Here is a 57,671-nt window from a genome sequence, read left to right as displayed (position 1 = left end):
CCGGTTCGCGGTCGCGTCGCTGACGTTGCTGGTGCTGTTGTTCGTCGGCTGCTACACGCTGCCGGCGGTGCTGCCGTATTCCTACGAAGACCTCGATTTCGCCGCGCTGTTGCAACCACCGAACGCGCGTCACTGGCTGGGCACCAACGCGCTGGGCCAAGATCTGCTGGCGCAGATCCTGCGCGGGATGCAGAAGTCGATGCTGATCGGTGTCTGCGTCGCGGTCATCTCCACCGGCATCGCCGCCACGGTCGGGTCGATCGCCGGTTATTTCGGCGGCTGGCGCGACCGCATGCTGATGTGGGTGGTCGACCTGCTGTTGGTGGTGCCCAGTTTCATCCTGATCGCGATCGTGACGCCGCGGACCAAGAACTCGGCCAATATCTTGATGCTGGTCCTGCTGCTGGCCGGATTCGGCTGGATGGTCAGCTCACGCATGGTGCGCGGAATGACCATGAGTTTGCGGGAACGCGAATTCATCAGGGCGGCACGGTATATGGGCGTATCCAGCCGTCGCATCATCGTCGGCCATGTGGTGCCCAATGTGGCTTCCATCTTGATCATTGACGCCGCCCTCAACGTGGCCTCGGCCATCCTGGCCGAAACCGGTCTGAGCTTTCTGGGTTTTGGTATCCAGCCACCCGACGTGTCGCTGGGGACGTTGATCGCCAACGGCACCCAATCGGCGACCACTTTTCCGTGGGTCTTCCTGTTTCCTGCGGGAGTGCTGGTGCTGATCCTGGTGTGCGCCAACCTGACCGGTGACGGCCTGCGCGATGCCCTTGACCCCGGCAGCACGGTGTTGCGCGGTGGTGAACGGTGAGCGGGCTGCTGGAGGTGACCGATTTGGCGGTCAGCTTCGCGACCGGCGGCGAGCCGGTGACCGCGGTTCGCGGTATCAGCTACCAGATCGAACCGGGCGAAGTCGTCGCCATGGTCGGTGAATCGGGTTCGGGGAAGTCGGTTTCGGCGATGGCGGCCATCGGATTGCTGCCCGACTACGCGCAGGTGCGCGGCTCGGTCCGGTTGCACGGCACCGAACTGTTGGGCCTTGGCGACGATGCCATGTCGCGGTTCCGCGGAAAGACGGTCGGCACGGTGTTTCAGGACCCGATGTCGGCGCTGACGCCCGTCTACACCGTCGGTGACCAGATCGCCGAGGCGATCGAGATCCACCAGCCGCGGGTGGGTAAGAAGGCCGCCCGCCGGCGTGCGATCGAATTGCTTGAGCTAGTGGGGATTGCGCAGCCGGATCGACGTGCCCGCGCCTTCCCGCACGAGTTGTCCGGCGGCGAGCGGCAACGGGTGGTCATCGCGATCGCGATCGCCAACGACCCCGATTTGTTGATCTGCGACGAGCCCACCACCGCACTGGATGTCACGGTGCAGGCGCAGATCCTCGAAGTGCTCAAGACGGCGCGCGACATAACCGGCGCCGGGGTGCTCATCATCACGCACGACCTCGGCGTGGTGGCCGAGTTCGCCGACCGGGCGCTGGTGATGTATGCGGGGCGGGTGGTCGAATCCGCCGGCGTCGATACCCTTTACCGCGATCGCCTTATGCCCTACACCGTCGGGCTGCTGGGCTCGGTGCCGCGCCTGGACGCCGCTCAGGGCACCCGGCTGGTGCCGATCCCCGGTGCGCCACCGTCGCTGGCGGGCCTGGAGCCCGGATGCCCCTTCGCCCCGCGCTGCCCGCTGGTTATCGACGAATGCCGGCTTCAGGAGCCGGAATTGCTGTCGGTCGGCGCCAATCACCGGGCGGCCTGCATCCGCACCGAGCACGTCGACGGGCGAAGCGCCGCGGACATCTACGGCGTCAGCACCGAAGCGCACCACGCGGAATCCGGCGACTCGCCCGTCGTTGTCCGGGTACGTGATCTGACCAAGATCTACCGGCTGACCAAGGGCCTGTTGCGACGCAGCGCCGGCGAAGTCCGCGCCGTCGACGGCGTCAGTCTCGAGTTACGGCAGGGCCGCACCCTGGGCATCGTCGGCGAGTCCGGCTCCGGCAAGTCGACCACTTTGCACGAGATTCTGGAACTGACTGCGCCCCAATCGGGATCGATCGAAGTGCTGGGCACCGATGTCACCACGCTGAGTGCGACGACCAGGCGATCGATGCGGCGCGACATTCAGGTCGTGTTCCAAGACCCGGTCGCATCGCTGGACCCGCGGCTACCGGTCTTCGAACTCCTCGCAGAACCCCTGCGGGCCAACGGTTTCGATAAAAGCCGCACCAATGGGCGCGTCGCCGAGCTACTTGACATCGTGGGATTGCGCCGCGCCGACGCGGTTCGTTACCCCGCCGAGTTCTCCGGCGGACAAAAGCAGCGCATCGGCATCGCACGCGCACTGGCATTGCAGCCGAAGATCCTGGCGCTCGACGAACCGGTTTCCGCCCTCGACGTGTCCATCCAGGCCGGAATCATCAACTTGCTGCTCGACCTGCAGGAGTGGTTCGGGCTGTCTTATCTTTTTGTCTCTCATGACCTTTCGGTCGTCAAACATCTCGCGCATCAGGTGGTCGTGATGTATGCCGGCACAATCGTGGAGCAGGGCGACAGCCGGCAGGTCTTCGCCGACCCGCAACACGAATACACTCGGCGGCTGCTCAACGCGGTGCCGCAACCCGATCCGGGCAGACGTGTCTAGCCCGGTGATCAAGGCAGGTCGGGGGAGAACCCGTGCCGCCGCAGTATTTCTCGCGATAGCACTTGCCCTGTCTGGCTGCTCACCGGCCGTCAAGCTGATTCCAGAAACCGGCAACAACGCACAGATCGGCTCGACGAGCGACATCAACCCGCACGATGCGGCCACCCTGCAAGATGGCGGCGATCTGCGACTCGCGCTGACCGACTTTCCGCCGAACTTCAACATCTTGCACATCGACGGCAACTCGGCCGACGTCTCCGCGATGATGAAGGCCACTCTGCCGCGGGCCTTCATCATCGGGCCGGACGGGTCGACGACGGTCGACACCGACTACTTCACCAGCATCGAGCTCACCGGTACTGCGCCGCAAGTGGTTACGTACACGATCAACCCCAAGGCGGTGTGGTCCGACGGCACGCCGATCACCTGGGAGGACATCGCCAGCCAGATCCACGCCTTGAGCGGCGTCGACAAGGCCTTCGAGATCGCCGGGCCCGGCGGGGCCGACCGGGTGGCCTCGGTGACTCGCGGTGTGGACGACCGGCAGGCCGTCATGACCTTCGCCAAGCCCTACGCCGAATGGCGTGGCATGTTCGCCGGCAACGGAATGCTGCTGCCCAAGAGCGTGACGGCAACGCCGGAGGCCTTCAACAAGGGCCAGCTCGACGGGCCAGGCCCGTCGGCCGGCCCGTTCGTCGTCTCGTCGTTGGATCGGACCACCCAGCGGATTATGTTGACCCGCAACCCGAAATGGTGGGGTGCGCGGCCTCGTCTGGACAGCATCACCTACCTGGTACTCGATGATGCCGCACGGCTACCGGCGTTGCAGAACAACACGATCGACGCCACCGGGGTCGGCACCATCGACCAACTGACCATCGCGCAGCGCACCAAAGGAATTTCGATTCGGCGGGCGCCCGCTCCGGCCTGGTCTCACTTCACCTTCAACGGTGCCCCAGGGTCGATCCTGGCCGACAAGGCGCTGCGCCTCGCGGTGGCCAAAGGGATCGATCGGCAGACCATCGCCAGGGTCGTCCAATACGGCCTCACCAGTAACCCGGTGGCACTGGGCAACCACATCTATGTCGCCGGGCAGCAGGGTTATCAGGACAACAGCTCAGTCCTGCCCTACGACCCGGCTGCAGCCAGCCGAGAGCTTGACGCATTGGGCTGGAAGCGGGTCGGCCAGTTCCGGGAGAAGGACGGTCGGCAGCTGGTCATCCGTGATTTGTTCTACGACGCGCAGGGCAGCAGACAATTCGCCCAGATCGCCCAACACAGTCTCGCGCAGATCGGCGTCAAGCTCGAACTCGTCTCCCGCTCAGGCAGCGGCTTCTTCACCAACTACATCAACGTCGGGGCCTTCGACATGGCCCAATTCGGTTGGCTGGGAGACGCCTTCCCGCTCTCGGCGCTGACCCAAATTTACAAATCCGACGGGGAAAGCAATTTCGGCAAGATCGGCAGCGAGCAGGTCGACGCCGCCATCGAAGGCACCCTGGAAGAACTCGATCCGGCCAAGGCGCGGGCGTTGGCCAACGATCTCGACAAGCTCATCTGGGCGCAGGGATTCAGCCTCCCGCTGACGCAGTCGCCCGGCGATGTCGCGGTGCGCGGCACGCTGGCCAACTTCGGGGCGGCCGGTCTCGCCGATCTCGACTACACCGCCATCGGGTTCACCCGGAGTTGAACCGCCGCCGTAGCCGAGTCGGGATCGGCAGGGCGCCCTCGGCAACTGCCGCCGCTGCGAGCGCTTTCCACATCAGCCGCACCTCGGGACGCGGCGGAAGCCCGTCCAGCGCCGGCGCTTGTGCGGCAAGCCCATTCAGGTCGCCGCGCCGAACCGCGTCGGCACTGGCGAGCGCGACAGGCTCACGAAAATCCAACGCGCTGTGCGCCATGCTCGGCAAGCTCAAGAGCACCGCATTGGGCAGCAGCGACGCGACGCGCTGCGCCACCGCCGGCGGGGTGATCAGGTCGCGACCTCCGGAAACCACTGCGGTGGGCCAGTCGAATTTCGGCATTTCGGCCACCAGGTCATAGGGCTCGTCCTCGAAAGTCACTTGTTGCGGGTGTGCTTTACTTTCGGCCACTGCCGGATCCAGCGGTAACCCGTCGGGTTCGGCCGCGTAGTCCAGTTCACGCAACGCGATGCGGCTCACCAAGTCCTCTTCGTAGCGATACGGCAGATTACGCAGGGTGGTGAACTGGGATAGGGCCCACCACAGTAGTTTTCGGCCGTCGAGCAGCAGATCGAGTTGGCGTTCGAGCAGGTCGGTCCCGCCGTATCCGTAGATCGTCGCGATGACGTGTGTTGCCGTCGCGTTCATGATCCCGGCGTCGACAAGTTTGCGCATTTTCTCTGCGACTGAGGCTGTTTCGGGATTGTCGCCCTTCAGCAGCAGCCGGCGGATCGCGCAGCGCACGATCACGATGTCGTGCCGGGACAGCAGTGGTGAATCGAGCACCATGCCCTTTACCCGTTGCCGATGGCGCACTCCCACGCCGGCCGCGATGTAGGTGCCGTACGAGGCGCCGTAGATGACCGCCGACTGTGCTTGGGCGTCGTCGAGCACCGCCGCCACATCGTCGACAACCTGGTTCACGGTCATCGATTGCGGGGGTAGATCGGCGCCCGAATCGTCGTGGCGCGACAGCCCCACCCCGCGGTGTTCGATCATGATGACGTCGAGACCGGCGGCCGCGGCGCGCCGGCGCAGTCCTTTATACATCTGCACCGACGCCACTCCCGGGCCGCCGGGGATGATGACCAGCGGATGTGCGGACTTGCGGCCCGCGCGCACGTAGTACAAATCGAACTCTTCGGCGCTGTGCGGTGAGATCGGCCGACGCAGGGGGCGCACACCGGGCAGTTCCGCCAGCTTCTGGTGCACCCGGTTCCGCTTCGCGGTCATCGTCATTCGCGTCGGCCCGCCATGACCCCATTTTGCAGGTAAGGCGACCGCGCCGGACTGAATCCCTTTGACCAGCAGTATCGGCAGTGGTCAGCCGGCACGGTCAAGCGCTGAGATCGATGCGGTGCGCGCCCTTGACCCCCTCGTAGCGGTCGGGGCTGCAGGTGAGCACGATTACCTGCCCGTGGGTTCCGACGGTGTCGAATAATTCCCCCATCTTGGTCAATCGGTCCGGATCGGTGAAACCGAGCGCGTCGTCGACCACCACCGGGACGGCATCTTCCTTCGCGACCAGGGCCGCGCCGGCCAGCCGTGCCAGGATGCCGAGTTGCTCCTTGGCGCCGCCGGATAACGATTCGTAGGGCACCGTGATGCCGTTCAGCGTGCGGCTGCGGATGCACAAGTCGCTGTCAATATCGACCTCGAAACTCGGGCCGAAGACCGGGCGGCCAAGCCTTTGCAGTTCCGCGCGGTAGGGCTCGACGTAGCGCCGCCGGGTGGTGTCGCGGTGCCGTGTCATGACGGAGCGCAGCAGTTGCGCGGCCCGGGCACGGCCGCCCACCAGGCTGTGCGCGTTGGCGGCGTGCTCGCGTTCTGTTTCGGCGGCATCGAGCTTGCCTTGACGTCCCTCACTGCCGAACACCGAGAGCTCGATGGTGATCTCACGCAACGCCCGAGCAGCTTCTTCATAGCGCTCGCGCAGCGCGTCGGCTTCCTTTTTGGCGTCGGCCAATTCGGTCGCAACAGCTTCGGGTGCGGCCGCGGCCAAGGCGTCGGCGAGTTCGGTGACCCGTTGTTGCGCAGCTTGCGCCGCGCACAGCGCCGTCCGCGCCGAGGCCGCGAGTTCGTCGTCGCCGGCCGTCGCGCGTTCGGCGGTCAACCGTCCGGCAGTGGCGTCCAACTCGGCGCGCTGTGTCTGCAACGTGTGCTGCAGAACCGTTGCTTGCGTGGACAACTCGGCGAGCCTGGTGGAGGCGGAGACTGCGGCCTGGCGGCAGGTCTCGTATTCGCTGGACGCGGCCGCACGGGCCTGCTGGACCGCCGCGAGTTCAGTGCGGGCAGCGCCGATATCGGTGAGCACCGGACCGGCCTCGGCGGGATGTTCGGCGCGCAGCTGCGCCAGCCGCGACCGCAGCTGGTCGATCTGCTCATCTCCGCACAGGCCGGCCAAAGTTGCGCTGAGCTGATCTCGGGTGCTGTGCAGATCGCGGCGACGCCGATCGGCGGTTCGCGCCGCGGCGAGGTCGGTTACCTCACCGGCCGCCAGCGCCGCAGTCAGTTCTTGCTGTGCCGCAGCGTGTTTGGCCTGAATGTCCAGCGTGGTCGCACCTGGGGTAACCCGGGCCGCCAGCACACCTGGGACGTCGACGACGGTAGGCCCGGCGGCGATGATCGACCAGCTTTGCCCGGCCGACAAGGAGATCTGCTGCCCGCCGACCGCCAGATGAATGTCTGCGGCAGCCGTGAATTCAATCGCTGCCGACGTCAGCGCCAACTGGTCACCGGTGCGGTCGACAGCGGCCGCCGCGTCCTCGATTCGTCGCAGCACCGAATCGGTGACAGCGATGGTGGTGAGCTCGGCGCCAATTCGCTCACGATCCCGCTCGATGGCATCGATCTTGGCCAGCCGGGCGGCCAATCGGTCGGCCTCTTCGCGGTTGGCGAGCTCATCGACCGTGCACCGCACGGCTTCGGCCCGGCGTTGTAGCTCGGCAAGGGCCTCGGTGGCCTGCTGCAGGGCGGCATCAGACGCTTCTGCTTCGAAACGCGCCGCCGTTTGCGCGGCTGCGGCTTCTTGGGCTTGCGCCTGCGTTTCGGTGATTGCTTTGGCGCGGGTGTCGATTTCGGTGAGCAGTTGCCGGCGTGCGCTGTGCGCGGCACTCGCGGCGGCGGCGGTGGCGGCCGCGGCCTCGGCAACCAGTTGGGCTTCGCGCCGCTGCGCGGTGAGCGCTGCGATCTTGTCGGCGGCTTCCTGCGCAGTTTCAACCCGCGGCCCGGCAGCGATGCGCCGCTGGGAGAAGTCAGCCACCTGCTGGGTCAACACGGCATGACGAGCCACCCGGTCGTCGACTTCGGCGACCGCGGCCGCACATTCGGCGACCGCGGCCTCGGCGTCGGCCAGCCGGCTGATCGCGGCGGCCCACTCGCCCGTCGGGCGTCCGGTCGGAGTGAAGTAACGCGCGTATTCGGCGTCGATGCGTTCGATGAGCAGTGGCTCGGTGCCGCACAGGCCCCCGCTGTCGCCGGCGGCGACGTCGAGCGCACGCGAGAGCGCGTCACACCCGGACAAATCCACCGCGGCGGTCGACGTCGACTGCAGCACCCGCTGTGCACGCCACAGGTCGCTGTCCACCGTCTCGGCCAGCATCGCCCGCACCCGCTCGTGGGCTTCGTCGCCGGTGAGCTGTTCACGGCACGGCCGGACCACCGTCAGCTCCGTCTCGCACTTCTTGTGAAACCGCTTGCGGTAGATGAATCGGTAAGGGCCGCAACTGATTTCCGCGGAGACCTCGGAACCTACATCGCTATGGGTGGGCTTGACCTGCTTGACTTCCTTTTTCGTCGAGCGGTCCCGGGCTTCCAGTAACAGATCCAGGGCTTCGATCATCGACGACTTGCCGATCTCGTTGGCGCCAGATACCACCACCACGCCGTGGTCGGGGAATTCGATTTCGCGGTGCGGAATGCCGCGATAGTTCGTCAGGGTCAGCCGGTGCAGCTTCACGCCGCGCCCCGATCAGCGAGTCGCAGCAGTAGCGCCAGCGCCGCCTGCGCGTCGACCGCGGTCGCGGAGTCCTCCTCGCGTGCTGTCGCTACCAGTTCCTCGACCGCCGCTGCGGCGAAACCCCCGATGCCGAGATCGCTGAATTCGCCGTCGGCGGGGATCACCGCGAGCTGGGTGTGACGCTCCCATAGGCCCAGCCAGGCGAACAACCGTGCGTATTTGTCCAGGCAGGCATCCAGCGCCGCGCGGTCGGTGACCGTCAACGAACCGGTCAGCGCCAGACGCACCACGGTTCGGTCTTTTTCGGTCATCAGGTCCAGGTTCATGTCGAGATCGGCGATGTCGCGGCTGGTGTCGACCTGTCGCCGCATCGTGACGAAGCGCCAGCTGCCGACGTGGCGCGGCGTCACCCGCACCGCGCGCTGCGGGTCGGCTTCGTCGACGTCGACGACCAGCACATGGCCGGGATCGGATTCCACGTCGTCGAAGTTGGTGACCTCCGGGGCGCCGGAGTACCAGACCCGGCCGCTACCGCCGACTTGGGTGAGCGAGTGCTTATCCCCTAGCGCCACATAGTGCACCGCGCCGCGAGTCAGCGCGTCGTCAACCTTGGCGAGCCGGATCAGCGAGGGCTTGTCCCGATCGGGATCCAGCGCGTCGACCCCGCCGTGCGCCACGAGTATCCGGGTGGCCGCCGACGCGGGGAGATCGTCGAGAACGTCGGCAACCAAGTCGGTGGTCGGTACCTTCGACCGCCACGGAGCGGCGACGATCTCCAGCCCGGCGCGCACCTGATGCACGCCGGCCCGATCGAGCACCACCACGTTATCGGGACGCTCGGCGCAGAACAGCGCGCTGGTGTACACCGATGAGGCGTCCAGGGGGTCGTGATTGCCCGGCAGCAGATACACCGGAATTCCGATGCCGCGCATGGCTTCCAGGGACTGCCCGATTACCTTCGGTGGAAGCTGATTGTGTTCGAACACATCGCCCGACACGACAACGAACTCGGCGTCGACTTCGGCCGCCAGCGTGCCTAGACCCGCAACCGCGTCGCGGCGTGCGGCCGAGTAGCGAGGCTGGGCGTCACCGGCGAGGAAGTGCCTGGTCATGCCCAGCTGCCAATCGGCGGTGTGCAGGAACCGCATGCCGGCGACCCCCTTTCGAAGTGCGTGTTTACCAGGGCATCGCGAGTTTAAGTCGGCGCACCGACAAGACACGGGACCTCTATCGGCAGGTCTTGTTCCGAGAAGTCCGGAAGTGATCCGCGAGCGGGCGGCGGGCATTATCCGGCGTCGAACCAAGTCGTCGGGCCCGGCGCTAACACGGCCGGCGGGCGAGCAGAACCGTGCGGGATCCGCGATCCGCGGGGAAGCCGACACGCCGTGTCGAGGTTCCTCGATCAGCGTTCGAGTTCGGTGGCGATTTACATCCGTCCGTACCCGATGGCCATGATCAGGCCCAAGCCCGCAAACAGGAGAAACATCATCGCCACCGGGTCGATCAGTTCGAAGATCACGCCATCACCAATGGGCGCGGAACCGCCGGCGATGGACGATTGAACGCCTCGTGCCTGAGCTGCCGCTGTATGTCGTTGTGGTTCAACATCTCCGAGCGCCGTGCGACGAATCGGGGCTCCTGACCGGACGCCCTTCGTTTGCTACGCCTCATAGGGCACGGCCTCCAGCAGCGTCACCAATCGTCCCGTCTCATTGGGAATCGAGTAGATGCGCTGGTCTCCGGGACGCGCGCCGGCTATGGAGCGGCTCAACGGCGATGCCATCGAGTAGACCTTGACGTCGGCGCCTTCGCTGCCGCGTCTGCCCAAGAGAAAGGTTTCGGTCTCACCGGAGACGTCGTAGCGGATGCTCAAAACCATGCCCGGTTCGGCGATGGGGTCATCAGCAGGATTCTCGCTGATGATCGCCTTGGCCAGGAGGTTCTGTATCTTCCGAATACGTCGTTGCAGTGCAACACGATTCGCATCGAAGTCCATTGAGTCGTCCGGAATTTCAACGATCAGCCCTGACCGCAACGTGTTGAGTTTGCTCCGCAGGCGGTTGTACTGCCGTCGTGTCATCCAGATGGGTTCAGCGCTGGTCATTTTGAGTGGTGTCCTTTCGTTCGTCGGGAACGTCGTCAGAGGCGGGCCAGGGTAGGCAGCCGCCGCTGACGACTCGGACGCCCTGGGTGGGCGACGCTTCGTTGCGGTTGGAGTTGCTCGCGAGGCGGTTAGCGTCCGGTTCGGCGCAACGGTTCGAACTCGCGCAGCGCTTCGGGTTGCTTGCCGGTGGTGATCTGTTCGGCCAGAAGTCGACCCGTCACCGGGCAGTGCGCTAACCCCACATGCCGTGCCCGCCGGGCAGGTACACGTCACGGGCGGCATCGATGACGAAGGCCGACCTAGGTCGGCCGTCAATTCGCTCGACGCGACCCATCGCGCAGGTCGAGGTGCCATTGCAGCAGGCTTGAGACAGCGAAGTAGGAGATGGCTGCGACACAAGCTAACTTGGCGGGTTCACAGGCCTGCCGGGATTCGGAAACGCCGGGTTGGTGTAGGCCGGTGTCTGTGGCTCATCGCCGCGATTCGGATTCATGGTTGGTGGTGGTCCGGCCTCTGGCTCAGCTGACGGAGACGGGGGCGCCCGATGTTCGGGCGGTGGCGGCTTGGGCACCAGATAGTTCTTCCATGCGCCCGGTGGATTCGGTGCAGGACCGGTAGTGTTATCCGGCCAGCGCCATGAACAGCTACCGGAAGCACCTCCGAAATCGCCTGCAGGAATGGTCAACCCAAAACCCATGAAACTTCCACCGATGGGGGAGTTGCCACCTGGACCGCCCATGTTCCATCCGCCATATTCGCAGTGCCAGTGCGTGCTGTTCTCTTCGGTAGGAAAATCGCAGTAGTACGTCGTGGCACCCGCCTCGAAAGTACTTCCGCCAACACCGGGATAGTCGCACACGCCGGGACCTGGAAGGTTGCCACCCGGCCCGGCCCAAGCTGCCGGCGAATTGAGGATTACCCATAAGGTGGCCCCGGGTGCCACCAGTAATCTAACTCCGGTGCGCAACGACTCTTTCACTGTAACGCCTTCTGGCTTCGGCAATGGCAGCGCATGCCCTCGAGCGGGGACTGCTATTCCAAGTTCTACAACGCCTGGGACGAATTCGCAGAGGATTTAGAATTCGTCTCCCATTAGGCTGATTCTGGCCTTCGCTGCCGAGACTGTGATGACTGTCGCCCGACCATCTCCACTCGTTACGCCTACCGGATCCAGTCGAGCTCGGCCACTTCGTCTGCTAACCAACACCTTTTACCATCCGGAAAATTGCTCGGCGGCGATGGTGACGACGACTTGCCACCACACTGATTAATCTGATTTCTCGTGACTGGCCAACGCACCTTGCTGTTAATGCGGCACGCGAAGTCTGATTACCCGCCGGGTGTCGCCGACCATGACCGGCCGTTGGCGCCCCGCGGCACCAGGCAGGCCGGACTGGCCGGCGACTGGCTGCGCGCCAACGCACCCAGCATCGACGGCGTGCTGTGCTCCACGGCGACGCGCACCCGCGAGACGCTGCTGAACACCCGCATCGAGGCGCCGGTGCGTTACAGCGAGCGTCTCTATGCCACCACCCCCGGCACGATGATCGACGAGATCAACACGGTGGACGACGGCGTCGGCACGCTACTCGTCATCGGGCATGAGCCGACAATCTCAACTCTTGCACTCGCACTCGGCGGGAAGACGAACACTGCGGCCGCCGAACGCATTTCGGCCAAGTTTCCGACCTCGGCGATCGCCGTGCTGACCGTGCCGGGAGCCTGGAAAGAACTCGAACTCGGGGTGGCGACGCTGATCGACTTCCACGTGCCGCGCTGAGGCTTGATCAGGAGTTGGTGGCCAGCGTCAGTTCCATCAGCTTGATGGCCTGCCCGCACGCGTCGATGCCCGGCGCCTGCGGGTTGATCCACCATCCGACCACCCCGGCGGCGTCGCTGGCCACGCCGCACGCGCCGTTCGGATCGTCCGGCCGCATCACGATGGAATCGATCCCCGCGATCGATCGCGTCTCGATCTTGTACTTCAAGAATTCGGCGACCTTGCGCTCGTTGCTCAGGCTGCCCTGTTCGAACCAGAACCGGGTGATGTCGATCAGACCGGCAGGGTTGGCCGCCTGCCAGCGGCAGATCGCGCCGACGAAGGTGCTCTGGATGTCCAGCGGGTCCGCGCCCACGGTCTTGGCCAGGATGTCGCTGGTCAAGACCTCACATTCCTTGAGCAGGTTGGGATACTGCTGCTGAGAGTTGTTGTTGCGGGGAACGTTGCCGCCCGCCTTGACCGCGTTGCCCGCGATCGAGCGGGAACAGCCCGTCAACAGCAACAGCGCGGCGATCACGACCGTCGCGGCGATGCGGACAGTTCTTCTGCTCCGCGATCCGGAGCGCATCGAGACCGTCATTTGGAGTTCGCAATCGACTGACGAGCCAGTTCTTTCGCTATGTCGCATGGCGGCGGGAACGGCTTCTGACTGAAACTGATCGACCATTCAATAAAGTCGTCCTGGAACTGAATGCCCACCTCGCACAGCGAGTCACCCAGGTTGGGCTCGTTTCCGACGGCGATGAAACCGCCGTGGCCGTTGATGTTGATGTCATCGACGCTGGAACGGGACAGTTCTTCGGTCTTGCGTTCGCGTCCGATGGGGCTGCCGCGATACCAGGAGAAGGAGAAGTGCGGCCCCAGGATGCCGCCGCCCGCCAGCCACTGGCACCCGACCGAGTTGCGGGCTGTATTGATCAGCCCGGTGACCTTGGTGAGCTCCGCTACCGTCTGGTCACTGATGCCACCGCACTGCGGGAACATCGCACCGTGGTTGCCCTGGCCCTTCTGCGGCGTCGACGACGCCGTCGCCCCCGGTTTGTTGCCGCCGGAATCGGAACAACCCGCGACCGCGGGGATCAGGATCGTCAATGCTGACGCCACAAGAGCCAGCGCCCTCGTGTTACGCCGCACCGCTACCCTGCTTCCGTTCCGCCCGCTGCTGGTCCACACGATGCACTGTAGCGGCAGCCCAGCGGGTCAACCACCGACGCGCCTGAGCAGGTATTTCGGCACCGCCAACAAGTGCGGTGTGGACCTTGAGCATCCGGCGGCTGACGGGGACGGCCAGGTGGACGGTATGCGACAGTTACCAAATGCTCCTGGCACTGCTGCGCCAGTACATCCAGCCGTACCGCCGGCTGGTGGCGGTGCTGATGGCGCTGCAGCTGATCAGCAGCCTCGCGTCGTTGTATCTGCCGACGGTCAACGCCGCCATCATCGACGAGGGCGTCGCGAAGGGCGACACCAGCACGATCGTCCGGCTCGGCATGGTGATGCTCGGGGTCACCGGGTTGCAGGTGTTGTGCTCGGTGGGAGCCGTCTATTTCGGCTCGCGCACCGGGATGGGCTTCGGCCGCGACCTGCGCGCCGCGATGTTCGAACACGTCACCACCTTTTCCGAGCGTGAAACCGCGCGATTCGGCGCGCCGACACTTCTGACGCGCAGCACCAACGACGTGCGGCAGATTCAGTACCTGGTCCAGATAACGGGCACCGTGCTGGTGACCGCTCCGATCATGTGCATCGGCGGCATCTTCATGGCCGTCCGTCAAGAGGCCGCGCTGACGTGGCTGCTGCTGGTCAGTGTTCCGATCATGGCGGTTGCCAACTACTGGGTGATGTCACACATGCTGCCGCTGTTCCGCCGGATGCAGGGCCTGATCGACGGCATCAATCGGGTGATGCGTGATCAGCTGACCGGGGTCCGGGTTGTCCGGGCGTTCGCCCGGGAGGGATTCGAGCGTGACCGCTTTGCCCGCGCCAACACCGCGCTGTCGAACACCGCTCTGACCGCGGGTAATTGGCAGGCGTTGATGCTGCCGGTGACGACCCTCACCATCAACGTGTCCAGCGTCGCGCTGATCTGGTTCGGTGGACTGCGCATCGACCGCGGCCAAATGCAGGTCGGCTCGTTGACCGCTTTTCTGGCCTACTTCACCCAGATCCTGATGGCGGTGTTGATGGCGACGATGACGCTGGTGGTGTTGCCGCGAGCCTCGGTCTGCGCCGAGCGGATCACCGAGGTGCTCGGCACCCGCCCCGCCGTCACCGACCCCCCGAGTCCGCGATTCCCCCATGGCGCGATCAAAGGGACGGTCCGCTTGCAGGGCGCGACATTCACCTATCCGGGCGCTGATCGTCCAGTGCTGCAGGACATTTCACTGACCGCGCGGCCCGGGACCACCACCGCCATTGTCGGCAGCACCGGTTCGGGCAAGTCAACGCTGATCTCTTTGATCTGCCGGCTCTACGACGTGACGGGCGGGGCGGTCTTGGTCGACGGCATCGACGTGCGGAACTACCAGACCGAGCGGCTGTGGTCGGCGATCGGCCTGGTTCCCCAGCGCGGCTACCTCTTTTCCGGAACGGTCGCGGACAACCTGCGGTACGGCGCGGCGCCGCACCAGGCAGTCAGCGACGACCAGATGTGGGAAGCGTTGCGGGTGGCGGCAGCCGACGATTTCGTGCGGGCCCACGATGACGGGCTGCACATGCGGGTGGCGCAGGGCGGTATCAATTTCTCCGGCGGGCAGCGGCAGCGGCTCGCCATCGCCCGCGCGGTCATCCGCCGTCCGGCCATCTATTTGTTCGACGACTCGTTCGCCGCGCTCGACGCGCGCACCGACGCGCGGGTGCGCGCGTCACTGCAGGAAATTTCCGGTGGTGCCACCGTCATCGTTGTCACGCAACGTATCTCGATCGCGGCCAAGGCCGACCAGGTGATCGTGATCGACGACGGGAATCTGGTGGGTGCGGGCACACACGACTCGCTGCTGGCCGATTGCACCACCTACGCCGAATTCGCCGACTCGCAATCGGTCGGTGCGCTGCGTTCCGGGCAAGTCGGGGGCACGTCGTGACCCCCGCGGCCACCAAGGCGACCAACCGGCCGGCCTCGGTAACCCGTTCACATGACTTCTGGGGCTCGGCCACCCGCCTGGTGAAACAGCTTGCGCCGCAACGACGACTGAGCATCGCGGTGATCACACTAGGCATCACCGGCACCGCGATCGGGGTCATCGTTCCGCGGATCCTCGGCCATGCCACCGATTTGCTGTTCAACGGTGTCATCGGACGACAGCTCCCGGCCGGAATCACCAAGGCGCAGGCCGTCGCCGCCGCACGCAGCCGCGGCGCCAACACTTTCGCCGACTTGTTGTCCGGGATGAACGTGGTGCCGGGCCAGGGTGTGGACTTCGGTGCGGTCGCGCGCACGCTGACACTGGCGCTAACCCTCTATCTCGCTTCCGCGGTGCTGATTTGGGTGCAGGCACGGCTGCTCAACGTCACCTTGCAGCGCACCATGGTGGCGCTGCGCGCCCAAGTCGAAGACAAGATCCATCGGTTGCCGTTGTCGTACTTCGACGGACGCCAGCGTGGCGAGTTGCTGAGCAGAGTCACCAACGACATCGACAACGTCCAAACATCGCTGTCGATGACGATCAGCCAGCTGCTGACATCGATTCTGACCGTGGTGGCGGTGCTGGCGATGATGTTGTCCATTTCACCGCTGCTGGTCGTGATCGCTGTGTTGACCGTGCCGTTGTCGCTGTTGGCGACGCGGGCGATCGTGCGACATTCCCAGCGCATGTTCGTCGCCCAGTGGACCAGCATCGGGCGCCTCAACGCCCACATCGAGGAGACCTACAGCGGTTTCACGGTCGTCAAGACATTCGGCCATCAGGCGGCGGCGCGCGAGCAGTTCCGCAGCCTCAACGACGATGTCTACCAGGCCAGTTTCGGCGCTCAATTCTTATCCGGACTGGTCGCACCGGCCACCACGTTCATCGGCAACCTCGGCTACGTCGCGGTAGCCGTTGTCGGCGGTTTGCAAGTGGCCACCGGACACATCACGCTGGGCAACATCCAGGCGTTTATTCAATATGTCCGCCAATTCAACTCACCACTGAGCCAACTGGCCGGGATGTACAACACCCTGCAATCCGGAGTGGCGAGCGCCGAGCGTGTCTTCACGCTGCTCGATGAGCCCGAGGAATCACCGGATCCCGTGGCCGCCGCCACACACCATCGGTTGCCGGCGGCCGGCACGACCCGGCAGTCCGGCGGCCGTGTTGAGTTTGCCCACGTGAGCTTCGCCTACCACCCGGGCACGCCGGTGATCGAAGACCTGTCGCTGGTGGCCGAGCCGGGCAGCACGGTGGCCATCGTCGGGCCGACCGGGGCCGGCAAAACCACGCTGGTGAACCTGCTGATGCGGTTCTATGAGGTCGATGCCGGCCACATCCTGCTCGACGGGATGGACATCGCAACAATGGATCGTCAGTCGCTGCGGTCGCGAATCGGCATGGTGCTGCAGGACACCTGGCTTTTCGAGGGGACGATCGAGGAAAACATCGCTTACGGGCGTCCCGACGCCGGCGAAGAGGAAGTGCACGAAGCGGCCAAGGCAGCCTACGTCGACCGGTTTGTGCGGACCTTGCCGGCCGGCTACCAGACCAGGATCACCGGTGACGGAGGCAACATCAGTGCCGGCGAAAGGCAACTGATCACAATCGCGCGCGCGTTTCTTGCTCGCCCACAATTGCTGATCCTGGACGAGGCCACCAGCTCGGTCGATACCCGCACCGAGGCACTTATCCAGCACGCGATGTGCGAACTGCGCCGCGACCGCACGAGTTTCATTATCGCGCACCGCCTTTCGACAATCCGCGACGCCGACCGCATATTGGTGGTCGAGGCAGGCCGGATCGTCGAGCAGGGCAATCATGGCGAACTACTGGCCCGGCGCGGCGCCTACTACGCGATGGCCCAGGCGTAGCGCCGATCGCGGTACCGCGGCTACCGCACGCGGCTGTGCCGTCACCAAGAATCTATTGAGAATGCTTGAAGGAATAGGCGAGACGCTGTGGTTGTCCTTCTTCAACAGATCACCTGAAAGGGGTGGCAGGAATGTTTTCTCGCCGCATTACGACAATGGCCACCACCAGCATCGGCACCGCCGCCCTCGGGCTTGCCGCGCTCGGCTTGGCCGGTACCGCCGCCGCCAGCGCTGTACAGACCGCCGACGAGGCGTTCTTGGGCCAGATGCAAAGCCTCGGCGTCTCTTTCCCGTCGACTCAAGATGCTGTGCGAGTGGGCCACCAGGTGTGCACTGAGCTTGCCGCCGGCCAGACGCCGACCGCGGTCACCGTCCAGATCTTCCGTCACACCAGCCTGACTCCCCCGCAAGCGGCCAACGTGGTGATGGCGGCGACCAAGGCCTACTGCCCGCAGTTCTCCGGTCAGCCCGCCTAGACGACCTGACGATGGGGGGATTTCGGTAATCGAAATCCCCCCATCGGTCGTTGCAGCACGCTCCAGGACGGCTCCAAGAATTCGTCAAGAAATCGAAGAGGCGGACGTTCGAAGCTCTTCTCAGCACCCCGCTCAGCGAGACGAGAAGAGGCACACCGTGAAGATCGTCAACATCACCACGACACTGACCTTCGCGGTCGCCGCCGGAGCGCTCGCGCTCGGTCTGGCGGTCCCGGCCGGCGCCGCAGCTTCGCAGCTCACATTCGGCGACCCGGCCAGCGCCGCCCAGTTCTGGCGCCAGCAGCAGTACGACGACTGCGTGCTGATGTCGAGCGCCGACGTCATCGGCGAGATCACCGGAGTGCAGCCCTCGGAGCACGACATCATCGAAAAGGCACAATCGACGCCCAGCATCGCCCACCCGGGCTCGATTTACACCAAGCCCGTTTCCACCAGCAACCCGGAATCCGGCATGGGCGCCAACACCGCGGACATCCCCGAACTGCTCGCCCAGTACAAGGTCGGCGCCGTCCTGAGCGACAAGGATGACGCCGCACAGACCGGCAGCCCTTCGGGAATGGCCGCACTCGAGCGGGCGTTGGGCACCGGCCACAAGGTGATCGTCAGCCTGAACGCCGAACTCATCTGGCACCTGCCCGTCGAACAGAAAGGCAAAGGCGGACGCCCGGAGTCCGACCACGCCGTGGTGGTGACCGGTGTGGATACCGCCGCCGGCGTCGTTCACCTCAACGACAGCGGCATACCCGAAGGCCGCAACGAGCAGATCCCCCTCAACCTGTTCGTCGAGTCGTGGGACACCAGCGACGATTTGATGGTCGTCACCAGCTGAACAGCGGCGGGTGAGTAGGTAAGTTTGGACGTTGCAATCCAATTCGCCATTGCAGCTACGATCGCGCTGACTACGAACACATTTCAGCTGTCCGGAACCGAAGGGCAGTGGCAGCCGGCCGATGAGCATGACGACATGCCATCGCAGCTCGACGATTTGCCGGGATTATCAACGAATCCGCTCGCCTGCCGTCACAATCACAACGTGACCTCAAGGCAACCCGACGCCGCGGATGTGGAAAGGCTGGTAGGCGAGATAGTGGATAAACATCTCCAATTCGGCCTGCTCGGACCGCTGGAGTGCAGCGTTGACGGCACCCTAGTGCCGCTGGGCACGCCCAAACAGCGGGCGGTGCTGGCCATGTTGCTGATGAACCGCAACAGCCCGGTCGGCGTCGACCGGCTTATCACAGCCCTCTGGGACGAGTCGCCACCGTCGGGGGCACGGGCCAGCATCCACTCCTACGTGTCGAACCTGCGCAAGCTGCTGACCGGTGCCGGCGTCGACCCGCGCACGGTATTGGTCGCCGCGCCACCCGGTTACCGGCTCAACATCGCCAATGACACCTGCGATGTCGGGCGCTTCAGCGCCGAAAAGACCGCCGGGGTGCAGGCGGCCGCGGCGGGCCGATTCGAGCAAGCCAGTCAACATCTTTCAGCCGCCTTGGCCGAATGGCGCGGCCCGGTGCTCGAGGACCTCGAAGGGTTTCGGTTCGTCGACACCTTCACCACCTCGCTCGTCGAGGAGAAGATTCTGGCCCATACGGCGAAGGCCGAGGCCGAAATCGCCTGCGGACGCGCCTTTACCGTGATCACCGAATTGGAAGCCCTGACGGCCGAACATCCGTACCGCGAGCAGTTGTGGGCTCAGTTGATGACGGCCTACTACCTCACCGATCGCCAATCCGACGCGTTGGCGGCCTACCGCCGCGTGCAGAAGTCGCTCGCCGACGACCTCGGGATCGACCCGGGCCAGAATTTGCGTTCTCTCAATGAGCAGATCCTGCGCCAAGAACCGCTGGACGCCAAAAAGAACGCCATTACGACCGCGGCGGTTGCGATCACGGTCCTCGAGCAATACACGGCCCTGGAGAACAAGACGGTCGCCTATCTGCACGACATGACCGGCCGCAGCTATCCGCTCCACGGTTCGACAACGATTGGGCGGCTTACCGACAACGACATCGTGCTCGACTCCCCCAAAGTCAGCCGACACCATGCCGTCATCGTCGACACGGGAACCAGCTACATCCTCGAGGACCTGCGGTCATCCAACGGCGTGCACGTGCGGGACCAACGAATCCGTTCGGCCGCCCCCTTGCAAGACGGCGACAAAATCCGGATCTGCGATCACGAATTCACCTTCCAATTCACCGGTAACACCCTCGAGGGCTAGCACCCCGCGAGGCGACCCACGCTGGCACGCGCGGCAATTGTTCCCGTTCTCATGCGGTGAGACGGGCGGGCGCTTACCGTCATGATTGCTCAGTCACGGGTGGCGATCGCGTGCATGCCTGCAAAGTCTTGAAAGAGACCGGCAGGCCATGGGTTGGGTTGGAAGGATGAGGAATGAGTGACGAGCAGTCCTCACGGGCGGGGTCGATGTTTGGCCCCTACCACCTCAAACGGCTGCTGGGTCGCGGTGGGATGGGCGAGGTCTACGAGGCCGAGCACACCGTCAAAGAGTGGACGGTCGCGGTCAAACTTCTCTCCGAAAGCTTCAGTAGCGACCCGGTGTTTCGCGAGCGGTTGAAACGCGAAGCCCGCACCGCCGGTCGTTTGCAGGAGCCCCACGTGGTGCCGGTGCACGACTACGGCGAAATCGACGGCCAGATGTTTCTGGAGATGCGCTTGGTCGAGGGCACCGATCTGGACAGCGTGCTCAAACGCTTCGGCCCGTTGACCCCACCGCGCGCGGTCGCCATCATCACCCAGATCGCCTCGGCGCTCGATGCCGCCCACGCCGCCGGAGTGATGCACCGCGACATCAAACCGCAGAACATCCTGGTTACCCGGGACGACTTCGCTTACCTGGTCGACTTCGGCATCGCCAGCGCCACCACCGACGAGAAGCTGACACAGCTCGGCACGGCGGTCGGCACCTGGAAATACATGGCGCCAGAACGGTTTTCCGACGCCGAGGTCACCTACCGCGCCGACATCTATGCGTTGGCCTGCGTGCTCTTCGAGTGCTTGACCGGATCCCCGCCCTATCGGGCCGACAGCGCCGGCGTACTGGTCTCGGCTCATATGACCGGCCCCATTCCCACGCCCAGCACGCAGCGCCCGGGGGTCCCCAAGGCCTTCGACGCGGTGATCGCGCGCGGCATGGCCAAAAGACCAGAGGACCGGTTCGCCAGCGCGGGCGACTTGGCGTTGGCCGCCAAAGAAGCGCTCAGCAATCCCGACCAGGACCGCGCCGCCACCATCTTGCGCCGCAGCCAGGAAGCCGTGCTGCCCACGGCCGACAACCCAGGCGTGCCGGCCTACGCCGCGCCGACGCCCCCGCAGCCGTATCAGCCCGCGTTCAACAGCCCGCCGCCCTCGCCATTCGACCCCCGGTCGGTCCCCGGTTCCGGACCCATACCGTCGCAGAGCGCTCAGACATGGTCCCCGAACAGCGGCCCGATCCCGGCACCCGGCCAGCCTGCGCCGCCCTATTACCAAGGTGCCGGCGCCAACTGGGGCGCACCGCCACAATTCGCCGGATCGGCACCCTGGGGCCAGCCCCCACCCAGACCACACCGCAATGTCTGGCCCATCATCGCCGCCGTCGCGGTGGTGCTCGTCATCGCGAGCGGGGTGGGCATCTGGCTCATCGTTCGGCCCAAGCCGCAACCACCGCAGGCCGCGCCGCTGGGACCCGAACGGCTGAGCGCGCTGCTGCTCAGTGCGGCCGATATCAACACGGTGATGGGCTCGTCGTCGATGGAGCCGGGCAGACCGATCACGTCGACGGACAGCTCCTCGGTGACGGTGTCTGAACCCGATTGCCAGGGTGCGCTCTACACCACCCAGGATCCGGTGTATGCGGGTACCGGCTACTCCGCAGTCAACGGATTGGTGTCCTCGGAGGCGGGCGATAACTACGACCACTGGGTCAACCAGGCTGTAATCCTGTTCCCGTCCGCCGACAAGGCCAAGAGCTTTCTGCAGAGCTCCGGGGAGAAGTGGAAAGGCTGCGCCGGCAAGACGGTGACCGTCACGAACAAGGGCAAAACCTATCGGTGGACGTTCGCACAGGTTCAAGGTGGTCCACCAAAGATCACGCTGATGGACACCCAGGAAGGCGCTGACGGCTGGGAGTGCCAGCGCGCGCTCAGCGTGGCCAACAACGTGATCGTCGACATCAACGCGTGCGGTTATCACATCAGCGATCAGGGTGGCCAGATCGCGGACAAGATCGTGGGCAAGGTCGACAGCGAGAAGACCGAAGGCTAACGCTAGGGCGTTATGGCCTTGTCACGACTGAAGATCGGGGCCCTGCGCGCGTAAGTCGTCGACGGCCGACATGGCCCCGCGTAATTTGGCCAGCCAGTCCTCGGCATGTTCGCCGACCAGCTTCACCGACCACGCGAGGGCGTCGGCGCGGGAGCGGGCGACGCCGGCGTCGACCAACGTATCGAGCACCTGGCGTTCGGGTTGTTTCAGCCTCGTCATGACCGGTACTGCGATGTGGGTGAACAGGATTCGTTCGGTGCCCGTTTTGGAACCGATCTCGACGCCCCAGGAAACCTTGCGCCCGTAGCGATCCTGCGCTTCGTCGGCGATATGCATTCGCTCCGACCGGGTTTCTTCGCGGAAACGTGAAGCTCGGCCTGCCGCGCGTGCCTCGCTCTCTTCGTTTTCCGCACTCGCGGGTTCCGGGAGCTTTCCGATGACGGTGATCTCTTCGCGGTCGACGATCACCGTGGGGTCGCCGTCGAACCAGTCCTCCGGCAGACGTCCGGCGAACCATTCCGCGGCGTCACCGGCGTCGGGTTGCTGGGCTTGCTGCCAGCCACCGGGGCGGCCATACCGCCGTCCGTGTGTGTGATGCGCTTTCATGATTACATGATTACACCGTTACAGCTCTTACGGAACAGTCTTTCACCGGCAGCGAAACGACGGGCGGGCGCGGCCCCGTCGCCCCACCCCGACCAACGGCTGTCGCGGGCACGGGCCGACCGGGAAAAACCGTTGATCCGGGCTGTTCGACGGCGTATTTTGGGATGCGAAGCAGGCCCGGGAAGCGACCAATTCGAAGCGCCGAAACACGGGGAAGGAATTCGGCCGCGTAGGACACGCATAAGACGTAGTCAAACGCCCCCTAGAGTCGCACCGGGCCTGCCCATGGGCCGCCACCCTTCTCGCAGGTACCTCGCCTCAGTCGCCGTCGCCCCGCCGGACGCGGAACAGTTTCACCTCGTTCTTGATCCCCTTGAGGCGCCTGGCGCCGGCGAATGAGCCGGAGAACTCACCGCTATCGCCGATGACGTCCCAGACCGAATCCGCGACCAGGACCGTGCCCGGGCGCGCCACGTTGGTGACACGGCTGGCCACGTTGACCGGGCTGCCGAACCAGTCGCCGGCCCGGCTCACCGCAATACCGGAGGCCACGCCCGCTCGCAGCCGGGGAAAGTCGTTGTCGGTGTCGACGGCTTCGACGAGTTTCACGATGACGTCGAGCAACGGCAGCGGATCGGGGCACACGAACATCACCGCGTCGCCGATGGTCTTGATGAATCGCACCGGAGGCACCGTCATGTCCCGGGCGAGGATGGCCAGCCGATTGGCCAGATGCCCCAACTCCTCGGGTGGTACCCCCTCACCGATCTTGGTGAAGCCGACCAGGTCGGCGAAGGCGACGGTGATTTGCCGCGCACCCGGCAGCGGCTCGCCGGCAGCCCGCTCCGCCGCGTTGATCGCCTCGGTTTCCATCATGTGGCGCAGCTGCATGAACAACATGTGCTGGATCATCGGACCGAGCAACGGCGCGATCTCGCCCACCAAAGCCTTTGAGGCCTTGGCGATTTCGAGCTCGCTGGCACCCGGTCGGATGATCGCCGAAAGCGCCGAGTAGCGCATGACTTCGGCTGCCCGCGACAAACCTTCGGCGAGCACCCGAACCACCAGAACCACCTGTTCGGGATCCAGCCCCCGCTCGACGAATCGCTGGGAGAAGGCGGCGGCTTCGCCGTCGGCGCGCATGTGAACGACCGCGTCGGGGTCGTCCACCCGGACCAGACCGATCGCGCGCTGCACGCGCTGTAACAACCCCAGGTCGATGCCATGGGTCTCGCTGATCTCGCGGGTGGACACGTACGTGCCGTCATCGCCGATCAGGTGCCGGGTGGCCAGCAACAGGGGCGGATTGGTGGTCCGTATCTCTTCGGCGGTGATGCCCTGTTCGAGCAGCCACTGCACCAGTTCGGCACGCTCCGTGCGCGCGGTTCCCTCGAGCCCGTCGAGCAAATCGTCGATGTCGTGGTCGGCCGTGTCGTCCACGTCGCCAACGTACATCGGGGGCGAGTCATGATGTGAGGTGATGGGCACACCACTGCTGCGGGGATTCCCGCCGATCGTCGATGAGCGCGCCGAGACGCTGATCCTCGGCTCGTTTCCCAGCGCGCAATCGCTGGCCGTGGGCCAGTACTACGCCAATCCGCGCAATGCGTTCTGGTCGATCACCGGTGAGCTGTTTGGCTTCGATGCGGCAGAGCCTTACGACAGACGACTGGCGGCCCTGCAATCCCACGGGGTCGCACTGTGGGATGTGCTCTACGGCTGCCGCCGTGTCGGTAGCTCCGATTCGGCGATCGAGCCAAAGAGTTTGGCAGTCAACGATTTTGATGAGCTGTTTGCACGCTATCCCACGATCACGGCGGTGTACTTCAACGGCGCCAAGGCCGCCGACCTGTACCGCAGGCTGGCGAGCGCGCCCGATCGGATCCAGTATCAGCGGTTGCCGTCGACCAGCCCGGCCCATGTGATGCGGCCGGGCGCCAAGCTCGCGGCCTGGTCGGTGATCGCGAGCGCGGCGCAGCCGGGCAAAGCGGGTCACCGCCATCAGACCCAGCGGTGATCGCGAGCGCGGCGCAGCCGGGCCGTTAGGCCCTCAGGACACCGGCGGTCGCCGCAGCGCCCACGGTCTTGCGGCTTCGATCTGAGCCGACAGCGACAGCAGGGTCGCTTCGTCATACGGCCTGCCGACGAGTTGGACCGACATCGGCAGACCGTCACCGTCGAAATCCCATGGAACCACGGCTGCGGGTTGCCCGGTCAGGTTCCAAACCTGTTGGTAGGGAACGTATCGCCCCACCCTCAACAGCGTCGACACCGCGCCGCGGCGTTGATAGGCGCCAATACGCGACGGCCCCGTTGCGGTGCCGGGGGTAACGACGACGTCGACGTCGTCGAAGATCGCCTGAATCCGCGAGATCACGGCATCCTCGTTCGCCCGGATGGCCGCCATCCGCCGGTCGGAGAAGAAAGACCCCAAGCGGGCCATGTTGCGGGTGCGCGCTTCCAGCCGTTCCGGATGGGCCAGGGCGTCCGCGTCATCGCAGATGCCGCGTAAATAACGTGGCAGGAAGTTGGCCAGCACCGCCGAGACCGGATACTCGGGGTCGGCCGTGATGACGTCATGACCGAGGTCGCGAAACAATGCGCCGGCCTGTTCGACCGCCGTCAACTCCGCCCTACCGACCCGGACCGGCAGCGGGGTTGGGACCTTGGTGCTCAAGGCAATTCGCAACCGCCCGGGATTGCGACCCGCCGCGATCACGAACTCCCCTTCGGGACCGGCCAGCGTCGACGTCGCATCCAGGAACACGGCCGCGTCCATCACTGACCGCGTGATCGGGCCGTTGACACTCAGCCCATACCAGGCGTCGTCGTGCGGTTCCAGTGACACGCGATCACGTTGCGGCTTCAGACCGAACAAGCCACACCATGTCGCCGGGATGCGAATCGAGCCGCCCCCGTCGGATCCCAACGCCAGCGATGCCAGCCCGGCGGCGACTGCGGCGGCACTTCCGCCGCTGCTGCCGCCCGGGGTGCGGGTGGGGTTCCACGGATTCCGGGTCGCGCCGAAGGTCATCGACTCGGTGTAGGGCATCATCAACAGCTCGGGCACATTGGTTTTGCCGATGATCACCGCACCCGCCGCGCGCAGCCTGCGTACCACCTCCGCGTCGGAGGTCACGGCGGGCCGGTGTCCGCCGCTTCCGAAGGTCGTCACCTCCCCGGCGACGTCGACATCGTCTTTGATCGCGATCGGCACGCCCAGCAGCGGCAGCCGTTCGCCCGCGTCCAGACGCTGCTGCGCGACGGCGGCCTCGTAACGAGCTTTGTCGGCAAGCACTATCCGGTAGCAGCGCAGCTGACTGTCCAGCCGCGCAATCCGCTCCAGGTAGACCTCGAGCAACTCCGGCGCGGTGAATTCACCGTCGGCCAGCATGCGCGCTTGTGCCGCCGCGCCGGTGAAGGCGACATCGTTCACCGCGGCAGCGTATCCCGACAGTCGTGGCAGGCCGTGGACGGTCTCGGCATGGTCGCGGCGAAACAACCAGTACCGTGGGCGACATGTCCTGCGTGTTCTGTGCGATCGTCGCCGGCGAAGCCCCGGCCATCCGGATCTACGAAGACGACGAGTACCTGGCGATTCTCGACATCCGCCCGTTCACCCGCGGCCACACCTTGGTGTTGCCCAAGCGGCACAGCGTCGATCTGACCGACACCGCGCCGGAGACACTGGCCGGAATGGTCACCCTGGGCCAGCGCATCGCCCTGGCCGCACGCACCACGGAACTGGCCGACGCGAACAACATCGCCGTCAACGACGGCAGCGCCGCGTTCCAGTCCGTGTTCCATATCCACCTGCACGTCCTGCCCCGCCGCAACGGCGACAAGCTGTCGGTGGCCAAAGGAATGCTCTTGCGTCGCGATCCCGACCGGGATGCCACCGCCCAGATTCTGCGCGACGCGCTGGCCCGCATCGATGCGATCCAGCCGGACTAAGCCCTCCTAGACCAGGGATCACAGCCGGCGCGCACCGACCAACCTGGCAAAAGCCACACTTCAGAACAGCTCTTTGGCCAGTAGCTCCAGGGTGGCCACCCGCGCCGGTGCGGTGGCGGGGTCGGTACCGCGGCGCGCCGAGGCCACCGGATTCACCATGACTTCGTCGACGCCGAACCGGTCGGCCAGCGCCCGGATCTGGTCAGCGGCCTCGGCGGGCGTGCCAAGGACAGCGCGGCGCAGTCCGCTCTGCACGATCCGCTGTTGCTGTTCGGTCAGTTCGGCTGCTTCCGCAGCCTCCTCGACCAAGGGCACCGGGCCGAGTGGCTGCCCGGTCCGCAGCCGGGCCATCATCTGCAAGTTGGGCAGAATCAATGCCGTTGCCTCGTCCCGGGCTTCGGCCACCACGGCGTTCACCGTCAGAAATGTCAGCGGCTCGGCGGTCAGTGCACTGGGCTTGAACCGCGACCGGTAGATCTCGAGCGCCTCTTCAGTTCCGTTGCCGGAGAAGTGATGTGCGAACACGTATGGCAATCCCTTGGCGGCGGCCAAGTGCGCCGAGTACATCGACGAGCCCAACAGCCACAGTCGGGGTTCGCCTGCGGCGGCCGGGGTGGCCTTCAGCCGGTAGTCCCCCGAGCGCAGCGGCACCACCACGCCACGTGCACTCATCAGCGCGGCCACGTCGTCCAGGTATTCGGGGAAGTTCTCGATGTCGCGGTCATCCCGACCGCCACGCAGGGCGTACGACGTCACCGGGTCAGAGCCGGGCGCCCGGCCGATGCCCAGGTCGATGCGACCCGGGGCGGCGGCTTCCAGCAGCGCGAACTGTTCGGCCACCGCGAGCGGCGCGTGATTGGGCAGCATCACTCCGCCGGAACCCAGCCGTAGCTGCGAGGTCTGCGCGGCCAGATACGCGATCACCACCGGTGGGCTGGTGGCACCCACTGACGGCATGTTGTGATGCTCAGCGACCCAGTAGCGGGTAAACCCCAGCCGATCCGCGGCTTGCGCGAGTTGCACGGTGGCCGCCAGCGCGCCGCCGGTGGTCTGGTCGGTGCGCACCGGGACAAGATCAATGACGGAAAGACGCACGATGGCGACAACGCGCACCGGCCCGCAAACGTTCCCGCGGCTCAGTAGTCCTTGAGGGTGATCGAGGCGACGATGCGGTCGAACACCTCTTGCGGTATCGCCGCGCCGCCCGGAATGTTGTCCACGACCAGCCACTGATTGCGCTTCACGTAGTCGCTGAACTCGCGGTGGTAGTTGGCAAAGCCGGCTTCGTAGTCGACGGTTCCGGCTTGCGAGGCCGCCTTGAGCTCGCCGGCCAGGATGTAGGCACCCAGCAGTGCAACACTGGTTCCCTGGCCGGACAGCGGCGAGCAGCAGTACCCGGCGTCACCGACCAGCGCCACCCTGCCCCGCGACCAGCGATCCATCTTGATCTGCGCCATCTCGTCGAAGTAGAAGTCCGGTGCGGCGCGCATGTACTCGAGCAGTTGCGGCCGAACCCAGCCGTCTCCGGCCATGCGTCGCTCCAGCTCGGCGAATTGGGCCTCGGTGTCGCGGTAGTCGAGCCGCAGATCGGTATCCATGAAGCCCAACATGGCCCGGGCCTCGGTGTTGTTGCGCGCGCTGTAGACCCCGGCCATCGTCGCGTCCCCGTAGTGCCACGTCTGCCAGTAGTCGAGGTCCAAGAAATTGGGCACCGTGAAGATGGCCGCGTGCGTGCCGAGCCGCTCGATGAAGTTCTCTTCCGGCCCGAAAACCAATCGCCGTACGTTGGAGTGCAATCCGTCGGCGCCGATGACCAGGTCGAAATTGCGCTCGGCGGCGCGCTCGAAGGTGACACGCACGCCCTCGCCATCGTCATCGACGCCGGTGATGGTGTCGTCGAAGATGTATTCGGCGGTCCATTGGCTTGCGCCGTAAAGCAATTCGACCAAGTCATCGCGCAACAGCTCGATGTTGGGACTATCGATGGGGCCGCCGGTGGGCGTCGATTCGGTGTCGCGGGACAGTTCGTTGCCGTCGCTGTCGACGACCGAAGAGCCCCGAATTTGCGTCTTGCGCTTCTGGGCGGCGGCCAGCAGCCCCATGCGTTCGAGCACCGTCAGCGCCGGTCCGCGCACGTCGATCGCCTGACCGCCCGGCCGCGGCCCCCGGTGGCGCTCGACCACGGTCACCGAATAGCCGTGCCGCCCAAACCACAACGCCGCGGTTGCGCCCGCCACACTAGCGCCGGATATCAGAACCTCGGTCACTTGATCCCTGCCAGTCGTTTTGCGTCGCGAAAGACGTCGTCGAGCATTGCTGGTGTCAACCTACCGGTGAACATGTTTTGCTGGCTTGGGTGGTAGCAGCCCAGTAATCGCACACCAGGCGCCAGATCCGCAACGACGCCGTGGCCGAACCGAGGCTTGCGCCCGGCGAAGCTGCCCGGCAGCCGCAGCGCGATCTGCCAGCCGAAGCCGCCCAGGGCCACTACCACGCGAACATGGTCGGATATCAACCGCCATTCGGCCTGCATCCAGGGCCAGCAGTTATCCCGCTCCTCAGGTGTCGGGGCGTTGGCGGGAGGCGCACAGTGCACCGGCGCTACGATGCGAATCTTCTTGGTCTGCAACCCATCTGCGGCGTCGACGCTGGTCGGTTGGTTGACCAGCCCGGCCCGGTACAGCGCCGCATACAACTGGTCACCCGAGCGGTCGCCGGTGAACATCCGTCCCGTCCGGTTGCCACCGTGCGCGGCGGGCGCCAATCCGACGATCAACAGCCTCGGCCGCACCGATCCCCAACTGGGCACCGGCCGCCCCCAGTACGGCTGGTCGGCAAAAGCTCGACGTTTGACTTCCGCCACCTCCTCGCGCCAGCTGACCAACCGCGGGCAGGCCCGGCAGACGCTGACCAGAGCGTCGATTTCGGGAATCGAGCCGGCGTGTTCGGCGAGCTCGACCACTGTCGCGGCGTCGGACGCCACCGGAGTCTGCGGGGTGGCCGGATCACCCGGCCATCCGGTGCCGGCACCAACCGGAGAGCCGAACGCCTGGCCAGTACGTGGGTGGGCAAGCACATGAACATCCTGCATTCAGCCGAGGCTGCGATGAAATTCAGTGGTTCCAGTCGTCGGTTTGCGGTTAGATTTTGCGGCGATATCCATGTCTGATACGAGCCGCGGCCCGGCGCTTTTGATTTTTTCCGCCACGCTGTTGGCGACTGCGGGCACCGGCATCTCGCTGGTGGCGTTCCCGTGGCTGGCCCTGCAGCATCGCAACAGCGCGAAAGACGCGTCGATCGTCGCCGCCGCCATGACGGCGCCCTTGGTGCTCTCCACGCTGATTGCCGGTACCGCGGTCGACTTCTTCGGGCGTCGCCGAGTGTCGCTGGTCTCCGATCTGCTGTCCTGTGCGGCACTGACCGCGGTGCCGCTGACCGCGTGGTTCTTCGGCGCCGAGGCGATCAACGTCGCTGAGCTCGCCGTGTTGGCGTTGTGCGCCGCCGCTTTCGATCCGGCCGGGATCACCGCGCGCCAGTCGATGCTGCCCGAAGCAGCCACCCGTGCCGGTTGGTCGTTGGATCGCACCAACAGCATCTACGAAGCGATTCTCAACCTGGCCTACATCGTCGGCCCCGGGATTGGCGGGTTGATGATCGCCGCGGTCGGCGGCATCAACACGATGTGGGTCACGGCAGGCTGTTTCGGGTTGTCGTTCCTCGCGATTGGTGCGTTGCGGCTGGCGGGTGCGGGCAAGCCGCACCGCGCGACCCGGCCCGGCGGCCTGGCGTCCGGGGTCGCCGAGGGACTCCGGTTCGTCTGGAACCTGCGGGTGCTGCGCACGCTCGGGTTGATCGACCTGGCCGTCACCGCGCTGTACCTGCCGATGGAAAGCGTGCTGTTTCCCAAATACTTCAGCGGACATCACCAACCCGCACAGCTGGGCTGGGCGTTGGCGGCGCTCGGGGCCGGCGGAGTGCTGGGCGCGCTCGGCTATGCCGTGCTCTCGAAACACACCCGGCGACGCACGGCCGTGCTGACCGCGACCCTTACCTTTGGTACCGCGTCGATCGGCCTCGCCTTCCTGCCTCCGTTGCCGGTGATCCTGGTGCTGTGCGGGGTGATTGGCCTGGTCTACGGGCCGATTCAGCCGATCTACAACTACGTGATGCAGACCCGGGCGCCGCAGCAGCTACGCGGTCGAGTGGTCGGGGTGATGACGGGGCTGACGTACGCCGCGGGGCCGCTGGGCTTGCTGGTGGCCGGTCCACTGACCGACGCCGCGGGACTGAAGGTCACATTCCTGGCGCTGGCGGTGCCGATCCTGCTGATCGGCCTCGTCGCCGGCCGGCTGCCCGCGCTGCGCGAGCTGGACCGCGCGCCGGAGTTTGCTGAAGATCCGGGCCGGTGAAACGGGCTTAGTATCGGGCCGTGACCTCTGACACCCTGGCCAGCCTGATCGCCGACCTGCCCGACGGGATGGTCGTCACCGACCCGACCGTGACCGAGGGCTATCGCCAGGACCGCGCCTTCGACCCGTCGGCGGGCAAGCCGCTGGCCGTGGTCCGGCCGCGGCGCACCGAAGAGGTGCAGACCGTGCTGCGCTGGGCGGCCGCCCACCGGGTGCCGGTCGTGACCCGCGGCGCCGGCAGCGGGCTGTCTGGCGGGGCGACCGCATTGGACGACGGCATCGTGCTTTCCACCGAGAAGATGCGCGACATCGCCGTCGACCCGGTGACCCGAACCGCGGTGTGTCAGCCCGGACTGTTCAACGCCGAGGTGAAGAAGGCCGCCGCCGAACACGGCCTGTGGTATCCGCCGGATCCGTCGTCGTTCGAAATCTGCAGCATCGGCGGCAATATCGCCACCAACGCCGGCGGGCTGTGTTGCGTCAAATACGGCGTCACCACCGACTACGTGCTGGGCATGCAGGTGGTGCTGGCCGACGGCACCGCCGTTCGGCTGGGCGGCCCACGACTCAAGGACGTCGCGGGGTTGAGTTTGACCAAGCTCTTCGTCGGCAGCGAAGGCACGCTGGGCGTCGTCACCGAAGTGACGCTGCGGCTGGTTCCCAAGCAGAACGCGTCCAGCATCGTGGTGGCCAGCTTCGCGACCGTCGAGGACGCCGTCGAGGCGGTGCTCGGGGTCACCGCGCGGCTTCGCCCCTCGATGCTGGAGTTCATGGATGCGGTGGCGATCAACGCCGTCGAGGACAGCCTGCGGATGGATTTGGATCGCGGGGCGGCCGCCATGTTGGTGGCCGGGTCCGACGAACGCGGCCGCGCCGGCAGCGAGGACGCCGAAATCATGGCCGAGGTGTTCGCGGAAAATGCTGCGACAGAAGTCTTTTCGACCGATGACCCGGACGAGGGCGAGGCGTTCGTGGTCGCCCGGCGGGCCTGCATTCCGGCCGTCGAAGCCAAAGGGTCGTTACTGCTCGAAGATGTCGGGGTGCCGCTTCCGGCGCTGGGCAAGCTGGTCACCGGGATCGCACGGATCGCCGCCGAACGCGACCTGATGATCTCGGTGATCGCCCACGCCGGCGACGGCAACACCCACCCGTTGATCGTTTACGACCCCGCCGATGCCGACATGACCGACCGCGCCCACCTGGCGTTCGGGGAGATCATGGACCTGGCCGTCGGGCTGGGCGGCACCATCACCGGCGAGCACGGGGTCGGCCGGTTGAAGCGGCCCTGGCTGGCCGGCTATCTGGGCCCTGACGTGATGGACCTCAACCGGCGCATCAAACAGGCGTTGGATCCACACGGCATCCTCAACCCGGGGTCGGGTATCTGACCTCGTGCTCGAGCGCCCGGCCTGCCGAGCGCTCGGCATTGGGCGCTGTAGGTTCTCAAACTCCATGGCGCATCGCGACTCTCGTGCGTGCGGGTTTGCAGAATTCTCACCAAAATGGCGGAGGCATTTTTCTCATCTTCGTGGCGGATCCGAGAATTAGCCGGTTGTGCAGAACTCGGCTCGGGTCACGCTCGACAATGGCCGCCATGCATGCGGCGAGCCCGGCGACACCGTGGTTTCGAGACCGACTTCTGAGACGTCCTGACCTGCTCAAATCCGTCGACCTGGAGCGGCGCAGGAGGTGTCTCGAATGTGGTCTGTTTCGATACACGCGAAGTGACCGCAGTCTTGACGTCGTCGCTGCGGGGTGAGCCGGTCGATATTGTGGGGGCGATGTGTGACCACACCGCGGAGTTTGTGGCGCTGATCTCTGCGAAGCGGGAGTTCTCCGCGTACGGCCTCTCACACTGGGCGGTGCTCGCGGTGTTCGCGATCGGGTCCGCGGCGCTGGTCTGGATCGGACGCCGGCAGAGCGAATCGCAGGCCCGACTCCTCGGCCGCGTCCTTGGGGGAGTGACTGCGGTGATATATGGTGCGGGGCTGGTTTATTCACTGCTCCGGCCCACCATCGACAGTTCGGTGCCGCTGCGCCTGACCGATCTCGCGACCGTCACGGCGGCCTATGCATTGTGGTCGCAGCGACATTGGGCCTTCGCACTCACCTACTACTGGGGCCTGGTCCTAAGCACGCAGGCGTTGATCTCACCGGTTCTATACGCCCCAGACTTCCCTAGCCATGAATTCCTCGGGTTCTGGGCGATTCACCTGCTCGTCGTATGGGCCGCCATCTATCTCACCTTCGGACGTGGAATGCGGCCGCGCTGGCGCAGCTACCGCATCGCGGTTATCACGACCCTGTTATGGGCGGCAGTCACCTTCACGTTCAACACGATCGCGGGAACGAATTACGGCTTCCTCAATAGAAAACCTGCCACCGCGACGCTGCTGGACGTGCTCGGGCGATGGCCGGTGTACCTACTGACGGGCGGCCTCCTCGTAGTCATCATTTGGGCGCTCATGACCTGGCCGTGGGAGCGAAAACGACGACACAATGGCAAGCAGCTTCACTGACTGTGTCGTCGCACCGCGTGTCCATGGACTACGCCGTTCCAAAGTAGAGGGTCCAGGGAGACGGTTTGAGTCGGGACCACGCGCAGTGAGTGCCCGTCTCAATGATCTCGCGACACCCAGTTCGGCCAGACCAAATCCTCATCATGCTGGTTCTGGCAGATCTGCCACTTCTATGCCACGAAGGTGAGAACTCCGGCAAAGAAAATGAGAACCTACAGCTGGCGCCCCACCGACCGGGCACTCGGCATGCGGCCGATGGTTGACATATTGCCGTTGCTGTCGTACGAATGAGACATGGCATCCGTTATGTCTCACGAAGCACCGGTCGCTTTCCAGCTGGCCAACGCCGACACCTGGCCGGATCCGTGGCCGATGTACCGCGCGTTGCGCGACCACGATCCCGTGCACCACGTCGTGCCGCCCAAGCATCCCGAGCACGACTACTACGTGCTCTCCCGGCACGCCGACGTGTGGGCCGCGGCCCGCGACCACGAGACCTTCTCGTCGGCCCAGGGACTGACGGTCAACTATGACGATCTGGAACTGATTGGGCTGCAAGATAATCCACCCTTCGTGATGCAGGATCCTCCGGTACACACCGAATTCCGCAAACTGGTGTCGCGTGGATTCACGCCGCGGCAGGTCGAGGCGGTGGAACCCAAAGTCCGGGAGTTCGTCGTCGAGCGCATCGAGGGGTTGCGCTCGCGCGGCGGCGGTGACATCGTCACCGAACTGTTCAAACCGCTGCCGTCCATGGTGGTCGCCCATTATCTGGGTGTGCCGGAGGAAGATCGGGCACAATTCGACGGCTGGACGGATGCCATCGTCGCGGCCAACACCGCCGAAGGCGGCGTAGCCGGCGCACTGGAAACGGTCGGCGATGCGGTCGGGTCGATGATGGCCTACTTCGCGAAGCTGATCGAACGTCGGCGGACCGAACCCGAGGACGACACCATCTCGCACCTGGTCGCCGCCGGAGTGGGCGCCGACGGCGACATCGCCGGCACGTTGTCGGTGCTGGCCTTCACGTTCACGATGGTCACCGGCGGCAACGACACCACGACCGGAATGCTCGGCGGATCAATGCCTTTGCTGCACCAGCGTCCCGACCAGCGGCGGCTGCTGGTCGATGCCCCCGACCGCATTCCCGACGCGGTCGAGGAGTTGCTGCGGCTGACCTCACCCGTACAGGGGCTGGCCCGGACCGTCACCCGTGACGTGACCGTCGGCGACACCACCATCCCGGCCGGGCGCAGGGTACTGTTGCTGTACGGATCGGCCAACCGTGACGAACGCCAATATGGTTCGGATGCAGGCGAACTCGACGTGACTCGATGCCCACGAAATATCCTGACGTTCAGCCACGGCGCACACCACTGCCTGGGCGCGGCAGCCGCCCGGATGCAATCCCGGGTTGCGCTCACCGAACTGCTCGCGCGCTGCCCGGACTTCGAGGTGGACGAAGACGGCATCGTCTGGGCCGGCGGCAGTTACGTCCGGCGTCCGCTGTCGGTGCCGATTCGAGTGAAGTCCTGATGGCCGGCAACGACTGGCTGGGTGCGCACCGGACCGAAGCGGCCGCCGACCGGATACTCGACGCCGCCGAGCGGCTCTACACGCAGCGGGACTCGGATTCGATCAGCATGAACGAAATCGCCCGGGCGGCAGGCTGTTCGCGGGCAACGCTGTACCGGTACTTCGAGAACCGCGAGGCACTGCGGACCGCTTACATTCACCGCGAAACCCGTCGGTTGGGCCGTGAAATCATCGCGCGCACCGGCGGAATCGAGGATCCGCGGGAACGGTTGATCACCAGCATCCTCGTCACATTGCGGATGGTGCGCGAGAGCCCGGCGCTGGCGTCGTGGTTCGCCACCACCCGCCCGCCCGTGGGTGGCGAATTGGCCGGCCAGTCCGACGTAATCACGGCGCTGGCGGTGTCGTTCCTGCATTCCCTGGGGCCCGATGCTGCCGACGTCGTCGAACGACGGGCCCGGTGGACGGTGCGGGTGATCGTCTCGCTGCTGACCTATCCGGGCCGCGACGAAGACGAAGAGCGGTCGATGATCGAGGAATTCGTCGTTCCGATCGTGACGCCGGTCTCCGCCCGGGGCTAACCGGCGCCCGCTTCGTAGTCAGTCCCGGACCCGGGTGAGCCGATGCAGCAGCCACGCCAGCGGGATCGTCACGACCAGGGTCGCGATGTACAGGTAGAGCATCGAACCGGTGTAGACGCGCGCGCGTACCACGTAGTCCATCGCGAATTCCATGGTGATCAGGTGGATCAGGAAGATCTCGTAGGAGATCTCCCCCAGCCACACCATCGGGCGGCTGGCCAGGACCCGCGAATACCAGCCGTGGTCACCCAGGGCCAGCGGTGCCACCGCGAGTCCGGCGATGACGGCATAGAAACAGGTCTTGAACAACGCTTCGCTCAGCGTTGCCGGGGAGGTGGTGGGCGCGCCCGCGATGGGAGTGGACACGATGAAATAGCAGACGACCGCCAGCGGGATCGCAACGAATCCGTACCCGCGCACCCCCATCTCTTGCAGCACGGTCAGCATCATCCCGGCGAGGAACCAGGCCAGATAGGTGGGCAGCCACAGCCGCGCGCCGTCGGGAAACCAGTGATCGGTGTGCACCAGGACCAGCCAGGCCGGGCTGATCAACGTCATCCCGGCCAGAGCGCCCAGCACCAATTTCGGCTGCCACTGCCGTCGGCAGATCAATACCAGCAGCAGGTATGCCAACAGCGGCAGCGCGACGTAGAACGCGGCCTCCACCGCTAGGCTCCACATCTGGGTCAACCCCTGGTGCAGATACTTGCCCAGGTAGCCGTTGCAGTAGATCTGGGTGAGCGTGAGGTTGCGCGCCAGACCCAGCCAACTGTGTCCGGGGTTGGGCCCGGCATCGCGGTAGTGGTACAGGACATAGGCGAACAAGACGGTGACGACGTAGGCCGGCATGATGCGCCGAACACGGTGCCACGCATAGCGACTCAGCGATGGGGGTGCACCGCCTCGCTCGGCCGACTTCACCCACGGCCGGAACAACAGGTATCCCGAGAGCACGAAGAAGATCGGCACCCCGATCTCCATCCGTGAACCGACCAAGCCCCAATAACCGTGCGTGTATTTGCCGGTGGTGTACGCCGCGTGGGTGCCCATCACGAGGAGCGCGGCGACCGCGCGGATTCCGGTCAGCGAGGCGACTCGGTCGACGCGAGAGGTCTGCTCGAGGCCGCCCTGGGCGTCTTGTTCTTCCGACAGTGTCATCCGTTGTGTTTCCTGCGCGGCTTCCCGCCGTCCCGCCCGCGGGCCTTGGCGGATGAGCGCTCCGGCTGAAGGTTGATCAGCACCCCCGAAATACGAGTCTGCTCAAGCCTTTTCATCGTCGACTTGGGCAACTTGGCCGGCAGTTCCACCAGAGAGAAATCCGGCCCGATGGCGATATGGCCGAAATCACTGCGATGCAGCCCTCCCTCGTTGGCGATGGCGCCGACGATCGCGCCCGGCCCGATCTTGTGCCGCTTGCCCACCGCGATGCGATAGGTGGCGAAGGGTTTTGTGTTCCTGGGCCGTTCGGGGCGGTCGCGATGTTCGGTACGACGTTCGCGGCGCTCCGGCGGCGGCTCGGGCGCCATCAGGAATTCCTCGCCGTCGCGGGATTGCAGTGCCAGCGCCGCGGCGATGTCGGCCATCGGGGTGTCGTGCTCGCGCTCGTAGTCCTCGACCAACTTGCGGAACAGGTCGATTCCGGGCGCACCGAGCGCGGTGGTGATGGAATCGGCGAACTTGGCCACCCGCTGTGCGTTGACGTCCTCGATAGTGGGCAATTCGGTTTCGGTGAGCGTTTGGCGGGTGGCCTTTTCGATCGCCTTGAGCAGGTGCCGTTCTCGTGGGGAGACGAACAGCAGGGCGGTTCCCGAACGGCCGGCCCGGCCGGTGCGTCCGATCCGGTGCACGTATGACTCGGTGTCATGGGGGATGTCGTAGTTGAGCACGTGTGATATCCGCTCGACATCGAGACCGCGGGCGGCCACGTCGGTGGCGACCAGGATGTCGATGCTGCCGTCCTTGAGAGCGGCGACGGTCCGCTCGCGCTGGGCCTGCGGGATGTCTCCGTTGATGGCCGCCGCGGAAAACCCTCGGGCCCTGAGCCTTTCCGCGACTTCTTCGGTGGCCTGCTTGGTTCTGACGAAGACGATCATCGCCTCGAACGGCTCGACTTCCAGAACCCGGGTCAGCGCGTCCATCTTGCGCGGGCCGGCGACCTGGATGTAACGCTGCGAAATATTCTCGGCGGTCGCGGTTTTCGCTTTGGTGGAGACCTCGAGCGGGTCGTGCAGATACTTGGTGGTGAGCTTGCGGATCGCGGGCGGCATGGTCGCGGAGAACAACGCCACCTGCTTGTACTCCGGGGTTTCGGACAGGATGCGATCGACTTCCTCGGCGAAGCCCATGGTGAGCATCTCGTCGGCCTCGTCGAGGACCAGGTAATCGACGTGGGAGAGGTCCAGCGTCCCGCGCTCGAGGTGGTCGATCACCCGGCCCGGAGTGCCGACCACCACGTGGGCGCCACGCCGCAGCCCGGCCAACTGCACGCCGTAGGACGAGCCGCCGTAAATCGGCAGCACGTTGATCTTGGGCAGATGGGCCCCGTACCGGCTGAACGCCTCGGCCACCTGCAGAGCCAGTTCCCGGGTGGGGGCGAGCACCAGCGCCTGGGTGGCGGTGCTGGTGACGTCGATCTTCGACAGGATCGGAATCGCGAACGCGGCCGTCTTGCCGGTGCCGGTCTGGGCCAGCCCGACGACGTCGGATCCCGCCAGCAGCGCCGGGATGGTCGCCGCCTGGATGCCGGTGGGCGACTCGTAGCCGACGTCGGCGATCGCCCGCAGGACCGAGGGGTTGATCTGCAGGTCGGCAAACGTCGTTGAGGCAGCTTCAGTCGAGCTGTCCGAGAGGGTCATCGTCCAAGGAGTCTAGTGGTGATCGCGAGCTCAGCCTCAGCTGAGCGCTGCGGGTCACCACCATAGCGCCCCGTGGTGATCGCGAGCTCAGCCGCAGCTGAGCGCTGCGGGTCACCAGCAGCTGACTGGTCCGGTGATCATCAGCACACCCGGCCATGCCTGCCACAGCCCCGGACCCGAGGACGGTACGGTGCCAAGGTGTGTGGTCGCTACCGTGTCGTACCGAGCCACTGACCGGCTCGGCCGCTGTCGCTTTGATCGCTCTAACGTTGACCGGCTGCGGTTCGGGAGACTCCACCGTCGCGAAGACGCCGCAGGCCAGGACGACTTCGGAGACCCCGTCGATCACGGCTCCGGCCACGCCGTCGGCGGCCGCTCAACCCGGCAACGCGCAGCCGGCCGACCCCTGCGCGGTCAACCTCGCCTCGCCCACCATCGCGAAGGTGGTCTCCGAGCTGCCTCGGGACCCGCGCAGCCAGCAACCGTGGAATCCCGAGCCGCTGGCCGGCAACTACAACCAGTGCGCGCAGCTGTCGGCGGTGATCATCAAGGCCAACACCAATGCGGTCAGTCCCACCACCCGTGCGGTGCTGTTCCACCTCGGTCAATTCATCCCGCAGGGGGTGCCCGACACCTACGGGTTCAATGGGGTTGACCCGGCGCAAACCACGGGCGACACGGTCGCACTCACCTATCCCAGCGGCATCAACGGCTTGAACACCGATGTGAAGTTCCACTGGAACGGCAACGCCGTCGAACTCATCGGCAATACCCCCGGCCACTGATCGAGGGCACGCCCGCCCGACACAGCCTTGTTGTCGGGGCGCTGACTTACAGTGGCCCACGTGTTGGTCTCCGGCGACAGCATCGTTTACAGCGCATCGGATCTTGCCGCCGCCGCCCGCTGCGAATTCGCGCTGCTGAGGGACTTCGACGCGAAGCTGGGCCGCGGACCCGCCGTCACCATCGAGGACGAACTGCTCGTGCGGACGGCCGCGCTCGGAAGCGAACACGAGCGACGCGAACTCGCCTCGCTGCGCCGCCAGTTCGGCGAGGCCGTCGCGATCATCGGCCGCCCGGCCTATACGCCTGCCGGCCTGGCGGCCGCCGCGGACGCGACCCGCCGCGCCATCGTCGGAAATGCGCCGGTGGTGTATCAAGCCGCCATGTTCGACGGCCGCTTCGTCGGGTTCGCCGACTTTCTGGTGCGCGATGGTGAGCAGTACCGAGTCGTAGACACCAAATTGGCCCGCTCGGCCAAGGTGACCGCACTGCTGCAGCTGGCCGCCTACGCCGACGCGTTGGCCGCCTCGGGTGTGCCCGTTGCGCCGGAGGCCGAACTGCGGCTGGGTGATGGAACCTCGGTGCGGCACCGGGTGTGCGATCTGATCCCGGTGTACCGCTCGCAGCGGGCCCGGCTGCAGCGCCTCCTCGATGACCACTATGCGGGCGGCGCACCGGTCGCCTGGCACGACGAGGGCGTCGCGGCCTGCTTCCGCTGCCCGCTGTGTCTCGAGCAACTGCGTGCAGCCGACGACGTCTTACTGGTCGCCGGTATGCGGATAAGCCAGCGAGACAAGCTCTTTGACGCCGGGATCAGCACGGTTGCCGAGCTGGCCGAGCATCGCGGGCCGGTGCCGGACCTGGCCGCCGGCGTGCTCGGGAAGTTGACCACCCAAGCGAAACTTCAAGTCCGCCAACGTGACACGGGTGTTCCCCAGTTCGAGGTCATCGATCCGCAGCCACTGGCCCTGCTCCCCGAGCCCGACCCCGGGGACCTGTTTTTCGACTTCGAAGGCGACCCGCTGTGGACCACCGATGGCCGTGAGTGGGGCCTGGAATACCTGTTCGGTGTGCTGGAAGCCGGACCGACCGGCAAGTTTCGTCCCCTGTGGGCGCACAACCGGGCGGACGAACGCCAGGCGCTGATCGACTTCTTGGCGCTGGTGGCCAAACGCCGCAAGCGCCGCCCCAACATGCACATTTACCATTACGCGCCGTACGAGAAGACCGCGTTGTTGCGACTGGCCGGGCGGTACGGTGTGGGAGAGGACGAAGTCGACGAACTGCTGCGCAGCGGCACTCTGGTGGACCTTTATCCCTTGGTGCGCAGGAGCATTCGGGTGGGCGCAGAGTCGTTCAGCCTCAAGGCGCTGGAGCCGCTGTACATGGGAGCCCAACTACGTGCCGGTGACGTGACCACTGCCGCCGGTTCGATCACCTCTTACGCACAATATTGCGAGTTGCAGGCGGACGGCCGCGGTGACGAGGCCGCATCCGTGCTCAAGGAGATCGAGGACTACAACCACTACGACTGCCGGTCGACTCAGGAATTGCGAAACTGGTTGATGCTGCGCGCCTACGAATCTGGCGTCGTACCGATCGGCGCCCAGCCGGTGGACGACGGCAACACCGTCGACGACCGCGACCAACTGGCGGTGACATTGTCGACGTTCGCCGGAGCCGCCGGTATCGGCGACCGCACCCCGCAGCAGATCGCGGTAGCACTGCTGGCCGCCGCGCGCGGCTACCACCGGCGCGAGGACAAACCGTTCTGGTGGGCCCATTTCGACCGGCTGAACTTTCCCCTCGAGGAGTGGACGGATAACACCGACGTGTTCGTCGCCGAGCGCGTGTCTGTCAGCGTCGACTGGCACACCCCTCCCCGGGCGCGCAAACCGCAGCGGCGGCTGCAGCTACGCGGCGAATTGGCCCGCGGCGACCTGAAAAGCGACGTCTTTGCGCTCTACAACCCGCCGGCGCCGCCAGGCATGACCGACAGCCCGGACCGGCGGGCGGCCGGACGCGCCTCGGTCATCGAGGCCGACGATCCGGCGGTGCCCACCGAGGTCGTGGTTGTTGAACGAGTTAGCAGTGACGGCAACACCTTTGATCAATTGCCGTTTGCACTGACTCCCGGCCCGCCCATCCCGACCACCGCGCTGCGGGTGTCGATCGAGGCGACCGCCGCCGCGGTGGCCGCCGGATTGCCGCAACTGCCGCGCAGCGCCGTCGTCGACGTGCTGCTGCGCCGAGCGCCCCGGACGCGCAGCGCCACTTCCCTCCCGCGTAGCGATGACACCGTCGCCGACATCACCGCCGCGCTACTCGATTTGGACTCGTCGTACCTGGCGGTGCATGGGCCGCCCGGCACCGGCAAGACGCACACCGCCGCCCGGGTGATCCACGACCTGGTTACCCGACACGGCTGGCACGTCGGTGTTGTCGCGCAATCGCACGCCACCGTGGAGAACGTGTTGGACTGTGTGATCGACGCCGGTTTGGATCCGCAGCGGATCGCAAAGAAGCGCTACGACCACCAGTCCCCGCGCTGGCGGGAGATCGATGGCGGCGCGTACGCCGCCTTCCTGGCCGACACACCGGGATGTGTAATCGGCGGCACGGCATGGGATTTCGCCAACGCCAATCGGATACCGCCGGGAAGCCTTGACCTGCTGGTAATCGACGAAGCGGGCCAATTCTGTCTGGCCAACACCATCGCGGTGGCCCCGGCAGCAGACAACCTGTTGCTGCTCGGGGATCCGCAGCAGTTGCCGCAAGTCAGCCAGGGCACTCATCCAGAGCCGGTGGACACCTCCGCGCTGGATTGGCTGGTCGACGGCCAGCGCACGCTGCCCGAGGAACGCGGTTACTTCTTGGACCGCTCGTTCCGAATGCATCCTGCCGTCTGCGCCGCGGTTTCGGCGCTCTCTTATGAGAACAGGCTGCAGTCCGACGACTGCACGGCCGCCCGCCGCCTGGACGGGTATTTACCTGGCGTGCAGCTACTTTCGGTTGAGCACCAAGGGAACTCGGCCGAGAGCCCCGAGGAGGCCGCCGCCATAGTCGCCGCGATCGGAGAACTGCTCGGCGCGGCGTGGACCGACGAGCACGGCACCCGGGCATTGACCGCCGCCGACGTGCTGGTGCTGGCGCCCTACAACGCCCAGGTGGCGCTGCTGCGCCGCCGCCTGACCGCAGCGGCGCTCGGCGGTGTACGGGTGGGGACGGTCGACAAGTTCCAGGGCGGACAGGCGCCGGTGGTGTTCATCTCGATGACGGTGTCGTCCATGGATGTGGTGCCACGCGGAATCTCGTTTCTGCTCAACAGGAATCGGCTCAATGTGGCGGTCAGCCGGGCTCAGTACGCCGCCATAATCGTGCGCTCGCCGTCACTGACGGAATATTTGCCCGCCACACCCGAGGGACTGATCGACCTGGGCGCCTTCCTGGCGCTGACCCAACCCGATCTGCGGTAGACCGGCTAACCGCTCGAGGAGTGCCGGCCGGACCCGGTGGGGTCGTCGTCCGGATCGGGACGGTGGTGCTGGCCTCGCAGCGATTCGCCTTCGGTGAAGCGGTGGCCCGCCGGTCCATTGTGGTGGCGACGCGGCGGCCGGGTGAGCCGATCACCCGGTGGCATGGGTTTGGGCGGGTGCCGCACTGCCACCTGGCGAAGGCGTTTGCCGCTGTCCACACGAGAACCGTTGTGGGCATAGCCAATTGGTTGGGCTTTTGGTTCATCGAAAGCGTTGTGCCACGAATCGGCCCGGGGCGGCACTTCGCTACGCCGTGGCTGCGGGGGATCGAGCCGCGGCGGCGCGGGTTGGCTCGACTGCCCGGCGTCGGGTTCGCGCACCAGCACGAATTCGACGTACTCGTCGTCGTCATAATCGTCGTCGACAACGTCATCGTCGTCGGGCCCGAGCAGATCTTCGCCGCCCCTGCCGTTGTCCGTCCACGGCGCAGAGCCGACCAGGAACAGTGCGGCGATGATTCCGAACAATGCGATGAACGCGGGCAACAGCACCGATTGCGACATCGCGGCAGAGAACGGTTCGCGCAGGAATTCGGGCAGCTGCAACGCGAGGGCACCCTCGTCGGTGGCCTCGCCGGACGGCTGCGGCGGCACCTCGGCAGTGATCCGCCAGGTCATGAACGCGGCCATGCCGGCGCTGCCCAGCACCGCGCCCAACTGGCGCACGGAGTTGTATACCGCGGAGCCCGCGCCCGCCAGCTCGGGCGGCAGGTTCCGGGTCGCGGTGGCGGTCAGCGGTGACCACACGCACGCCATCCCGACACCCGTGGCAAAGAACGGCAACACCAGCCGCCAGATCGGCGTCGTCGGCGACATCTCGAAGGTCAGCCACGTCAGCGCCACCGCCAGCACCGAGAACCCGAAGCCGAGCACCGGCAGCGGATGGTATTTGTCGACGATTTTGCCGACGAACGGGGCGAAAACACCGTTGGCGATCGCCATGGGCGCAATCAGCAGAGCCGAGCGCGTCGGCGAGAGCCCGCACACGGCCTGCGCGTAGAACGTCAGCGGCAGCATCATCGCTGTCGAGGCGAAGGAGATGACGGCGACCCCGACGTTGCACACGCTGAAATCGCGGTCACTGAAGATGACCAACGGAATCAGTGGCTCATGCGCGTTCAGCGACTGCCAGAACGCGAAGGCCGTCATGAATCCGACCCCCGCGACGATCAGCGCCCAGATCCACGGTTGCCAGTGGGCGGCCTGGCCCTGTTGCAGCCCGAACACGATCAGGAAGATGCCGATACCGGACAGCGCGACCCCGATCAAGTCGAAGCGGTGCGACTGGGTGGGCAGCACCGGAACCAGCCAGTAGGCCAACCCCAGCCCGATGACACCGATGGGGACGTTGACGAAGAAGATCCACTGCCACCCCAGGCCGTCGACCAGCACCCCGCCGGCCAGCGGGCCGACCAGGCTGGCGACGCCGGCGGTGGCGCCCCACAGGCTCACCGCGACGCCACGCCGCTGCGCCGGGAAGATTCGGGTGATGGTCGACAAGGTCTGCGGGGTGAGCAGCCCCGCGCCGATGCCCTGCACGACGCGGGCCGCGATCAGCATGGTGGCGCTGCCGGCCAACCCGCACCACACCGAGGAGATGGTGAACACCACCAGGCCGAAAAGGTAGAGATTCTTGGGGCCGAACCGGTCACCCAGGCGCCCGGCCACCAGCAAGACGACCGCATAGCCCAGCAGGTAGGCGCTGGTCACCCAGACCACGGTGTCGTAGCCGATGCGCAAGCTGGCCATGATGGTCGGGTTGGCGATGGCGACGATGGTCGAGTCGACCATGATCATGAAAAAGCCGATCATCATCGCCCACAGCGGGTTCCAGGGGTTCCGCGATTGCGGCGAGCTCTGGGTGAAAAAGTTCCAGCGGTGGGCGGACCGCGCCGGGCCCGATCCCGCGCGCCGCGCGCCTCCGGGCGTGCGGGGCGTAGCCGTGGTCATCCACCCCACCTCGTTTCGCTCCCGACGATGCTGTGCAGCCGTACGGCCCGTCTGGTCGATCGCACCCACCCACGCAGGTCATACACCACACGCGCGCCGCGGTAAACAGCAAGCATGGGCACCGAGAAACGGCAAGGACCGTCGCAGACATCCAGCGAGCATTATTCCCGGTGAGGCAATAGGCCGGCAGCCAAGGATCGGGCCGGGGCGGATAACGCGGCAGGATTTGCCGCGGGCGCGTTAGCCTGAAAGAACGCCATTTGCAGGAGAGACGATATGCGGGCTCGACGGAACAAGTCGCCGAACCGGTTTTTCAACATGTCCGACGCCGGACAGGCGCCGACCGGCAAAAGTGGTCGGCCCAAGATGTCCGCTCGGGCATTGGCACAGGTCATCGAGCGGAGTTCGCGATTGCAGGGGCCGGCGGCCGAGGCCTACGTGAACCGGCTGCGCAACGCGCATCCCCAGGCCGGCCCGGCGGAGATCCTGGCCAAACTGCAAAAGCGTTACCTGGCCATCGTGACGGCCGGCGGCGTAGCCGTGGGAGCCGCGGCGACCGTCCCCGGAATCGGCACGATCAGCGCCCTGTCCGCGGCGGCCGCCGAGACGGTGACGTTCTTGGAGGCCACCGCGTTCTTCGTGCTGGCGGTGGCGGTGATCCACGACATTCCGGCCGATCACCGGGAACGACGGCGCGCCCTGGTGCTGGCGGTCCTCGCCGGGGACAACAGCGAACACGCCGTCGCAGAGCTGATCGGTCCGCGCCGCACCAACGGCGGCTGGATCTCCGAGAGCCTGGCCGCCCTGCCGCTGTCGTCGATGTCGAAGCTGAACTCACGGCTGCTCAAGTCGTGGGTCCGGAAGTACACCCTGCGGCGCGGCGCCCTGTTGTTCGGCAAACTGCTGCCGGTCGGCATCGGGGTCGTGGTGGGCGCCATCGGCAACTACCTCGCCGGCAAGAAGATGATCCGCAACGCGAAGCGGGCATTCGGCGCCCCGCCGGCGCGCTGGCCGCGCGCGCTGCACCTGGTGCCGCCCGTCCACGAAGCCGGCTAGCCCCCAACCTCACCGTGGCCCCCGGTCAACCTGGCGGATCGGCGGCGAAAGGTTAGCCTTTATAGGGCGGAAACAATGGGTACCGCCATGGGTGTGGAGTCTCGGTCATCCGGGGCCGACACAAGTGCAGGCGCCGCGGGAATGCGGCTGCGGAACAGAAGGATTGAGGCGAACTGCGGTCGTGAGCAACATAAGTTCACCATTCGGGCAGAACGAATGGCTGGTCGAGGAGATGTACCGCAAGTTCCGCGACGACCCCTCGTCAGTCGATCCGAGCTGGCATGAGTTCTTAGTCGATTACAACCCCGAGCCGATCAGCGACTCGGCGCCGGCCGCCCCGACCAGCGTCGATGGCCCGCCGGCAGCGGCCGCGCCGGCGAAGCCCGCTCCGGCGGCCCCGCAGACCTCCGAGCCCGCCAAGGCCACACCTCCGGTGAGCACGGCCGCCGGCAATGGGGTCGCGACGCGGCCGGCCAAGGCCGCCGCTCCCCCGCCGGCCGAAGGTGACGAGCTGCAGACGCTGCGCGGCGCCGCGGCGGCCGTCGTCAAGAACATGTCGGCGTCGCTGGACGTGCCGACTGCGACCAGTGTCCGCGCCATCCCGGCGAAGCTGATGATCGACAACCGGATCGTCATTAACAATCAGCTCAAGCGCACCCGCGGCGGCAAGATCTCGTTCACCCACCTGTTGGGCTACGCGCTGGTGCAGGCCATCAAGAAGTTCCCGAACATGAACCGGCACTACGCCGAGATCGACGGCAAGCCCACCGCGGTAACCCCGGCGCACACAAACCTCGGCCTGGCCATCGACCTGCAGGGTAAAGACGGCAAGCGCTCTCTGGTGGTCGCCGGCATCAAGAATTGCGAAACCATGCGGTTCGCGCAGTTCGTCACCGCCTACGAGGACATCGTGCGACGGGCGCGCGACGGCAAGCTAACTGCCGAAGACTTTGCCGGCGTGACGATTTCGCTGACCAACCCAGGCACCATCGGCACCGTGCACTCGGTGCCGCGGCTGATGACCGGCCAGGGCGCCATCATCGGTGTCGGCGCCATGGAATACCCCGCGGAGTTCCAGGGCGCCAGTGAGGAACGCATCGCCGAGCTGGGGATCGGCAAGCTGATCACGCTGACCTCGACCTACGACCACCGCATCATCCAGGGCGCGGAGTCCGGCGACTTTTTGCGCACCATCCACGAGATGCTGCTGTCGGATGCCTTCTGGGACGAGATCTTCCGCGAGCTGGGCAACCCGTACCTGCCGGTGCGGTGGAGCACCGACAACCCGGACTCGATCGTCGACAAGAACGCCCGGGTGATGGAACTTATTGCGGCCTACCGCAGTCGCGGTCACCTGATGGCCGACATCGATCCATTGCGGTTGGACGGCAGCCGATTCCGCAGCCACCCCGATCTCGAGATTCTCAACCACGGCCTGACGCTGTGGGATCTCGATCGGGTGTTCAAGGTCAACGGCTTCGCCGGTTCCGAGTACAAGAAGCTGCGCGACGTGCTCGGTCTGCTGCGCGACGCCTACTGCCGGCACATCGGTGTGGAGTACACCCACATTCTGGAACCCTCACAACAGGAATGGTTGCAGCAGCGCGTCGAGACCAAGCACGTCAAACCGACGGTGGCCGAGCAGAAGTTCATCCTGAGCAAGCTGAACGCGGCTGAGGCCTTCGAAACCTTCCTGCAAACCAAATATGTTGGCCAGAAGCGGTTTTCACTGGAAGGTGCGGAAAGCATCATCCCGATGATGGACGCGGCTATCGATCAGTGCGCCGAGCACGGACTCGACGAGGTGGTCATCGGTATGCCGCACCGCGGCCGGCTCAATGTGCTGGCCAACATCGTCGGCAAGCCGTACTCCCAGATCTTCAGCGAGTTCGAGGGCAACCTCAACCCGGCGCAGGCGCACGGGTCCGGGGACGTCAAATACCACCTGGGCGCGACCGGTGTGTACCTACAGATGTTCGGCGACAACGACATTCAGGTGTCGTTGACCGCCAACCCGTCGCACCTGGAGGCCGTCGACCCGGTGCTGGAGGGTTTGGTTCGGGCCAAGCAGGATCTGCTGGACCGGGGCGCCGAAGATCACGGCGACGAGAAAGCCTTCTCGGTGGTGCCGATGATGCTGCACGGCGACGCCGCGTTCGCCGGTCAGGGCGTGGTCGCCGAGACCCTGAACCTGACGAACCTGCCCGGTTACCGCGTCGGCGGCACCATCCACATCATCGCCAACAACCAGATCGGCTTCACCACCGCGCCGGAGTATTCGCGGTCCAGCGAGTACTGCACCGACGTCGCGAAGATGATCGGGGCGCCGATCTTCCACGTCAACGGTGACGACCCGGAAGCCTGCGCCTGGGTGGCCAAGCTGGCCGTCGACTTCCGGCAAGAGTTCAAGAAGGACGTCGTCATCGACATGCTGTGCTACCGCAAGCGCGGGCACAACGAGGGCGACGACCCGTCGATGACCAACCCCGCGATGTACGACGTGGTCGACATCAAACGCGGAGTCCGCAAGAGCTACACCGAAGCCCTGATCGGCCGCGGCGACATCTCGATGAAAGAAGCCGAGGACGCGCTGCGCGACTATCAGGGCCAGCTGGAACGGGTGTTCAACGAGGTCCGCGAACTCGAGAAGCACGGGGCGCTGCCCAGCGAATCGGTCGAGGCCGACCAGATGCTGCCCGCCGGCCTGGCGACCGCGGTGGACAAGTCGCTGCTGGCCCGCATCGGTGACGCCTTCCTGGCGCTACCGGACGGCTTCACCGCACACCCGCGAGTGCAGCCGGTGCTGGAGAAGCGCCGCGAGATGGCCTACGAGGGCAAGATCGACTGGGCCTTCGGTGAACTGCTGGCGCTGGGCTCACTGGTGGCCGAGGGCAAGCTGGTGCGGCTGTCGGGTCAAGACACCCGGCGCGGCACCTTCTCCCAGCGGCACTCGGTGATCATCGACCGCAATAGCGGCGAAGAGTTCACCCCGCTGAAGTTGCTGGCGACGAACGCCGACGGCACCCCCACCGGCGGGAAGTTCCTGGTCTACGACTCGCCGCTGTCCGAGTACGCCGCGGTCGGCTTCGAGTACGGCTACACCGTGGGCAACCCGGACGCCCTGGTGTTGTGGGAGGCGCAGTTCGGGGACTTCGTCAACGGCGCCCAGTCGATCATCGACGAGTTCATCAGCTCCGGTGAGGCCAAGTGGGGCCAGTTGTCCAACGTCGTGCTGCTGCTGCCGCACGGCCACGAGGGCCAGGGCCCCGACCACACGTCGGCCCGCATCGAGCGCTTCCTGCAGCTGTGGGCAGAAGGCTCGATGACGATCGCGGTGCCCTCGACGCCGTCCAACTACTTCCACCTGTTGCGGCGACACGCGCTCGACGGTGTGCAGCGCCCGCTGATCGTGTTCACCCCGAAATCGATGCTGCGCAACAAGGCGGCGGTCAGCGACGTCCGGGACTTCACCGAGATCAAGTTCCGCTCGGTGCTCGAAGAACCCACTTACGAGGACGGCATCGGTGATCGCAGCAAGGTCAACCGGGTCCTGCTGACCAGCGGCAAGCTCTACTACGAGCTGGTGGCCCGCAAGGCCAAGGACAACCGCGACGATGTGGCGATCGTGCGGATCGAGCAACTCGCGCCACTGCCGAAGCGCAGGCTGGGCGAGACGCTGGACCGCTACCCGAATGCCAGCCAATACTTCTGGGTGCAGGAGGAGCCGGCCAACCAGGGTGCATGGCCGCGTTTCGGACTGGAGCTGCCCGAGCTCCTGCCGGACAAGCTGACCGGGCTCAAGCGCATCTCGCGCCGCGCGATGTCGGCCCCGTCGTCGGGGTCGTCGAAGGTGCACGCGGTCGAACAGCAGGAGATCATCGATACGGCCTTCGGCTAGCCCGGCGACGGTGAGCGCCGCAACGGCGCGAGCAAGGAGTCGGGCCATCCGGGCTAGCCCGGCGACGGTGAGCGCCGCAACGGCGCGAGCAAGGAGTCGGGCCATCCGAGCTAGCCCGGCGACGGTGAGCGCCGCAACGGCGCGCTGCGGTGAGCGCCGACCGCGACCCGCGGATATCGGGGACCGCTGGTACCGGCTAGCCTCGAGGCAAACGTGCCGATAAGGAAGGGTGCTCATGCAAGGGTTCGCCGGCAAGGTCGCGGTGGTGACTGGCGCGGGTTCAGGTATCGGACAGGCGCTGGCCGTCGAGTTGGCCCGCTCGGGCGCTAAGGTGGCGATCAGCGACGTCGACCTCGAAGGTCTGGCCCAGACCGAGGAACAGCTGAAGGCGATCGGCGCGTCGTTCAAGTCAGACCGGCTCGACGTGACCGAGCGTGAAGCCTTCCTGGCCTACGCCGATGGGGTCAAGGAGCACTTCGGCAAGGTCAATCAGGTCTACAACAACGCGGGAATCGCCTTCACCGGCGACGTGGAAGTCAGCCAGTTCAAAGACATCGAACGGGTGATGGACGTCGACTTCTGGGGCGTCGTCAACGGCACCAAGGCGTTCCTTCCGCACCTGATCGCCTCCGGCGACGGCCACGTCGTCAACGTGTCGAGCGTCTTCGGGCTGTTTTCGGTCCCGGGGCAGGCGGCCTACAACGCGGCCAAGTTCGCGGTGCGGGGTTTCACCGAGGCGCTGCGCCAGGAGATGGCGGTCGCCGGCCACCCAGTGGCGGTGACCACGGTGCACCCCGGCGGCATCAAGACCGCGATCGCGCGCAACGCGACGGCCGCCGAGGGCCTTGACTCCGAGCAACTCGCGAAGCTGTTCGACAAGCGGCTCGCCAGGACCAGCCCGCAACGCGCCGCCCAGATCATCCTGGACGCGGTCCGCAAGAAGAAGGCCCGGGTGCTGGTAGGAACGGATGCCAAACTCCTGGACGTGTTGGTCCGGTTGGCGGGCCCGTACTACCAGCAGCTGTTCGGGCCTGTCATGGGACGGCTGCTACCCAAACAGTGACCCGTCCCTCAGTGCCGGTGGTCGCTGAATCACCATTTCGCCCTGCTATAGCCAGCTTCGCTGGTAACGATTAGCCTCAACGCGTCAATTTCTGGTCGAGGGAGTGTTGTTGATGCACGGATTCGCCGACAAGGTCGCCGTGGTCACCGGCGCGGGTTCGGGCATCGGCCAGGCGCTGGCCATCGAACTGGGCCGGGCGGGCGCCAAGCTGGCGATCAGTGACGTCGACACTCGAGGACTCGCCGAGACCGTGGACCGACTGAAGGCGATCGGCGCTCCGGTCAAGGCAGACCGACTCGACGTGACCGAGCGCAACGCTTTCCTGGCCTACGCCGACGCGGTCAACGAGCACTACGGCAAGGTCAACCAGATCTACAACAACGCCGGCATCACCTTCATGGGGTTGATCGAGGCCAGTCAGTTCAAAGACATCGAACGGGTGATAGACGTCGATTACTGGGGTGTCGTCAACGGCACCAAGGCGTTCCTTCCACACCTGATCACCTCCGGCGACGGCCACGTCATCAATGTCTCCAGCGCACTCGGCCTGTTCTCCGCACCGGGACAAGCGGCTTACGTCTCGGCCAAGTTCGCCGTCCGGGGATTCACCGAGGCCCTTCATCAGGAGATGGTGCGAGCCGGTCACCCGGTGCGGGTGACAACCGTGCACCCGGGCGGCATCAAAACAGCGTTCGCTCGAAATGCCACCGCCGCTGATGGCCTCGACCACGGCGCGATGGTCGATCTGTTCGAGCAGCAGCAGGCCAAGACCAGCCCGCAGCGAGCCGCTCAGCTCATCCTGAAAGGGGTGCGCAAACGCAAACCCCGGGTGCTGGTCGGCCCGGACGTCAGGGCGATGGATCTGGTGGTGCGGCTGACGGGTTCCCGACCGGAACTGCTGTTGGGCGGACCCGTCATGAGCCGGCTTCAGCAGACTGTGCACCGGTTGATGCCGAAGCGCTAGCGGTCACCGGCCCAGCGGATGCTCGGCCAGCCAGCCGCCCGCCACCACCTGCGGGTCGGCACCGCTACGCACTTGCCGCCGCATCTCGACCAGAGCCGCGGTGTCCAGCACGCCGGCCACTTCGTTGACCGCCAGCAACTGCCGATCGCTGAGCGCGTTACGGCGATAAAGCGGCACCACGTTCTCCGCCCGGATCAGTGCGGGTTTACCGTCGGCCAGCGCAACCAGGTCGTCGGGAGTGCTGGGGTCGGCGGTCGTCGTCCACCCCGCGGTCAGCTGCCCGCCCCGAATGGCGGCGAACATCGTTGCGCTGTCCGGGAATTCATGCGGCCGGGGAAGTCTGCAGGAGCCGACTGTCGACGGTTCCTGGCGCCCGGCGATCGTCCCGATGACGAGGCCGTCGCAGTGTTTGGGCAGAGTGCTCAAGTCCGCGCTGACGTCACTGCCGCCCCACGCCTTGGCGGTGGACTGGCTTACCAGCAACACCGGTTTGTCCTCAGCGGCCGTCGTGTAGTCACCCGCGACGACGCCCTCGGGTAGCGCGGCGATCATCGCGCGGTAGACGTCTTTGTCCGACATTGCCGTCGCGCCGGGCTGTAGGGCTTGCAATGTGCGACCGGTGAAGACGGGAACGACGGTGAATGCGCCGGAATCCATTTGCGGCTTCGGGTCGCTCGCGGTCGCCGCCCGCGCGCCGAAGCCGTACGACCGCAGTGCAGCGACGTAGACGCCGGCCAGCAACGCCGAATCGCCGTCAGAACGCGAGCCGACCACCACTTCGGCGCGGGCACGACGGTCGCCGGTGTCGGTCGCGCATCCGGCTACAGCGAGTACGGCGGCGAGCAGCGGCACCGCCAGCCTGCCGATTCTCACTCCCCGGAAGTGTCTGAGGCTTCTGTGGCCAGGGCCACCGCTTTGGCCACCGCTTCGCCGACCCGGGTGTCCAGCGGGCTGGGAACGATCCGGTCGAGCGCAAGGTCGTCGCTCACGACGGAGAAGATCGCCTCGGCCGCGGCAACCATCATCTTTTCGGTGATCCGGCGGGCGCCGGCTTCCAGCGCACCGCGGAACACCCCTGGGAAGGCCAACACGTTGTTGATCTGGTTCGGGAAATCACTGCGGCCGGTGGCCACCACCGCCGCGTACCTGGCCGCGATGTCGGGATGGATCTCCGGGTCGGGGTTGGACAGCGCGAACACGATCCCGTTGGGTGCCATGGTGGCGATCATTTCTTCGGGGACCACGCCCGCCGACAGGCCCAGGAACACGTCGGCGCCCCGGATGGCTTCGACCATGCTGCCGGTCAGACCGGCCGGGTTGGTGCGTTGCGCCAGCGCAGCCTTGGCGTCGTTCATGTCGTCGCGACCGGTGTGCAGAATTCCACGCGAGTCGATCACGGTGATATCCGAAACACCCATCACCATAAGGAGATTGGTGCACGCGATGCCGGCCGCACCGGCTCCGGAAACCACCACCTTCAGCGAGGTCATGTCGCGGCCCAGTAGCTTGCTGGCGCCCATGAGTGCGGACAACACCACGATCGCCGTGCCGTGCTGGTCGTCATGCATCACCGGGCAGTCCAGCGCCTCGATGAGGCGACGTTCGATCTCGAAGCAGCGCGGTGCGGAGATGTCCTCGAGATTGACGGCGCCGAACGTCGGACGCAGCCGCACCAGGGTTTCGACGATCTCGTCGGGATCCTTGGTGTCCAACACAATCGGGATGGCGTTCAGGCCGCCGTACGCTTGGAACAGCGCGCACTTGCCCTCCATCACCGGCAGCGACGCCGCGGGCCCGATGTCGCCGAGGCCCAGTACCGCGCTGCCGTCACTGACCACCGCCACCAAGCGGTTCGCCCATGTGTAGCGGGCCGCCTGGGCATGGTCGGCGGCGATCGCACGGCTGACTTGCGCCACACCGGGGGTATAGGCGATCGACAACGCCCGCTGGGTATCCAGCGGCGACGTCAGGCCTACCGAGAGCTTGCCGCCTATGTGTGCCTCGAAGATCTCAGCGTCGGTGATCGCGCCCTGCTCGGGGTGCGTCTGTATCGATTCAAGCAATTCGGACACGCGCTTCAGGGTACTGACTACCGATTGGTAGCCCTAATTGGTGAGGTAGCTGTTAGTGCCGATCCGCAGCGCGCGCCTCCGCAGCGCTTGCGATCGCCGCTAGATCAGCTTGAGGTCGGTGACCGCGGCGCGCTCGTCGACCAGCTCGGCGGTGGTCTTATCGATGCGGCCCTGGGAGAACTCGTCGATCTCCAGCCCCTGAACGATCGACCAGTTGCCGTCCTTGGTGGTCACCGGGAACGACGACACGATGCCCTCGGGCACGCCGTAGGAGCCGTCGGAGTAGACCGCCATCGACACCCAGTCACCGGCCGGGCTGCCGAGCAGCCAGGAGCGGGCGGCATCGACGGTGGCCGACGCCGCCGAGGCGGCCGAGGAGGCGCCGCGCGCGTCGATGATCGCCGCGCCGCGCTTGGCGACCGTCGGGATGAAGTCGTTCTCGATCCAGTTCTGGTCGTTGACCACTTCGGCCGCGTTCTTGCCGCCGACCTCGGCGTGGAAGATGTCGGGGTACTGGGTGGCCGAGTGGTTGCCCCAGATGGTCACCTTCTTGATGTCGGTCACCGCGGCGCCGGTCTTCTTGGCCAGCTGCGAGATGGCCCGGTTGTGGTCGAGGCGGGTCAGCGCGGAGAACCGCTCCTTGGGGATGTCGGGCGCGTTGCTCAGCGCGATCAGCGCGTTGGTGTTGGCCGGGTTTCCGGTTACCCCGATCCGGACGTCGTCGGCGGCGACCTCATTCAGGGCCTTGCCCTGCGCGGTGAAGATCGCGCCGTTGGCCTCCAGCAGGTCGCTGCGCTCCATGCCCGGGCCGCGCGGCCGGGCGCCGACCAGCAGCGCCAGGTTCACACCGTCGAAGATCTTGTTGGCGTCCGCGCCGATCTCCACGCCGGACAGCAGCGGGAACGCGCAGTCGTCGAGCTCCATCACGACACCCTCGAGCGCCTTGAGCGCGGGCTCGATCTCAAGGAGACGCAGCTCGATCGGGCGGTCGGGGCCCAGCAGCGAGCCACTCGCCAGGCGGAACAACAGGCTGTAGCCGATCTGGCCGGCGGCGCCGGTGACGGCGACCTTGAGAGGACTTGCGCTCACGTCGGTGTACTCCTTGTGGAGAAGTTCGTGCAGATTCGGGTTTCGGCTTGAAACTAGCGCACTCTTCTCGGCCCCCAATCTCCGGTCTGCTACCAGGGCTTTTCCCGGCACCGGATCGTCACGCTTTGAACAGCTGGCGCGCGTACCATGGAGCACCGCTCGAGTCGGACCTGCGAAACGTGGGAGGTGGATGTGTTCCAGGGATTTGACGCATTGCCCGAAGCGCTTCGGCCGCTTGCCCACGAACCGGCCCCCAAGCCGCGCCCGGATCCTCAACTCCCCAAAGAGACGCTGGTTGATTGCGCCGTGTACGCCGACGGTCACCGGTTGCCCGGCACCTTCGGTTATGCGGCCGCACTGGAGAAGGTCCGCGAGATCGAAGCGCTGGGGCAGCAGGGTTTCGTCTGGGTCGGCCTGCGCGAACCCAACCAGTCCGAGATGCAGGACGTGGCCGACGTGTTCGGGCTGCATGCGCTGGCTGTGGAGGACGCGGTGTGCGCCCATCAGCGGCCGAAGGTGGAGCGGTATGACGACACCTTGTTTCTGGTCCTCAAGACCGTCAACTACGTCCCCCACGAATCTGTGGTACTGGCCCGCGAGATCGTCGAGACCGGCGAGATCATGGTGTTCGTCGGCGCGGACTTCGTGGTCACCGTCCGCCACGGCGAACACGGCGGACTGTCCGAGGTGCGCAGGCGGATGGACGCCGACCCCGAGCAGATGCAGTTGGGCCCGTATGCGGTGATGCACGCGATCGCCGACCACGTGGTGGACCACTACCTCGAGGTGAGCGGCCTGATGCTGGCCGATATCGACAGCATCGAGGGGCTGGCGTTCGCCCCGGGCAGCAAGATCGACGTCGAACCGATCTACCTGCTCAAGCGCGAGGTGGTCGAATTGCGCCGGTGTGTCAACCCGCTGTCGGGCGCGTTCCATCGAATCCAGATGGACAACAAGGACGTGATCTCCAAAGAAGTTCGCCGCTACCTGCGCGACGTCGCCGATCATCACTCCGAGGCCGCGGACCAGATCGCCAGCTACGACGACATGCTCAACTCGTTGATCCAGGCGGCGCTGGCCCGGGTCGGGATGCAGCAGAACAACGACATGCGCAAGATGGCGGCCTGGGCCGGTATTTTGGCGGTGCCCACCATGGTCGCCGCCATCTACGGAATGAACTTCCATTTCATGCCCGAGCTGACCTGGACGTGGGGGTACCCCGGGATCATGGCCCTGATGGCCGTCGCCTGCGTGGGCCTGTATTTCCAGTTCCGGCGCAACAACTGGCTCTAGACGGCCGGACGGATTGGCGTTGACGCGTCAATCCGGCTGTGCGGCAGGGCGATTCGGATCCAGCACGTCGACGCCGTCGTTGACCCACGCTTGTCGCATCGCTTCGGCGCCCTTGAGCCGCACCCAGGCCGCTTCGGTTGCGGTGATAGGGGTGGCCGACAGGAACTGCACCGGTTCACGGGGCGGATCCAGCGGTAGGTCGCGAATTGCACTGCGGCCCAGCAGCACAGCGGTGAACGGCACCCGCGACGACGGCGACGCCCACAGCGGCGAGCCGAGATCGACCAGTGCGTCGGCACATAGGACCACACCGTCGACGGCCGGGGCCGCCGCCAGTATCGCCAGGCTGCGCGCGATGCCGGTGATCGGGCCGGGATCGCGTAGCTGCAACACAATTTCGGCGCGCGGGCCGCGCAACGGGTCAGCGATATCCAGCGTCGGTTCGGTCATCGGGTGACGTGAGCAGCCCAACGTGACATAGTGCACCGACCCGTCCGGCTCACGGAAACGCAGCACTTCGATGGTCTCGGTACCCAGAAATGTCACACTGGCCACATCGGGTTCGGTGTCGGTGAAGTGCGCGCGCAGATGCGCGCGCAGCTGCTCCAAACCATGTGTCACGGCGTCCCAGACGGCGCGATGGTCAGATTTGTTCCGGAGTCGGCATCGAAGACCGCCAGCTTGGTGGTGTCGAACGCCAACTCGATCGACTGCCCGATGGACGCCTTGGATTCAGCGGGAACCCTTGCCACGAACTGATTTTCGCGCACATCCGATTCAGCGGCCAACTCGTCCAACTGAGCCGAGTGGGCGGCCCACCCCGCGGTGGAGAAGTAGATGTACTTGTCCGCGCCCAACGACTCGACCAAGTCGACCTTGACCTCGAAAGTCAGCGCCCTGATGCGCTGGTAACCGTCGATCAGAGCGGCGTCGGACAGATGCTCGGGGCGTACGCCGACGATGACGTTCGCCGGCTCCGGATGCCTGGCGATCACCTCTTGGACGTCCGATGTCAGCATCACCTCGCCGAACGGCAGCTTCAGCCCTAAGGGCGTCAGCGCTGCCGGGAAGAAGTTCATCGCCGGCGAGCCAATGAAGCCAGCGACGAACAGGTTAGCCGGATGTTCGTAAAGCTCGTCAGGTGTGCCGATTTGCTGCGCGACGCCGGAGTGCATCACCACCACGCGGTCGCCCAGGGTCATTGCTTCGGTCTGATCATGGGTGACGTAGACCGTCGTGGTGCCCAGCCTCTTCTGCAGCCTGGCGATCTCACCGCGCATCTGTACGCGCAACTTGGCGTCCAGGTTCGACAGCGGCTCGTCCATCAGAAATGCCTTGGGGTGGCGCACGATTGCGCGGCCCATCGCCACCCGTTGACGCTGGCCAAGATGAAGAAGGCCGAGATAGCCCAGAAGGTCGAGGAGACGGCCAGAACGCTTGACCTGACCGAGCTTCTGGACCGCAAGCCATCGCAGTTGTCGGGAGGCCAGCGTCAACGGGTGGCGATGGGCCGCGCAATCGTGCGCCACCCCAAGGCATTTCTGATGGACGAGCCGCTGTC

General features: G+C 65.8%; 43 protein-coding genes and 2 pseudogenes (1 of these 45 running past the window's edge). 24 read left to right on the top strand and 21 right to left on the bottom strand.

The window, feature by feature from the left end; genetic code table 11:
* Together A5625_RS02940 and A5625_RS30650 are read left to right on the top strand one after the other, a co-directional pair.
* Positions 1-823, top strand: the 3' portion of a protein-coding gene (locus tag A5625_RS02940) for an ABC transporter permease (protein ID WP_066988866.1). Its footprint begins 104 nt before the window's first position; the window shows 823 of its 927 coding nt (coding positions 105-927); the start codon falls outside the window, past its left edge; it ends in the stop codon at positions 821-823.
* Positions 820-4,345 (top strand): annotated as a pseudogene (locus tag A5625_RS30650) (dipeptide ABC transporter ATP-binding protein). The gene A5625_RS02940 and the pseudogene A5625_RS30650 overlap by 4 nt, the downstream one beginning before the upstream one ends.
* On the opposite strand, the gene A5625_RS02925 reads toward A5625_RS30650, so the two are convergent.
* From A5625_RS02925 to A5625_RS28010, 5 genes and pseudogenes are all read right to left on the bottom strand, one after another.
* Positions 4,332-5,576 carry an alpha/beta hydrolase gene (locus tag A5625_RS02925; RefSeq protein ID WP_066988864.1) on the bottom strand — a complete coding sequence of 415 codons (1,245 nt, stop codon included), beginning with the start codon at positions 5,574-5,576 and terminating at the stop codon, positions 4,332-4,334. The pseudogene A5625_RS30650 and the gene A5625_RS02925 overlap by 14 nt on opposite strands.
* A gap of 97 nt (positions 5,577-5,673) precedes the next feature.
* Positions 5,674-8,295 carry an AAA family ATPase gene (locus tag A5625_RS02920; RefSeq protein WP_066988863.1) on the bottom strand — a complete coding sequence of 874 codons (2,622 nt, stop codon included), beginning with the start codon at positions 8,293-8,295 and terminating at the stop codon, positions 5,674-5,676.
* Complete coding sequence (locus A5625_RS02915; protein ID WP_066988862.1) at positions 8,292-9,443, bottom strand: exonuclease SbcCD subunit D; 1,152 nt, start codon at positions 9,441-9,443, stop codon at positions 8,292-8,294. Before A5625_RS02915 ends, A5625_RS02920 begins: the two co-directional genes overlap by 4 nt.
* A gap of 512 nt (positions 9,444-9,955) precedes the next feature.
* The gene (locus A5625_RS02910; RefSeq protein ID WP_066988861.1) at positions 9,956-10,399 is read right to left on the bottom strand and encodes a transcription elongation factor GreA; all 444 of its coding nucleotides are present in this window, start codon (positions 10,397-10,399) and stop codon (positions 9,956-9,958) included.
* A 128-nt stretch (positions 10,400-10,527) separates the two neighbouring features.
* Positions 10,528-10,712, bottom strand: a pseudogene (locus A5625_RS28010) (amino acid dehydrogenase); the annotation flags it as partial.
* Positions 10,713-11,681: 969 nt separating this feature from the next.
* Here A5625_RS28010 and A5625_RS02905 point away from each other — a divergent pair.
* Positions 11,682-12,179: a histidine phosphatase family protein gene (locus tag A5625_RS02905; protein WP_066988860.1), complete on the top strand. Its 498-nt coding sequence runs from the start codon at positions 11,682-11,684 to the stop codon at positions 12,177-12,179.
* Positions 12,180-12,186: 7 nt separating this feature from the next.
* Here the strand turns inward: A5625_RS02905 and A5625_RS02900 are convergent, their stop codons facing one another.
* Both A5625_RS02900 and A5625_RS02895 read right to left on the bottom strand, forming a co-directional pair.
* A complete protein-coding gene (locus A5625_RS02900) occupies positions 12,187-12,747 on the bottom strand; it encodes a DUF3558 domain-containing protein (RefSeq protein WP_066988909.1) in 561 nt (186 codons plus the stop codon).
* 8 nt (positions 12,748-12,755) lie between these two features.
* Positions 12,756-13,313, bottom strand: a complete 558-nt coding sequence (locus tag A5625_RS02895) for a DUF3558 domain-containing protein (protein WP_066988907.1) — start codon at positions 13,311-13,313, stop codon at positions 12,756-12,758.
* Positions 13,314-13,495: 182 nt separating this feature from the next.
* On the opposite strand from A5625_RS02895, the gene A5625_RS02890 reads away from it, so the two are divergent.
* The 6 genes from A5625_RS02890 (at position 13,496) to A5625_RS02865 (ending at position 21,947) form a co-directional block, all read left to right on the top strand.
* On the top strand, positions 13,496-15,262 hold the full coding sequence (locus A5625_RS02890) for an ABC transporter ATP-binding protein (RefSeq protein WP_066988859.1): 1,767 nt from the start codon (positions 13,496-13,498) through the stop codon (positions 15,260-15,262).
* Positions 15,259-17,181, top strand: coding sequence for an ABC transporter ATP-binding protein (locus A5625_RS02885; RefSeq protein WP_066988858.1), 1,923 nt, complete (start codon positions 15,259-15,261; stop codon positions 17,179-17,181). Before A5625_RS02890 ends, A5625_RS02885 begins: the two co-directional genes overlap by 4 nt.
* Positions 17,182-17,312: 131 nt before the next feature.
* Positions 17,313-17,657: a DUF732 domain-containing protein gene (locus A5625_RS02880; protein WP_066988857.1), complete on the top strand. Its 345-nt coding sequence runs from the start codon at positions 17,313-17,315 to the stop codon at positions 17,655-17,657.
* A gap of 157 nt (positions 17,658-17,814) precedes the next feature.
* On the top strand, positions 17,815-18,507 hold the full coding sequence (locus tag A5625_RS02875) for a C39 family peptidase (protein ID WP_066988856.1): 693 nt from the start codon (positions 17,815-17,817) through the stop codon (positions 18,505-18,507).
* A gap of 258 nt (positions 18,508-18,765) precedes the next feature.
* Positions 18,766-19,902: a BTAD domain-containing putative transcriptional regulator gene (locus A5625_RS02870; protein WP_369829975.1), complete on the top strand. Its 1,137-nt coding sequence runs from the start codon at positions 18,766-18,768 to the stop codon at positions 19,900-19,902.
* A 173-nt stretch (positions 19,903-20,075) separates the two neighbouring features.
* Positions 20,076-21,947, top strand: a complete 1,872-nt coding sequence (locus A5625_RS02865; RefSeq protein WP_066988855.1) for a serine/threonine-protein kinase PknH/PknJ — start codon at positions 20,076-20,078, stop codon at positions 21,945-21,947.
* Between the two features lie 21 nt (positions 21,948-21,968).
* On the opposite strand, the gene A5625_RS02860 is transcribed toward A5625_RS02865, so the two are convergent.
* On the bottom strand, positions 21,969-22,553 hold the full coding sequence (locus tag A5625_RS02860; protein WP_066988854.1) for a hypothetical protein: 585 nt from the start codon (positions 22,551-22,553) through the stop codon (positions 21,969-21,971).
* A gap of 318 nt (positions 22,554-22,871) precedes the next feature.
* The gene (locus A5625_RS02855) at positions 22,872-24,008 is read right to left on the bottom strand and encodes an adenylate/guanylate cyclase domain-containing protein (protein WP_066988853.1); all 1,137 of its coding nucleotides are present in this window, start codon (positions 24,006-24,008) and stop codon (positions 22,872-22,874) included.
* A gap of 25 nt (positions 24,009-24,033) precedes the next feature.
* Here A5625_RS02855 and A5625_RS02850 point away from each other — a divergent pair, with 25 nt between their 5' ends.
* Complete coding sequence (locus A5625_RS02850; protein WP_066988852.1) at positions 24,034-24,570, top strand: DNA-deoxyinosine glycosylase; 537 nt, start codon at positions 24,034-24,036, stop codon at positions 24,568-24,570.
* Between the two features lie 33 nt (positions 24,571-24,603).
* Here A5625_RS02850 and A5625_RS02845 read toward each other — a convergent pair whose 3' ends face one another.
* A complete protein-coding gene (locus A5625_RS02845) occupies positions 24,604-25,989 on the bottom strand; it encodes an amidase (RefSeq protein WP_082984238.1) in 1,386 nt (461 codons plus the stop codon).
* 83 nt (positions 25,990-26,072) lie between these two features.
* On the opposite strand from A5625_RS02845, the gene A5625_RS02840 reads away from it, so the two are divergent.
* Positions 26,073-26,507, top strand: a complete 435-nt coding sequence (locus A5625_RS02840) for an HIT family protein (protein WP_066988901.1) — start codon at positions 26,073-26,075, stop codon at positions 26,505-26,507.
* Between the two features lie 60 nt (positions 26,508-26,567).
* On the opposite strand, the gene A5625_RS02835 is transcribed toward A5625_RS02840, so the two are convergent.
* Genes A5625_RS02835 through A5625_RS02825 form a run of 3 tightly spaced genes read right to left on the bottom strand, consistent with a single transcriptional unit; the run spans position 26,568 to position 29,598 of the window.
* Positions 26,568-27,602, bottom strand: coding sequence for an LLM class flavin-dependent oxidoreductase (locus A5625_RS02835; RefSeq protein ID WP_066988899.1), 1,035 nt, complete (start codon positions 27,600-27,602; stop codon positions 26,568-26,570).
* Between the two features lie 41 nt (positions 27,603-27,643).
* Entirely contained in the window at positions 27,644-28,774 is a 1,131-nt protein-coding gene (locus tag A5625_RS02830; protein WP_066988851.1) for an FAD-binding protein, read from the bottom strand.
* Complete coding sequence (locus A5625_RS02825; RefSeq protein ID WP_066988850.1) at positions 28,771-29,598, bottom strand: uracil-DNA glycosylase; 828 nt, start codon at positions 29,596-29,598, stop codon at positions 28,771-28,773. Before A5625_RS02825 ends, A5625_RS02830 begins: the two co-directional genes overlap by 4 nt.
* Before the next feature lie 70 nt (positions 29,599-29,668).
* Here A5625_RS02825 and A5625_RS02820 point away from each other — a divergent pair, with 70 nt between their 5' ends.
* The 5 genes from A5625_RS02820 (at position 29,669) to A5625_RS02800 (ending at position 35,552) form a co-directional block, all read left to right on the top strand.
* Complete coding sequence (locus A5625_RS02820) at positions 29,669-30,916, top strand: MFS transporter (RefSeq protein ID WP_066988849.1); 1,248 nt, start codon at positions 29,669-29,671, stop codon at positions 30,914-30,916.
* A 20-nt stretch (positions 30,917-30,936) separates the two neighbouring features.
* A complete protein-coding gene (locus A5625_RS02815) occupies positions 30,937-32,304 on the top strand; it encodes an FAD-binding oxidoreductase (protein ID WP_066988848.1) in 1,368 nt (455 codons plus the stop codon).
* Between the two features lie 393 nt (positions 32,305-32,697).
* Complete coding sequence (locus A5625_RS02810; protein WP_369829974.1) at positions 32,698-33,435, top strand: TIGR02206 family membrane protein; 738 nt, start codon at positions 32,698-32,700, stop codon at positions 33,433-33,435.
* 294 nt (positions 33,436-33,729) lie between these two features.
* Positions 33,730-34,971, top strand: a complete 1,242-nt coding sequence (locus A5625_RS02805) for a cytochrome P450 (protein WP_197515942.1) — start codon at positions 33,730-33,732, stop codon at positions 34,969-34,971.
* A complete protein-coding gene (locus A5625_RS02800; protein ID WP_066988846.1) occupies positions 34,971-35,552 on the top strand; it encodes a TetR/AcrR family transcriptional regulator in 582 nt (193 codons plus the stop codon). The genes A5625_RS02805 and A5625_RS02800 overlap by 1 nt, the downstream gene beginning before the upstream one ends.
* Positions 35,553-35,570: 18 nt before the next feature.
* On the opposite strand, the gene A5625_RS02795 is transcribed toward A5625_RS02800, so the two are convergent.
* Both A5625_RS02795 and A5625_RS02790 read right to left on the bottom strand, forming a co-directional pair.
* The gene (locus A5625_RS02795; protein WP_066988845.1) at positions 35,571-36,710 is read right to left on the bottom strand and encodes an acyltransferase; all 1,140 of its coding nucleotides are present in this window, start codon (positions 36,708-36,710) and stop codon (positions 35,571-35,573) included.
* Positions 36,707-38,407, bottom strand: coding sequence for a DEAD/DEAH box helicase (locus A5625_RS02790; RefSeq protein ID WP_066988844.1), 1,701 nt, complete (start codon positions 38,405-38,407; stop codon positions 36,707-36,709). The genes A5625_RS02795 and A5625_RS02790 overlap by 4 nt, the downstream gene beginning before the upstream one ends.
* Before the next feature lie 155 nt (positions 38,408-38,562).
* On the opposite strand from A5625_RS02790, the gene A5625_RS02785 reads away from it, so the two are divergent.
* Both A5625_RS02785 and A5625_RS02780 read left to right on the top strand, forming a co-directional pair.
* Complete coding sequence (locus A5625_RS02785) at positions 38,563-39,192, top strand: LppP/LprE family lipoprotein (RefSeq protein WP_066988843.1); 630 nt, start codon at positions 38,563-38,565, stop codon at positions 39,190-39,192.
* A gap of 60 nt (positions 39,193-39,252) precedes the next feature.
* Positions 39,253-42,666, top strand: coding sequence for a TM0106 family RecB-like putative nuclease (locus tag A5625_RS02780; protein WP_066988894.1), 3,414 nt, complete (start codon positions 39,253-39,255; stop codon positions 42,664-42,666).
* A 5-nt stretch (positions 42,667-42,671) separates the two neighbouring features.
* Here the strand turns inward: A5625_RS02780 and A5625_RS02775 are convergent, their stop codons facing one another.
* Positions 42,672-44,675, bottom strand: coding sequence for an MFS transporter (locus A5625_RS02775; RefSeq protein WP_066988842.1), 2,004 nt, complete (start codon positions 44,673-44,675; stop codon positions 42,672-42,674).
* Between the two features lie 276 nt (positions 44,676-44,951).
* On the opposite strand from A5625_RS02775, the gene A5625_RS02770 reads away from it, so the two are divergent.
* The 4 genes from A5625_RS02770 to A5625_RS02755 all read left to right on the top strand — a co-directional run bounded on the left by A5625_RS02770 (position 44,952) and on the right by A5625_RS02755 (position 51,656).
* Complete coding sequence (locus A5625_RS02770) at positions 44,952-45,731, top strand: hypothetical protein (protein WP_066988841.1); 780 nt, start codon at positions 44,952-44,954, stop codon at positions 45,729-45,731.
* Positions 45,732-45,912: 181 nt separating this feature from the next.
* A complete protein-coding gene (locus A5625_RS02765; protein ID WP_066988840.1) occupies positions 45,913-49,629 on the top strand; it encodes a multifunctional oxoglutarate decarboxylase/oxoglutarate dehydrogenase thiamine pyrophosphate-binding subunit/dihydrolipoyllysine-residue succinyltransferase subunit in 3,717 nt (1,238 codons plus the stop codon).
* A 235-nt stretch (positions 49,630-49,864) separates the two neighbouring features.
* Positions 49,865-50,692, top strand: a complete 828-nt coding sequence (locus tag A5625_RS02760) for an SDR family oxidoreductase (protein ID WP_066988839.1) — start codon at positions 49,865-49,867, stop codon at positions 50,690-50,692.
* A 112-nt stretch (positions 50,693-50,804) separates the two neighbouring features.
* Positions 50,805-51,656 carry an SDR family oxidoreductase gene (locus tag A5625_RS02755; protein WP_066988892.1) on the top strand — a complete coding sequence of 284 codons (852 nt, stop codon included), beginning with the start codon at positions 50,805-50,807 and terminating at the stop codon, positions 51,654-51,656.
* A 3-nt stretch (positions 51,657-51,659) separates the two neighbouring features.
* Here the strand turns inward: A5625_RS02755 and A5625_RS02750 are convergent, their stop codons facing one another.
* The 3 genes from A5625_RS02750 to A5625_RS02740 all read right to left on the bottom strand — a co-directional run bounded on the left by A5625_RS02750 (position 51,660) and on the right by A5625_RS02740 (position 54,817).
* Positions 51,660-52,529 (bottom strand): glycine betaine ABC transporter substrate-binding protein, encoded by an 870-nt coding sequence (locus A5625_RS02750; protein ID WP_066988838.1) that lies wholly within the window; start codon positions 52,527-52,529, stop codon positions 51,660-51,662.
* Positions 52,526-53,728 (bottom strand): NADP-dependent malic enzyme, encoded by a 1,203-nt coding sequence (locus tag A5625_RS02745; protein ID WP_066988837.1) that lies wholly within the window; start codon positions 53,726-53,728, stop codon positions 52,526-52,528. Before A5625_RS02745 ends, A5625_RS02750 begins: the two co-directional genes overlap by 4 nt.
* 99 nt (positions 53,729-53,827) lie before the next feature.
* Positions 53,828-54,817, bottom strand: a complete 990-nt coding sequence (locus tag A5625_RS02740) for a malate dehydrogenase (RefSeq protein WP_066988836.1) — start codon at positions 54,815-54,817, stop codon at positions 53,828-53,830.
* Between the two features lie 192 nt (positions 54,818-55,009).
* On the opposite strand from A5625_RS02740, the gene corA reads away from it, so the two are divergent.
* On the top strand, positions 55,010-56,110 hold the full coding sequence (corA, locus tag A5625_RS02735) for a magnesium/cobalt transporter CorA (protein WP_066988890.1): 1,101 nt from the start codon (positions 55,010-55,012) through the stop codon (positions 56,108-56,110).
* Positions 56,111-56,137: 27 nt separating this feature from the next.
* Here the strand turns inward: corA and A5625_RS02730 are convergent, their stop codons facing one another.
* Together A5625_RS02730 and A5625_RS30515 are read right to left on the bottom strand one after the other, a co-directional pair.
* Positions 56,138-56,731: a suppressor of fused domain protein gene (locus A5625_RS02730; RefSeq protein ID WP_066988835.1), complete on the bottom strand. Its 594-nt coding sequence runs from the start codon at positions 56,729-56,731 to the stop codon at positions 56,138-56,140.
* Positions 56,728-57,474 (bottom strand): ABC transporter ATP-binding protein, encoded by a 747-nt coding sequence (locus tag A5625_RS30515; protein ID WP_304441879.1) that lies wholly within the window; start codon positions 57,472-57,474, stop codon positions 56,728-56,730. The genes A5625_RS02730 and A5625_RS30515 overlap by 4 nt, the downstream gene beginning before the upstream one ends.
* A gap of 24 nt (positions 57,475-57,498) precedes the next feature.
* Between A5625_RS30515 and A5625_RS28005 the strand changes: the two genes are divergently transcribed.
* The coding region (locus A5625_RS28005; RefSeq protein ID WP_369829973.1) for an ATP-binding cassette domain-containing protein at positions 57,499-57,671 on the top strand (173 nt) is incomplete at its 3' end.

The organism is Mycobacterium sp. 1465703.0 (assembly GCF_001672975.1).
Taxonomy (GTDB): domain Bacteria; phylum Actinomycetota; class Actinomycetes; order Mycobacteriales; family Mycobacteriaceae; genus Mycobacterium.
The sequence above is the reverse complement of the archived record's forward strand: the minus strand, read 5'-3'. Positions and strand labels throughout refer to the sequence as shown.

Coding starts and splice junctions, on each gene's coding strand:
- A5625_RS02850 (WP_066988852.1), top strand. CDS start 24,034: ATGGGCACACCACTGCTGCGGGGATTCCCGCCGATCGTCGATGAGCGC.
- A5625_RS02805 (WP_197515942.1), top strand. CDS start 33,730: ATGGCATCCGTTATGTCTCACGAAGCACCGGTCGCTTTCCAGCTGGCC.
- A5625_RS02840 (WP_066988901.1), top strand. CDS start 26,073: ATGTCCTGCGTGTTCTGTGCGATCGTCGCCGGCGAAGCCCCGGCCATC.
- A5625_RS02810 (WP_369829974.1), top strand. CDS start 32,698: ATGTGTGACCACACCGCGGAGTTTGTGGCGCTGATCTCTGCGAAGCGG.
- A5625_RS02925 (WP_066988864.1), bottom strand. CDS start 5,576: ATGACGATGACCGCGAAGCGGAACCGGGTGCACCAGAAGCTGGCGGAA.
- A5625_RS02795 (WP_066988845.1), bottom strand. CDS start 36,710: ATGACACTGTCGGAAGAACAAGACGCCCAGGGCGGCCTCGAGCAGACC.
- A5625_RS02860 (WP_066988854.1), bottom strand. CDS start 22,553: ATGAAAGCGCATCACACACACGGACGGCGGTATGGCCGCCCCGGTGGC.
- A5625_RS30515 (WP_304441879.1), bottom strand. CDS start 57,474: ATGGGCCGCGCAATCGTGCGCCACCCCAAGGCATTTCTGATGGACGAG.
- A5625_RS02915 (WP_066988862.1), bottom strand. CDS start 9,443: ATGCGGTTCCTGCACACCGCCGATTGGCAGCTGGGCATGACCAGGCAC.
- A5625_RS02790 (WP_066988844.1), bottom strand. CDS start 38,407: ATGACCCTCTCGGACAGCTCGACTGAAGCTGCCTCAACGACGTTTGCC.
- A5625_RS02865 (WP_066988855.1), top strand. CDS start 20,076: ATGAGTGACGAGCAGTCCTCACGGGCGGGGTCGATGTTTGGCCCCTAC.
- A5625_RS02820 (WP_066988849.1), top strand. CDS start 29,669: ATGTCTGATACGAGCCGCGGCCCGGCGCTTTTGATTTTTTCCGCCACG.
- A5625_RS02755 (WP_066988892.1), top strand. CDS start 50,805: ATGCACGGATTCGCCGACAAGGTCGCCGTGGTCACCGGCGCGGGTTCG.
- A5625_RS02910 (WP_066988861.1), bottom strand. CDS start 10,399: ATGACCAGCGCTGAACCCATCTGGATGACACGACGGCAGTACAACCGC.
- A5625_RS02800 (WP_066988846.1), top strand. CDS start 34,971: ATGGCCGGCAACGACTGGCTGGGTGCGCACCGGACCGAAGCGGCCGCC.
- A5625_RS02770 (WP_066988841.1), top strand. CDS start 44,952: ATGCGGGCTCGACGGAACAAGTCGCCGAACCGGTTTTTCAACATGTCC.
- A5625_RS02825 (WP_066988850.1), bottom strand. CDS start 29,598: ATGCAGGATGTTCATGTGCTTGCCCACCCACGTACTGGCCAGGCGTTC.
- A5625_RS02880 (WP_066988857.1), top strand. CDS start 17,313: ATGTTTTCTCGCCGCATTACGACAATGGCCACCACCAGCATCGGCACC.
- A5625_RS02775 (WP_066988842.1), bottom strand. CDS start 44,675: ATGACCACGGCTACGCCCCGCACGCCCGGAGGCGCGCGGCGCGCGGGA.
- A5625_RS02785 (WP_066988843.1), top strand. CDS start 38,563: ATGCCTGCCACAGCCCCGGACCCGAGGACGGTACGGTGCCAAGGTGTG.
- A5625_RS02760 (WP_066988839.1), top strand. CDS start 49,865: ATGCAAGGGTTCGCCGGCAAGGTCGCGGTGGTGACTGGCGCGGGTTCA.
- A5625_RS02890 (WP_066988859.1), top strand. CDS start 13,496: ATGCTCCTGGCACTGCTGCGCCAGTACATCCAGCCGTACCGCCGGCTG.
- A5625_RS02900 (WP_066988909.1), bottom strand. CDS start 12,747: ATGCGCTCCGGATCGCGGAGCAGAAGAACTGTCCGCATCGCCGCGACG.
- A5625_RS02855 (WP_066988853.1), bottom strand. CDS start 24,008: ATGTACGTTGGCGACGTGGACGACACGGCCGACCACGACATCGACGAT.